Here is a 43,028-nt window from a genome sequence, read left to right on the forward strand (position 1 = left end):
CCGCCGCGCCGGCCGCGACGAGGCCGGCCCGCCTTCCCCGGCCGGCGAAACGGGAGCCGAGTGGCCCTCGGGCGTCCGACGACTCGGTGCCCCCCGCGCCGCCGGGGGGCTGGGAGGTGGCCCGGTCACGGCCGGAGGTGACGGCGCTCATGTCGTGCTGCCTTTCTGGTGCGGCGGATACGGATCGAGCACGGACGGGGTGCCCCATGCGTGCATACGCCCGGTGTACGCGGAGGGCAGCGGGCGTCCCACAGAGGACTGATGAGGCGTCATCCGGCCTCCGCCACGACGCTGTGGGTACGGGCTGCCTGCCCGATCATCAGCGCCAGGACCAGACCCAGTGCCACCACGGTCTGGTACGTGGCGCTTCCATAGCCCGCGACCATCGCTTCGGCCACTCCGAGGAACAGCGCACCGGCCAGGGTGCGGCCGATGTGATGCATGGACCCGACGACCGCCGCCGCGAAACCGTTGATGATCAGCGCCACGTCGGAGTCGAAGGCCATCGAGTTCATGGGCGCCAGCAGCACGCCGGCCAGACCGCCGAGAGCGCCGCCGATGGCGAAGGCGATCAGCCCCATGCGGGTGACGGAGATCCCGACGACGCGGGCCGCGTACGGGTTGGAGGAGCACGCGGAAAGGGCCTTGCCCGCGTCGGTGCGGCCGAACAGCACGGCCATCGCGGCGAAGACGGCCGCAGTGAGGCCGATGATGAGCAGATAGTGGGACTGGATACGAGCGCCGAACACGGTCACGGCACCGGAGAGCCCCTCGGAGGACCGGCCCTGGTCCCCCCAGAGCATGACCTCTACGGCGTACGCCAGAATGCCCAGTCCCAGGGTGACCATGAGCGCGGCCTGCGGCGAGGTGCCCCGTCGGCCGATGGCGACCATGCCGAAGAGCAGCCCCACGAGGGCGGCGACGGCGACCCCGAGCAGTTCGGCGAGCCCGTGCGGGAGGCCGGCGTCGAGGAGCGAGATGGCGGTCAGCGCCCCGACGACGGCGAAGGTGCCCTGGGCGAAGTTGACCACCCGCGTCACCCGGTGGATGAGCACCAGGCCGCTGCCGATCAGCGCGATACCGCAGCCGGTGCCCAGTCCGGTGATGAGGTAGACGAGGAAGTCGCTCATTTCGCCTCCCGTGCCGCGGCCCGCGCGGACTGGACGGTGGTGTCCTGGTTGCCCCGGGCGGTCTTGGCAGTGCCGGGCGTGGGTGCGGGGTCGGCCGTGGCCCGGTCGTGCGGACCCGGGTCGTCCTGAGCGTCCTGTGGGCTCGGGAGTCCCTGGGCCTCGCCGAGGTAGGCCCGGGCGATGTCGGGGCTGGCGGCCAGGTTTGCGCTGTCGCCCTCGGCGGCGATCCGTCCCGCTTCCAGGACGTAGGCGCGGCTGCACAGGTCCAGGGCGAGCCGCGCGTTCTGCTCGATGAGCACAACGGCCGTGCCCTGTTCACGGTTGAGCTCGGTCAGGTGCTCTGCGAGGTCGGCGACGATGAGGGGCGCGAGGCCGAGGGAGAGCTCATCGATCACGAGGACCTCCGGCCGGCTCATCAGAGCGCGTCCGACGGCGACCATCTGCTGCTGGCCTCCCGACAGCCCGCCCGCCTTCCGGTCGTGTACCCGCACCAGGTCGGGAAGGAGCTCGTACACCCATGAGGTGTCGCGCTGCTTGCGGCGGCTTCGGCCGCGGCCGGACAGCTGCCAGGCGCCCAGGCGCAGGTTGTCGTCGACGGTGAGGTCGCCGAACATCTGCCGCCCCTCGGGTACCTGGGCGATCCTGGCCCGTACCTCCACGCTGCCGGAGGCCGGTGTCAGGATCCCGGTCAGGGTGTTGACCAGGGTGGACTTGCCGGCTCCGTTGGGCCCGACGAGGGCGACCATTTCACCGGGCGCGACCCGCAGCGAGACGCTGTCGAGGGCCGTGGCCGCGCCGTAGCGGACCACCAGGTCGCGTACCTCGACGACATCGCTCGGGGACGGTGGCGAGACGTTCATGCCGCCGCCTTCGTGCCCAGATATGCGGTGACGACCTGCGGGTCGGTACGTATCTCGTCCGGTGTGCCCTCGGCGATGACCTTGCCCAGGTCCAGGACGGTGACACGGTCGGCGAGGCGGCCGACGAGAGCGACGTCGTGTTCGACGAGCATGATGGTGAGTCCGTCCGCGCGCAGTTGCTCGATGAGGTCGGCGAGCCGGTCCCGCTCCGCGGCCCGCAGACCGGAAGCGGGTTCGTCGAGGAGCAGCAGGGTGGGTTCTCCGCACAGGGCGCGGGCGACCTGGAGCGCGCGCTGCTGCCCGAGCGGCAGCAGTTCCGCGGGGCGGTCCGCCCAGTCTTCGAGCCCGACCCTCCGTACCGCCTCGTGTGCCCGCTCGGCGATCAGGCGTTCCTCCCGGCGGTGGCGCGGCAGCCTGAGTGCGGCAGCCGCGAACCCTGCGCCGGTGGTGGCGTGGGCGCCGACCATCGCGTTCTCCAGCACGCTCATCCCGTGGAAGGTGCGGGCGCCCTGGAAGACGATGGCGATCCCGAGGCGGGCCCTGTGGTGGGGTGGCAGCCGGTCGATGCGTCGTCCGTCGAGTCGGATCTCGCCCCGCTCGGCGGGCAGTTGACCGCTCACCAGGTTGAACAGGGTCGACTTGCCTGCCCCGTTGGGGCCGATGACGCCGAGGATGCTGCCACGGTCCACCGTCAGGTCGACGCCGTCCACGGCGTACACCCCGCCGAACGACCGTGCCAGGCCGCTCACCCGGAGCAGGGGCTCGGTCACTTGGCCACCTTCTCCAACTCGCTCTTCGACCAGACCGTCGGAACGAACGTGCCGTCGGTGACGGTGTTGACCGAGATGTAGTCGGGAGACAGACCCGAGTGGTCCTTCTCGCTGTAGCGGTAGGTGCCGTTCGGGGTGGTGAGCGTCAGCTCCTCCATCGCCTGCCGGATCTTCTCGTGGTCGGTGCTCTTCGCCTTCTCGATGGCGGCGGCCAGCAGCTGGACACCGGTGTATCCGTCCTGTGCGAACTGCGGCGGCGGGTAGTTGTACTTCTGCGTAAACGGCTTGTTGACGGCCTCGACGGCCTTTCTCTGCGCTCCCTCCGGCAGCGTGTTGCCGACCAGGCCGATGGAACTGGCGACGATGGCGCCCTCGGCGGCCTTGCCTGCCGGGTCGAGCCACAGCTTGCTGGCCTGGGAGCCAGTGAAAGCGATCGGGATGTCCAGTCCCGAGGCGGCGTACTGCTTGGTCAGGACGACGGAGGCGGGGCCGGTCACCCACACCGCGAGCGCCTGGGCGTCGGTGCCCTTGACGTGCGTGAAGACGGCACTGAAGTCGGACGCGGTGCTCTGGATCTCCTCGGTGGCGACGACCTTGATGCCGTACTCCCCGGCCTTCGCCTTCATCGCCTTGTAACCGGCGGTCGGATACGCGGTCTTGGTGTCGTAGGCCACGGCCAGCTTGGTGACGCCCTCCGACTTGTAGTACTGCAACAGCCGCTCGGCGTAGTCGGAGGCCAGGGCCGGTACCACGAAGACGTAGGGGTGGACGGGCGCCACTTGCTCGTCGGCCGGAGACAGGGAGACGTACGGGATCTCCGCCCGGTCCACGGCGGGCAGCGTGGCCAGCGCCGACCCTGCGGACGGTGAGCCGAGGACCGCAGTCACGCCCTGGTCCTTGAAGCCGTTGAAGGCCAGTACGGACTGGTCGGGCAGGCTCTTGTCGTCCTTGACCGTCAGCTCCAGCTTCCTCCCGAGGACCCCGCCGTCCTTGTTGATCTGCTCGACCGCCAGTTCCGCGGCCTTGCGGCCCTCGGTACCGAGGGTCTGGAGCTGACCGGTGAGCGAGGTGATCATGCCGATCTCGATCGGGCCGTCATCAGCGGAGGAAGACTCGGACGAACCCCCTCCGCACGCTGTGACGGCGAACGCCAGACCGGCGGCGAGAGCAGCTAGGGGGGTACGAGGGCGCACGGGAACCTCCCGGTTACGGAGCGGGAACGGCATGAAGGAAGGGGCACACGCATCCGGAGGACGCCGGCGTGCACGAAAATGAAGCAGGAAGAGTCGTTTTGCGGGCTTTCGCGGCTTGCTACCCGATCGACGGGTTGAACATAAGCCGGGGCCACATGACCGTCAACACTTCAAGCAAAGATTCTTGGACTCAAGTCCAAAACTACCCTCGGGTCCGCCGATCACCGGAACGAGGTGGCGGCGCGAGACCGTCGGCGAGCCGGGTGAGGCCGCCATCGGCGGGACCCCAACGACCACCCCCTCGGCAGGGGCGGAAGTCATGCCGCTTCAGCGGCGCCGTCCCGCTTCCCCACGCCGGTCAGGAATGCGCGAGGATGCCAAGCAGGACGATGTCGAGCGCCCCACCGAGGCGACCGGGCAGGTCGAACGGCGGCGGCTCCTCCCGGATCCAGCGCAGAACCGAGGAGAAGTAGCAGGACGCCAGCAGAGCGCCGGCCTGGTCGGCGTCGACCTGCGGCCGGATCTCTCCGCGCCTCCGCCCCTCCTCGACGATCTTCGCGAGTTCGGTTTCCAAGGAGGGGTCCTGCAACACGCGGCCGAAGCGCGCGGAGGCGTCCATCAGGACAGTGGTCTCCGCACGGGAGGCGACGTTGAGGTCGGCCATCTCCCCCAGGTAGCGGCGCAGCCGGTCGCCGACCGGCAGGTCCTCGGCATGCTCCTGGCCGAGGATGGCCGCGACCCGGGCTCGGCGGCGGACGCCCCACTCCTCCAGGAAGCCGACCTTCTGCGAGAAGTGGTTGAAGACGGTGGCTCGGGCGACGTCGGCGGACTCGGCGATCTGCTCCATGGTCGTCGCCTCGTAGCCCTGGGCGACGAACAGCCCCACCGCGGCGCTGTAGAGCTGGTCGCGCACCTGCTGCCGCTTCCGCTCGCGCCGCCCGAGGGGTGGGGCGTCCTGTGCGGGTGCGCCTCCCGCCTCAGAGATCGTCATGGGCCCAGTACAGCACAGGCACGCGCAGGTATTGACCCTCCCCGAGTCACCTCTTTAGATTACGCCCCACGAGTGGACTCCAGTCCATCAATGGATCTCAGTCTCGATTTTTCCGCTTCGGGACGTGGAGGAGGCAGCGTGGCTTCCGTACTTTCCCCAGCCGGCCGGATCGACCTCGGCCATGGCTGCCATGCGTGGGTAGCGGGTACGGCCGGATGGGGAATGAGCAACGCCGGGCTGGTCACCGGCCAGGGCGAGTCCCTGCTCGTCGACACCCTCTACGACCTGCGCCTCACCCGGGCCATGCTCGACGGGCTGGCGCCGGTGACCGACGCCGCGCCGATCTCGACCGTGGTCAACACCCACGGCAACGGCGACCACTGGTTCGGCAACCAGCTCGTGGCCCACGCCGAGATCATCGCGGCCCGCGGCTCGCTGACCGACATGCGGCAGGTGGGCCCGGCCGAGATGCGGGCGTTGACCAGCGCGGAAACCGTCGCGGGACGGTTCGCCCGCCGTATCTTCGGCCGCTTCGACTACTCGGCAATCCACCCCGTGCTTCCGCACCGGGTCTTCGACAGCGAGACGGTCCTGGACATCGGCGGGACGGAGGTCCGTCTGATCGACGTGGGCCCCGCGCACAGCGCCGGGGACACGATCGTCCATATCCCGCGGGCCCGGACCGTCTACGCCGGCGACATCGTCTTCGCCGGTTCCACACCCGTCATATGGCACGGCCCGTTCGCCAACTGGCTCGCCGCCTGCGACCTGCTCCTCAGCCTCGACGTGGACATCATCGTGCCCGGACACGGCCCGGTCACCACGAAGGAGGCGGTCCGCACCGTCCGCGACTACCTGTCGTACGTCCACGAACAGACCACCGCCCGCTTCGGCGCGGGCATGCCCGCCGAGGCGGCCGCACGTGACATCAGCCTCGGACGCTTCGCCGACCTCGACGAGAGCGAACGCCTTGCCGTCAACGTGCACACCGTCTACCGCGAGCTCGACCCCTCACTGCCTCCGCTCGACGGACCCCAGTTGTTCGGCCGCATGGCCGGCCTCGCCTGCCCCTGCCCCGGCCTCTGAGCCGCATCAGCCCCCGGGGTCCACTGCCTGGCCGTATCGCCTCGGCCTCCCCGGACCCGCCAAGGAGAAACATGGTCACCAGCACCGTCCACGGCGCAGCCGCCGTCCCTTCCGGCGGCCCGCCCGCCCGGCACACCGGCACCGTCATCGCCGGATGCCTGGCGATCCGCCCCGCCTGGCTCCACCCCGCCCCGACCGAGACAGAGGAGAGCGCAGCGTGAAGTTCGCGACCTTCGTACACGACGGGAAGCGGCAGGCGGGAGTTGTCGCCGATGACCATGTCCACCCCTTCCAGTACCCCGCCGAGCTGCTGGACCTGATCGTGGAGGGCGCCGAGTCCCTGCGCGCCGCAGGAGAACGCGCCCTGGCCGGCTCGCTGCCGGTGCCCGTGGCCGATGTCGTGCTACTGCCGCCGCTCCAGCCGCCGACCGTCCGCGACTACATGACCTTCGAGAGCCATGTCGCGGGTGTCGCCCGGGGATACGGTGACACCGTCCCCGAGGAGTGGTACGCCGCGCCCGCGTTCTACTTCACCAACCCGTACGCGACGATCGGCGCCCACGAGGACGTACCCGTGCCACCCGGCTGCCTCCGCTTCGACTTCGAACTCGAGGTGGCCGCCGTCATCGGCAAGGCCGGCCGGGACCTGACCCCCGAGCGGGCTCGCGAGCACATCATCGGCTACACGATCCTCAACGACTGGTCCGCCCGCGACCTCCAGGGCCGCGAGATGAGGGTCAAACTCGGCCCCGCCAAGGGCAAGGACACCGCCACCACCCTCGGCCCCTGGCTGGTCACCACCGACGAACTCGAACCCCACCGCGACGCGGAGGGCTTCCTCGACCTGGCCCTCACCGTCCAGGTCAACGGCGAGACGATCGGACGGGACAGGCTGGCCAACATGGCCTGGACGTTCGAGGAGATGGCGGCGTACGCCTCCCGCGGCACCTGGATCCGACCCGGCGACGTCCTCGGCTCCGGTACCTGCGGCAACGGCGGCTGCCTGGCCGAACTCTGGGGCCGCAACGGCGCCCTGGAACCCCCACCGCTCATCCCCGGCGACCACGTCACCATGACGGTCGAGGGCATCGGAACCCTCAGCAACACCGTCGTCGAGGGCGTCGCTCCGGTTCCTCTGCCTCCTGCCCGCCGCAGGCGATGACGCCGTACGTCCGGGAAACAGGGGCGGGGTCACCAACGGGCTCGGACGAGACCTCGATGCCGGACCGCCCGTCCGGCACCGGGAGAAAGGCACGAAACAACGTGGACAAGGTCATGGCCTCGGCCGCCGACGCGGTCGCCGACATACCGGAAGGGGCATCTCTGGCGGCATGCAGGTCTCCGCAGCCGGGGACCTCGCCAACTGGACCGTACCCGGCAAGATGATCAAAGGCATGGGTGGTGCCATGGATCTGGTGCACGGCGCCGGCAGGGTCGTCGTCGTCATGGAACACACCGCCAAGGACGGCTCACCGAAAATCGTCGACGAGTGCACGCTGCCGCTGACCGGGCAGGCGTGCGTCCACCGGATCAGCACCGACCTCGCCGTCCTCGACATCACCCCGGACGGCCTGTCCCTGGTCGAACTCGCCCCTGGAGTGACCCTCGCCGACGTCCGCGAGCGCACCGGGCCAGACGTTGCGCAGCGCCTCGGCGGCCCACCGCCACACCGCACGCGCCCGGCCACCCACAGCCGGACGGCGTAGGTGACGGTGCCGGGCAGCCACTGCCGAATACCTGCGTCCAGCCAGCGTCCCGAATTCAGCGTCCAACCGCTCGCACAGGCCACTTGCGGCGGCTTGCCTCGGTGGTGGGCTATCACGTCTGTGCAGGTCAGAGAAGTTCGAACCAACTCCGATGGCAACACGATCGAAGTCGCGAGCAGCGGATTCAGTCCGTTCAGGCAAAGTTGACGATCCGGCAGGAAAAAATGAACGATTCCGCAGGTCAGCGCCCTGCTGAAGTGGGGCGCGCGGGACTCGAACCCACGGCCGACGGATTGCGAGCCCTTTGACGATCTTGGCGACCCTTGCCGATCAACGCTCATCCATGACGTTTCCGCAGGTCAGATGCGGCTATCCATGTTGCGGCTGGTCAGCCCTTGTCAGTCTGTTCCTGTCCTTGCGGCCTCAACTCGGCCTCAATGAGGCCGGACAGGATCGCGCCGAAGGCATGGAGGACGATCGCGCCAGCCCAAGAACGGCAATGAAACCCGCGCGCAGCGGATTTCCCTTCCAACGCGTAGAGGCTCCATTTCAGAGGGCCGGGGTGGAACTGGTCGCGTAGAAGGCATGGGCAGAAACGTAGGCGCTGCCGAAACCAGTATGCGCCGCCCCTGTGGCCGACCCGGCTCTGCGGCCACAGACAGTGCGATCTTGTCAGGGCTGTCTCGCGCATGCCCTCTTTGCCCGCAGCTCGCCCCGGTCGGTGACGGACGACGAGGAGGCGCAAGCCGCCAGGGCTTTGCGCCTCCGTTTCCGCCTGAGCATTTTGACCCTCGCACCAGCGGAGGCTCCGCCCGCCGGATACTCGGGGGCGGAGTCTCCGCGGTCACGGTTGCTTGTCGGCTTGACCAGCGGTCACAGCTCGTGCGCGTAGGTGTCCTGGTACGCCGCCCTCCCGCCGAACACATTCAGGGCGATGTGGCCATCTGCGTACGTCGTGTCCGTCACGTCGATGATCCGTATGCCGTTGAGGAACACCTGGATGCGGTCGCCCTCGGCCAGCACCCGCACCGGGTAGGTCGTGCCGTGGCGGAGCAGGGCCGGGACGCGGGCGAGGGCGGCGCCGTCGTCGAAAAAGCCGTTGGCCTTGGCGACCAGGCGGATCACGCGCAGGTCGGGGTCGATGTTGAGGCAGTAGGCATCGGCGCCGTCGGAGGAGGCGCGCCAGAGGAGCGAGAGAGCACCGCCCGTGTCCGGGTCGGGGCCGCCGAGCCGGACCAGGGTGGTGAGGTCCAAGTCCGCCGCCGTGCGGGACGAGATCGCGTTGGAGTCCTTGTCAAAGGTTCCGGCGCGGCCCGCGCTGTCTGTCGGCCAGCGGCCGCCGGGGGTGATCGTCAACTTCCCGAAGTCCGAGCGGAATTCACCGCCGGTCGGGGCGGCCACCAGCGGCTTCACCCGATCCACCAGGCGGAAGGCGCTGTCCAGCCTGTGCACCTTGAGGGAGTCGATGTGTGCGGTGCCGCCCTTGGCGTAGAAGGCCATGCCGTCGGCGTCCGGCTTGGGGAAGATCAGGCTGGTCACGGCGGCCAGTCCAGCCGCGCCGAATGCCTCGACCGAGGACGAGTCGACGTACACGCGCAGGGTCACGCGGCCGTCGGTCGTCCTCATCGGCGCGGTGGTGCGGCCCGTGAAGTACTGCGTGAAGTCGCTCAGGCCCGATGCCGAGCGGTCCACGAACAACTCCCGCGCCTCGGCGTCGTATCCGACCGTCGTGTGCTGGGCGTCGTCGGTCCGGAGCCGGAAGCCGATCTCCGTCGCGGTGCCGAGGGTGATCTCGGCCTCGATCTCGTAGGCGACGCCCCGGACTCCCGCGAGCGGGTTCGCCGAGCCGGGACCGACGGCGAGGTCCTTGCGGGTCGTGGTCGACGTGCGCAGCGTGGCCAACTCCGGGACCGGGCGCTGCGCCAGGCGTACACCGTCGGCGGTGGCCGTGAGGGTCAGTTCGCGGGGGGTGCTCAGCTGGCCGGTCCAGCCGCCGGTCGGGGCACTGAAGGGGTAGTCCCAGTTACTCATCCAGCCGAGCCAGACACGGCGATCTTCGGGCAGGCCGTAGAAGGACATGGCGGCGTAGTAGTCGCGGCCGGAGTCGGCGCGCAGGACCGTGCCGGCCTTCTGGTCGGGGGTGAAACCGGTGCCGCTCCACTCACCCGTGAAGTACTGGGCGGCCGAGCCGTTCGTGGCGCGTACGGCACCGGTGCTCAGGGTGAGGACCCACTTCACCTTGTCCTTGTCGCCGTCGACCGGCAGTGGGAAGAAGTCGGGGCACTCCCAGACGCCGGGCGTGGCCCAGTCGCCGTAGCCGAAGGAGCTGACCTGGGTCCAGGTGAGGAGGTCGGTGGAGGTGAAGAAACGGATGTGGTCGCCGCCGGAGACGACCATCAGCCACTGGTCGTGGGCCTCGTCGCGGATGACCTTCGGATCGCGGAAGGTCCAGCCGGCGTCGGGGCCGCCCGGGTTCTGCACGGCCGGGGCCGAGCCGCCGTGCAGCTGCCAGGAGCGGCCCTTGTCCTTGCTGTACGCGATGCGCACGCTGGCGTTCCCGCCCGGCTTGTCCGGGTGGTGGCTCGTGTAATAGGCGATCAGGCCCGAGCCGCCGTCGAAGAGACCGGAGGTGTCGTCGGCGTCCACGACCACGCAGCCGGTCCAGCAATGACCGTAGGTGTTCCAGGGCAGGGCGATCGGCAGGGGCTGCCAGTGGACGAGGTCGGTGCTGACCGCGTGCGCCCAGCGGCCCTCGTCCTGGTGGAAGAGGTGGTACTCGCCGTCGTGGTGCAGCAGGCCGCAAGGGTCGCTGGTGGAGCCGGAGAGCTGGGAGTAGTGGTACGTGGGGCGGTACGGCTCGGTGAAGTAGTCGGCGGTGCCGCGGACCTCGACATTCTGGAAGTACGACGTCCCGTGCGCGGCCGCGACGCCGAAGGCGGCTCCCTTGGTGCGGGACACGCGGGTTTTCAGCGCCCGTACGCCGTCCACGTACACCTCGATCGTCCTGCTCGTCGCTCGGGCCTCGACGCGGTAGGTGCCGCCGGACGCGATGCGCCGGACCGGGCCGGCGGCGGAGGCGAGGCGGGTGCCGGAGGAGCGGTCCAGCAGGACGACGGCGTTTCGGCCGGCTTCCAGGCGGGCTTCGTAACCGCCGGAGCCGTTCGCGGACGCGCGCAGGACGAGGCCGGCCGAGGAGGAGGGGTCGCCGGGTGTGATGTCGGCTCTCGCCACCAGGTCGCCGTCCGTGAAGGGGGCCGTGCGCAGGCCGTTCTCGCCGCGGATGCCGCGCAGGTCGGGGGTCCAGGTGCCGGAGCGGGCCGTCCAGCCCTGGAGGCCGGTGGCGAGGTCGGCCGCGGCGATGTTCTCGAAGGACACCGCTCCGGCCGATGCCGTGACGGCGAGTCGGCCCTTGGTGTGGGTGGAGTCCTGGGCGGTGATGACGGGGCTGTAGCCGTCGGGAGAGAGGAAGTTGGTCTGCCAGTGCACACGCAGTTCGTCGTGTTCGGCTTCGACGCGCAGGCGGTAGACCGTGTCGGCCTTGATGGTGGTCGCGTACGTGCCGAGGGTGACGTTGCCGTCAATGCGGTAGAGCCTCAGCCTGCTCTGGCCCGCGTCGACTTGGACGCCGTAGCCGTGCGCAACCTTGGCGTCGGTGCGCACCAGCAGTGAGGCGGTGGCGTAGGCGTCGTGCAGGAGCAGGTCAGCCTGGAGCGCGGTGTCGTACGTCTTGGTCGTGGTGATGGCGCGGGCGGTGGCTCCCTGGGTCGGGGCCGCGCGCCAGCCCAGCGGACTCGCCGTCCAGGTGCCGCCGCTCGTGGTCCAGCCGGTGAGGTTGGTGGTGACCGAGGAGAGGGAGGGCGGGCCAAAGGTGACCTTGCCGTCCTGGGCAAGCAGGCCCACCGAGCCGGTGTCGTGGCGGTGGTCCTCGGTGTGGAGGAGCCGCTTGCCGTCGACACGCACCGTCAGCTCGGGGCCGTCGACCGCCACTTCGAGGTCGTGGGGCTTGCCGACCCGCGCGCCCGGAAGTGGGGCGGTGGCGATCGAGTCGCCTCCGGCCAGGTCGTAGAGCCGTATGCGGGCGCGGCCGGGGTCGAGGGCGACCGCGTATCCGGTCGAGCCGTCGAGGGCTGCCCGGAACACCAACGCGCCTATGGAGGAGGAGGATTGGGGCGTGACGTGGGCCGCGTACGTGCCCTTGGCCGCGAGTTGCTGCTCGGACAGGGCGAGGGCGGGCCCGCGACGGCCGGCGGTCACCTTCTGGCCGCCGTCGGAGGTGCGGGTCCAGGTGCCGGTGACGGGGATGGGGTCGGGAATCGGGGTGGCGGCGGGGGTCGCTTCGGCGGCGCTCGGGGTGGCGGCCTGTGCTACGGGGAGGATGCCTCCGAGAGGCAGCAGGGTGGCGGTGGTTCCTCCGGCGAGCAGCAGGGTACGGCGGGACACGCTCATGGCAGCTCCTGAGGAGAACAGGGGAGGGTGGGCCACGGCCCCGGGGGACGTCCACCCCGCGGGCCGTGGTCGTGTGTAAGACCGTTACGGCCACAGCGGCCGGGGTCCGTCGGTGAAGGCCGACGCCATCTGCCAGGCGTCGAACCGCTCCAGGGCCACGTCGCCGTCGGCGCCGATACCGACGCCGACGGCATCGTCCGGGCGGGTGGGGTAGATGCGGGCGGTCAGGGCGCGCCCGTTGGCGAAGATCTCCAGTGCGGAGTGGTCGACGAGGACGCGCAGGTCGACCCGCCCGTCGGGGCCAAACGGCACTTCGCCGTACCGGGGTTCGGTGTCGACCGTCGGGTCGAGGCTGCTGGTCTCGCGGCGCAGGCGGAGCATGCCGCTCGCTCCGTCGGGCGCCCTGCTCACCTCCAGGACCGTGCGTTCCGCGCCGTCCGGTGTCTCGCGGAGCACGAGCCGGGCGGTTGCTCCGGGGGCGAGACGCAGGGTCGTCTCGATGTCCAACTGGTCCCCGCGTACGGCGGGCAGCCGGGTGTACGGGTCGGCCAGCCGGCCCGTAGTCACCTCTACGCGCTCCCGCCGCAGCTCGGTCAGCTCCGGTACCGGCGCCTGGTGCAGGCCGCCGTCCGTGCCGAGCGTGACGACCCTGGGCAGGGACATCACGCCGCACCAGCCGGCCTGTGCGTTCGCCTCGTCCGTCCGGCCCTCCTGGAGCCAGCCGAACATGATGCGGCGGCCGTGCTCGTCGCGAGTGGACTGGGGGGCGTAGAAGTAGCGTTCGCCGTAGTCGAGGCGGTGGAGGGCGGTCGGGGTGAAGGTGTCGCCCTGGTAGCGGCCGGTCCAGTACAGAGGGTGGTGGGTGGTGCCCTCGTCCCAGGCGGAGAAGACCAGCGCGTCGGTGCTGCCGGCCTCCTCGTCGTCGCCGAGCCGGAAGAGGTCGACGCACTCCCACATCGTGCCGGTCCAGTCGAGCTCGCCCCGGTTCTGCGAGGCGTCGCCGGTCAGCAGGGGGCCAACGTAGCGCCAGCTGCGCAGGTCGTCGGATTCGTACAAGAAAGCCGTTCCGCCGACGCCCCGGATTCCCGAGCCCACCAGCTGCCGCCACACCTCGCCCTCCCGCCACACGCAGTGGTCGCGGAAGGCCGTGGTGTCGGTGCCCTCCGGCGGGGCGGTGATGACCGGGTTGGCCGGATCCTTCGTCCAGTACCTCAGATCGGCCGATCCCCTGGCCACGCAAGGGAGTTCATGCTCGCCGTGCCTGCCCGAGTAAACGAGCGTGGGCACTCCCCCGTCGTCGACGAGGACTCCGGACCAGCAGCCGTCGCGGTCGGGGCCGGTGGTGCCGGGGACGAGGGCGACCGGTTCGTCGGTCCAGTGGACGAGGTCGGTGCTGGTGGCGTGGCCCCAGTGGATGCGGTGGTGGGCAGCTGCGAGCGGGTTGTACTGGTAGAAGAGGTGGTAGACGCCGTTCCAGTGGCTCAGGCCGTTGGGGTCGTTGAGCCAGCCGCCGGGTGAGGTGAAGTGGAAGCGGGGGCGGTGGGGGTCGCGCAGGGCGCGTTCGGCCGGCCCCTCGGCGGTGTGGCTGCCGGAGGGGAGGGTGAGGTCGTGGGTCATGCGGCGGTGTTCTCCGCTTTCTCAGTGGCGTCGGTGGCGTCGGTGGCCTCGCCGTCCGGCTGGTCGGTGGCCTTCAGGACGCGGCGGGCGATGTCGGAGGCGGGTGCGCGCAGATGGCAGCGCACCCAGTGGGGCTGTCCGTCGTTCTCGCCGACAATGTGGCGGACGGACTCGGTGCGGCTGCACGCGCCGTCCTCGCCGTAGGGGCAGGACGTGGGGTTGAGGATGGCCTCGCGGTGCTTGGCGCGCTCGACGGGGTCGTAGCTGCCGGCCCGTCCGGGGTCGGGTACGGCAGACAGCAGCAGGCGGGTGTAGGGGTGGGCGGGGGCGTCCATCACGGCCAACGCGTCGCCGCCCTCGACGAGTTCGCCGGCGAACATGACCATCGTGGTGTCCGCGAGGTAGCGGGCGGAGCCCAGGTCGTGCGTGATGTAGAGCATGGCGATGTTCCGCTCGTCGCGCAGGCGCCGCATCAGGTTGAGCACGCCGACGCGTACGGAGACGTCCAGCATCGACGTCGGTTCGTCGGCCAGGATGAGGCGTGGCTCCACCGCCAGCGCGCGGGCGATGGAGACGCGCTGACGCTGGCCGCCGGAGAGTTCGTGCGGGTAGGACTGGAGCATGTCCTCGGTCAGGCCGACCGTTTCCACCAGCTCGCGCAGCGCCTCCGGTGTGGCGGAGTGGCCGTGCAGGACGAGGGCCCGGGTGAGGAAGTGCTCGATGCGGTGGACGGGGTTGAGTGAGCCGAAGGGGTCCTGGAAGACCATCTGGACCTTGCGGCGGTACGCCCGTGACACCCGGCGCCGCTCGGTGCGCAGGATGTCCTCGCCGTCGAGCAGTACCTGTCCGGCGGAGGGCTGTTCGAGGCGGGCGAGGCAGCGGGCGATGGTGGACTTGCCGCTGCCGGACTCGCCGACCAGGGCGGTGATCCGGCCGGCCGGCAGGTCGAAGGACACGTCGTTGACGGCACGGACCCGGCGCCGGGACAAGACGGTGCCCACCTGGAAGTCCTTGGTCAGACCGCGTACGGACAGCAGGGGCTGGGTCATCGGGGGCCTCCCTGGGCACTCTGGGCCACCCATCGGCCGGGGGCGATCTCGCGCAGGTCGGGGATGTTCATGGAGCAGTCCGAGCGGTCCTCGGGACAGCTGACGTGGAAGCCGCAGCTGTCGGCGGTGCGCGGGGCGTCGAAGAGGCCGGTGAGCTCTTGGCGCGGGCCGGTCAGCGGCGGGAAGGCGTTCATCAGCGCCTCGGTGTAGGGGTGGAGCGGTCCCGCGAACAGGTCCTTGGCGTCGGCGAGTTCGACGATCCGTCCGCCGTACATCACGCCCATGCGGTCCGACAGCTCGATCATCAGGGACATGTCGTGGGTGATGAAGAGGATGGAGAAGCCCAGCTCCCGCTGGAGGTCGCGGATCTGCGCCATGATCTCCTGCTGCACGACCACGTCGAGCGCGGTGGTCGGCTCGTCCATGATCAGCAACCTTGGCTTCAGGGCCACGGCCATGGCGATGACCACGCGCTGGCGCATGCCGCCGGAGAGCTGGTGCGGGTACGCCTTCAGCCTTCCCGGGTCGATGCCGACCAGCTCCAGCAGCTCGCCGGCGCGCTCCCGCGCGGCCCGTTTCTTCATCCGCTCGTGGGTGGTGAAGATGTCGACGATCTGCTCGCCGATGGTCAGGACGGGGTTGAGGGAGTTCATCGCCGACTGGAAGACCATGGCGATTTCCCGCCACCGGAAGGCGCGCAGCTCGCGTGCGTCCAGGGCGAGGACGTCGCGGCCCTGGAAGCGGATGCTGCCCGCGGTGATTCCCGCCGGGGGCTTGAGCAGTCGCATCACCGCGTTGGCGATGGTCGATTTGCCGCAGCCGGATTCTCCGGCGAGGCCGAAGATCTCTCCGGCGCCGATGGAGAAGGAGACGTCGTCGGCGCCTACGACGGTGCGTCCGTCGCTGCGGTATTCGACGCGCAGGCCGTTCACCTCAAGTACGGGTTCCATGGCTCAGCCCCTCCTCTCACGGCGGGCACGGCGGTTGCGCAGCCTGGGGTTGGTGATCTCGTCGACCGCGTAGTTGACCAGGGCGATGGCGAAGGCGACGAGGGCGATGCACAGCCCGGAGGGGACGAAGGCCCACCATGCGCCGGTCATCAGCGCGCCGTCGTTGCTGGCCCAGTACAGGTTGGTGCCCCAGCTGACGACGCTGCTGTCGCCCAGGCCGAGGAACTCCAGGCCGGCCTGGGCACCGATGCCGAAGATCACGCAGCCGAGCAGCGTGGTCATCACCACGGACGCCATGTTGGGCAGGATCTCGCGGAACATGATCCGCAGGGGGCGTTCTCCGGTGACGACGGCGGCGGCCACGAAGTCCTTGCCGCGGATCGACTTGGCCTGCGCGCGCAGGACCCGGGCCGAGCCCGCCCATCCGGTGACGACGAGGACCAGGACCACGGTGGAGGTCCCGGGCGGCAGGAACGCGGCCAGGATGATGAGCAGCGGGAGGCCGGGCAGCAGCAGGAAGATGTTGGTGACCAGGGTCAGCGCGTCATCGACGACGCGGCCGAAGTACGCGGATGCGAGGCCGACGACGATGGCGACCGCGGTCGCCACGAGCCCCACGGTGAAGCCGACGAAAAGGGAGCTGCGCGCGCCCCAGAGGGTGAGGGCGAGCACGTCCTGTCCCTTGGCGGTCGTGCCGAGCCAGTGTGCGGCCGAGGGGGTCTGGCTGCCCGTGGAGTTGATGAGCGACGGGTCGCCGGGTGCCAGGACGGGTGCGAGCAGGGCCAGCAGCGCGAACAGAGCGAGCAGGATCAGCCCGGTCAGCGCCTTCTTGCTGTCGATGAGCTGGCGCAGCAGTCCGCGCCGGCGGGAAGCACTCGCGGGGGCCGTCGGCGTGGTGGCCGTGGCGATTTCGATGGCGGTCATGTCGGCAGCCTCCTCAGCGGACGCGGACGCGCGGGTCGAGGCGGACATAGACGAGGTCGACGAGGAAGTTCGCGATCAGTACCGCCGCCGTGATCGTCAGGAAGATGCCCTGCATCAGCGGGTAGTCCAGGCCCTGGACGGCCATCAGCAGCTGGTAGCCGATGCCGGGGTAGGCGAACACGACCTCGGTGAGCAGGGCACCGCCGACGACGAAGCCGAGGGCCATGCCGAAGTTGGTGACGGAGGGCAGCAGCGCGTTGCGGGCGGCGTAGCGGAACATGATCCGCGAGGGGCTGAGCCCTTTGGCCTCGGCCATGGTGATGTAGTCCTCGGCCGCTGTGGCGATCATGGTGTTGCGCATGCCGAGCATCCAGCCACCGATGGAGACCAGCACGATGGTCAGCGCCGGCAGCACCAGGTGGGTGGCGACGTTGGAGAGGAACTCGCCGTTGAAGCCGGGGGTCAGTCCGACGTCGTAGGCGTGCCGCATGGGGAACCAGCCGAGGCTCACCCCGAACAGGTACAGCGCGCCCATCGCCAGCCAGAAGTACGGGAACGAGCCGACGAAGATCAGCAGGGGCGGGAAGGCGGAGTCGAGGACGCCGCCACGCCGCCAGGCGGCGACGATGCCGAGCAGGTTGCCGAGCACGGCGGCGATGACGAGCGCGACGCCACCGAGGAGCAGGGTCCAGCCGATCTGCGAGCCGATCACCTCGGAGACCGGGGTCGGGAAGCGGGAGATGGAGATGCCGAGGTCGCCGGTGAAGACGCTCTTGACGTAGGAGACGTACTGCTCCCAGAGGGGGCGGTTGTCGAGGCCGAAGAGTTTCCGCAGCTGGGCTATCTGGTCGGGCTGCATGGTGCCCTGGGCCTGCGCGAACATCCGGGAGACCGGGTCGCCCGGCATGAAGCGCGGGAGAACGAAGTTCAGGGTGATGGAGGCCCAGAAGGCGAGCAGATAGAACCCCAGGTTGCGCAGGATCAGACGCACGGGTCGTGCTCCCTGTCGGTGGGGGGGGTGAACGTGTGGCTCGGTGCGCGGGGGCGACCACCCGGGGAGGAGGGCGGCCGCCTGTCCGCGGGCGGCGTCAGCCCTTGACGGGCTTCAGCGACGTGAGCACAAGGACCGTGCTGCCGTTGCGGTTGCCGAGGGTGGCGTACGGGTTCTCCTCGGTGGGCCAGCCGGTGAAGCGGGCGTCCGTGTACGCGCCCCACTCGGGGCCGGTGAACAGCGGGACGACGGGCGCGTCCTTGTCGTACAGCTCCTGCAGACCGTTCATCTGCTCGCGCTGCGCACTCTCGTCCGTGGCGGCGGCGAAAGCGTCGATGAGCTTGTCGGCCTTCTTGTCGCCGAAGCGGTGGTAGTTCTCCGTGGCCTGCTTGCCGACCGGCTGCACCATCTTGGTCGACAACACGCCTCGGAAGTACTCGTACGGCGTGGCGCCGTTGTTGCTCCACACGATGCCGGTGTCGAACGTGCCGGTGTTGTACGAGGACGAGACCGCCGACCAGTCGGGCGTCTTCACGGTGGCGGTGATGCCGACCTTCGCCAGGTCCTGCTTGATGATGTTGGCGACCGAGATCCAGTCGGAGGAGGCGGAGCCGACGGAGATGTCGAGGGTGAAGTTCTTGCCGTTCTTCAGCTTCCGCTTGCCGCCGCTCTCCTCGTAGCCGGCCGCGTCGAGGGCCTTGGCCGCCGCGGTGCTGTCGTACTTCGTCCAGGTGCAGGAGGCGGCCAGCGACGTGTCACGCCACTTGTCGTACGTACGGGCCAGGCCCGTGCAGTCGGCGGGTTCGGCGTAGCCGTTCATCGCGACCTTGGTGATCTGGTCGCGGTCGACGGCCATGCTGAGCGCCTTGCGGACGGCCGGGTCGTTGAACGGCGCCTTGGTGGTGTTCAGCTGCCAGTTGATCATGGCGCCGGTGGCCGGGAACCAGTAGTGGTTGTGCTTCGTGTCCTTGGCGACGAAGGACTTCTCGATGTCCGGGATGAACGACTGCGTCCAGTCCACCTCGCCGTTGGTGAAGGCGATGTTGGCGCTGTCGTTGCCGGAGAAGGCGAGCATCTGGATGCCGGCGATCTGCTGCTTCGCGGGCTGCCAGTAGTCGGGGTTCTTCCGCAGCTCGTACGACTGGCTCTGGAACTTCTCGATCTTGGTGTAAGGGCCGGTGCCGACCGGGTTCGGGTTGGTGAACTTCGCCGGGTCCTTCACCTTGGACCAGATGTGCTTCGGCAGGATGTAGTGGCCGCTGATCTCGTAGAACGCGGTCGAGAACGCCTTGTTGAAGGAGAACTTCACCATGTGGGCGTCGACCGCGGTGACCTTGTCGAGGTAGTCGAAGCCGCCGAGCACCTTCTTCTGGAGCTCGAAGGTGTAGACGACGTCGTCGGCGGTGAGCGCCTGGCCGTCCGACCACTTGACGCCGTCGCGCAGCGTGAAGGTGAGGGACTTGCCGTCCTTGGCCTGCTCCCACTTGGTGGCCAGCCACGGCGTGTCCTTGGCGTCGGCCATGCTGTGCACCGCCAGCGGCTCGTAGACCGACTGGAGGGTCATGGGGGCGGCCTGCGGGGAGAGCGGGTTGAAGTTGCGCGTGAACGTCGCCAGATCCTCGCGCGGGATGGTGAGCAGCTGGTTGCCGGAGGTGTCACCGGCGCCGGCGGCGCCCGAGCCACCCGTACAGGCAGACAGGACCAGGGCTGCGGCGGCGGTCGCGGTGACCGCTCTCAGGACGGCTCGGGGCCGCCGTGAAGGTATGCGGGAGGGTGCCATAATGGAGACTCTTTTCCTCTCTTCAACACACAGGGCGAAGACGGGATGGGATTCCTCGGCGGACTGATTAGTGGTCAGACCGACGAGCGTTCGAGCAGCGGGCAGTCGATCGTCACCCGATGGGTGTCGAGCGGCTGCCCCGCTGCGAGAGCGGCGAGCATGTCGACGCCTTTGGTACCCATGGCCTCGAAGGGCAGGGCGAGCGTCGTCAGCTTCGGCCGCAGATAGGCGGCGATGAGTTCCTGGTTGTCGAACCCCACCACGGCCACGTCGTGCGGGATGCGCAGCCCACGTTCCTTGATCGCGTCGTACGCGCCCATCGCCATCCGGTCGTTTCCGCAGAACAGCGCGGTCGGCCGGTCGCCGGGCGGGCGGTCCAGCAGTTCGCAGGCGGCGGTATAGGCGCTGTCGGCGGTCGCCCAGCCGGGGACGACGAGGGAGGGGTCGGGGGTGATCCCGCTCTCGCGCAGGGCACGTTCGTACCCTTCGCGCCTGCCGATGGCGGCCGGGATCGCCGGATCGAGGTTGATGAACCCGATGCGGGTGTGACCGGCGTCCAGGAGCCGACGGGTCGCCTTGTATCCGCCCGACACCTCGTCGGGCAGAATGCACGGCAGCTCACCTGCCGAGTCGTAGCAGTTGACGAGCACCGTCGGCACCTCCCGGACAGCTTTCGGGAGCGTGACGGCGCGGTGCCAGGTCGTGGCGTACAGCAGCCCTTCCACCCGGTGCTCCAGCATCTGGTCGAGCGCGGCGGCCTCCTGGGCGGGGTCGCCCTCGCTCGCGGCGATCAGCAGGAACCTCCGGTCACCCCAGGCGCGGCTCTGCGCGCCCGTGATCACCTCCCCCGCGAACGGGCCGGTCACGATCTCGGTGATCAGCCCGAACCACCCGCTGCGGTTCGCGGCCAGCGCCCGCGCCCCGGCGTTGGGCCGGTAACCGAGCTCGTCGATCGCCGCCAGGATCCGCCGACGGGTCTCCTCGGGGATGGCGGCGCCAGGCTTGTCGTTGAGGACGAAGGAGACGGTGGTCCGCGAGACACCCGCGCGGCGAGCCACATCGCTCATGGTCACGCGCTGCGTCCTGTTCGTGGCCACTTCCAGTCCCTTTCGGTCGGCCGGAGGCGAGACACCGCCACCGGTTTCGCGCTTTAATAACGCGCGTTACTTCCTTGTGGCAGGGAAGTTACGTCCGTCTTGATCGGCATGTCAATACCTGCGCAAGGGCTGCATCAGGCCATCGATCCCGATGCCCTTCGCACCCGGACTCTTCCTGAGAGAGGCAGACAGTCACCATGGCCCGACCCCAGGCCCCCGTCAGCATCACCGTCCTCGGCGAGTGCGTCGCCGACGCCTTCACCGACCCCGCCCGGTCCAGCTCCGACGAGCTCTCGCTGCGGGCCCTGCCCGGCGGCGGCCCCGCCAACACCGCTGTCGCTCTCGCCCGGCTCGGCACCTCCACCCGCTTCCTCGGGCGCTTCTCCACGGATGTCTTCGGCACCCTCTTCCGTGCCCGCCTCAGCGCCTCCGGCGTCGACCTGACCGGCAGCATGACCGCCCCCGAGCCCGGCACCCTCGCCGTCGCCGACCTCGACGAGACCGGCCAGGCCGCCGAGGTGGAACAGCTCCTGCCGCATGCCTGAACGTGGCATGTCCGTTCCCGCAGACAGGACTGCGCAGGGACCGCTCTGCGCCTCGCCGTACTCGCCGCGCGAGCGGAGGTGACCCATCTGAGACGCGTCGTCGAAGCCGCCGGCTGTCACACCGACAGCGACGGGACATCGGAACATGCTCAGCTGTCGGCGGTCCGCACCTGAGCCGCTGGACGTGACCCTCTTCGACCGCCCCAACGTCCTGACCACACGGACCACGGGGCACCACACGAGAGGACCGGGTGATCGCTCAGGGCAGTTTCCTCTCGGGGCAGTTCCTGGCTCCCACCACGACCTACATTCCCGCGCGCCGCAAACCCGGACGACCATCACATCGAACGCCTCGACCCACACGCGCCGACCGGAGCGCAGACCCGTCGACACCGCCGTGCTCGTTACCAGCGGCCTCAACATGGCCTCAATCCATGGCACTACCGCAGCACGACCCGCCAGAACAGGTCTCACCAGCTACCCACCAGCGCGCATACGTGCAGGTCAGGCGCCTACCAGCTGACGCAGACCGAACCGGCCCCACACTCACGAGCAGCGGATTCAGTCCGTTCAGGAAAAGTTGACGCTCCGACAGCCAGAAATGATTGTTTCCGCAGGTCAGGGGCCTACTTAGGTGGGGCGGGTGGGACTCGAACCCACGGCCGACGGATTATGAGTCCTTTGAGGATCTTGGCGGTCCTTGCCGATCAGGGCCGATTCAAGGCGTTCTTGCAGGTCAGGTGTGTGCGCCTGCGTCGGCCTTGAACGATCCTTGTCGATTGATTCCTGTCCTTGCGGTCCCTCCGTGGTCCCTACCGCTCCTTGAGGGCCTGCCTGATAGGGAATCCCGGACGTCGTTCCCGCTCAGCCGACACCGTCGAACCTTGGCGCAGCGGATTCCCCTTCCAGCGCACAGTGCGGCGCGCCGGACGACGAAGGGGCTCGGGCGGGCTCGGGGCCAGGCGGACGTCCGCCTGGCCCCCGCACCTCCGCCGTACTGCTACACGGCGAGCCAGACCACCTGGTCCGGCGCCAGCAGGCGACCTTCGACCGGGCCGGGTGGCAGCGCCTCGCCGTCGGCATGAGGTCCGGACGCCTGGTCCGGGCCTCATGCCGACGATCGGTTCAAGCCGCATGTGTCTCATTCGCGGGGATTGAGGCCCTACGTCGATTCCGCCGCAGCCAGCTACCGCTACACCGGCGACCAGCCCTGACACCAAACCGCCACACAGCACGACGGGGGCTCTGGCCAGTATGGCCGGGCCCCCTTCGCCCTCCTGCCTCTCGACCGCAGGCCTGCAGCACCGACTCGCCCCCCTCGGACACCTCGGCGGCCGACTCGACGAGTTGCCCCTCGAAGACGTCACCGACGCCCGCTCCTTCGCCGCCAGGGTCGCCGTAACGCGACCGCCCTTGGGCGACAGACAGAGTGAAATCCTGTCCGTGATTCCTGCGACCGGGCCCGGCCCTCGCCACCGCCCTGAACGACCCCGACGGTGCCTGTAGTTGCGCCCTTCTGACTACTTCTCACCTGCCCGGTTGCCGCCGGGTTCCTGGACCTGCCCAGCCTGTAACCCCAAGGGCCTCCTCACCGGCGTCTGGGCCATGCCCGCACACGGGACGCTGGGGGCGAAGCAACGCGGTTCGCGTCAGTTCAACCCGATTGGTCCATTCCAAGCCGTGATTTCGTTACCTCCCCTCTTTGACCCCGGTTGGGTGCGGCAGCGGCGGCCGAGGGGCGCCGCCCTAAGGGAAGGCAGCCAATGAAGGGGATTCTCCGGACGGCATTTGTCGTGGCGTCCGTTGTGGGCGCCGCGGTGTTCGGCGGAGTCGCGTCGGCCGACGAGGGCGACACGTTCCAGCGCGATTCCACCAACATCTCGACGTCGAACAACCTGGACCACAACTGTGGCCAGGTCCGCTACGGATTCTGCAACCAGACCAACACCTTCAACCCCGTGGTGCTTTTGAGCATCCGCGATCTGCTGCTGGGCAGTGGCGATGACGGTGACACCGGCAGTTCCGGCAGCAGCGGTTCCTCGGGCTCTTCGGGCAGCAGCGGTTCCTCGGGTTCCTCGGGCAGCAGCGGTTCCTCGGGCAGCAGCGGCGCATCGTCCGCCGGCTGACCACCACAGGGGCGGCAGCCCGCCCATGACGACGTAACGGAATCCGGACCCGGCGAACAACGGAGCGCAAGCGAATGACGGGCTCTCAGAGCAACTCTTCCCGGGTCCGGTCCGGACCGGCCACGGCGGTATTGGTCTCCGCCGCCGTGATCATGTTGGGGGCCGTGGCCTGGCACGTAGCGGCGGTGTTCCTTGCGCTCGCGCCGGAGAACGGGATCTCGCAGACGTACAAAGAACAGATCGACGCATATTCCAGACCCACATTCGCCAGGGACTGGAAACTGTTCGCTCCCAACCCCCTCCAGGAGAACACCGCGGTCTGGGCACGCGTCGAGTCGGAGTCTCCCGACGGCCGCCGCCGGGTGAGCAATTGGGTCGACCTCACCGGGCAGGACATCGCGGCTATCAGAGGCAACCCCGTGCCGAGCCACGCGCATCAGAACCTGCTCCGCCGCGCCTGGGATTTCTACGCGAAGACGCACGACCTGCGCGACGGTCGCCGCGTGGACCGGCGCGGTGACCTGTCGGAGCAGTACCTGAAGCGGATCGCGCTCCAGCGCCTCGGCCGCGGGGACAGCGGCGGCACTCAAACCGTCGCCATCCAGTTCCGGCAGCAGGTGACACCGGTGCAACCACCCCATTGGGACACGCGCGACGCGGGCACCGGTTTCATGGTCCGCGCGGCGGCTCCCGGGACGCAGCCCTGGTGGCCGGTGAGGGAACACGACTACGAAGGGCTGGGGCTGTGACCAAGCGCCTCACCGATCTCACCACACGTATGACCGTCCTCCTCGACCTCGCCACCCGGGCACGATTTCCCTACCAGGCCGCCACGGTCCGCATCGGCTTCTCTCTCGTCTTCGCGGCCTTCCTCGTCCGCGAATGGCCCCACCGCCGGACTCTCTACGGCGACCACAGCCCCTGGTCGCAGGAGATGGCTCTGCGCGTCATCGGCGAGGACCAGGCCTTCACCGCACTGGCCTGGTGGCCGGGCCACTGGTGGTTCGAGACCGTCTACCACGGCACCCTCCTGGCGGCACTGTTGCTCATGGCCGGCTGGCGCACCCGTGCCATGTCGGCGCTCTTCATGGTCGGCGTGCTGTCCCTGGAGTTCCGCGCCCCCTACCTGGGGGACGGCGGTGACAGCGTCTTCATCAGCATGGCGGTCTATCTCGTCCTCATCCGCTGCGGCGAGGTCTGGTCACTGGACGCACGCCGTCGGCGCACAGGTGCGGATGACCGGTCCGGTCCGTTGCTGTGGCAGCTGACGGGCGTACTGCTGGGACTGGTGCTCGGTCTCCCCGACTTCGGATGGGCGGGGCTGCTCTGGGCACTGTGGGCCGGATGCGGTCTGCGGTTCGCGGCCGACCGCTGGTTCCCCCAACACGAGGCCCGGACCGTGCTGGACGGTCTCGCGGCCATGCTGCACAACCTCGGAATGCTCGTCATCGCGGTGCAGGTCTGCCTCATCTACGCCACCGCCGGCTGGTACAAGATCCAGGGTTCGCGCTGGCAGGAGGGCAGCGCGCTGCACTACGCGCTGCACCTGGACCACTTCCGGCCCTGGCCCATGCTGTCCGATCTGCTGGCGGCCGGGATGATTCCGGTTGTCCTCCTCGCCTACGCGACAGTCGTGGTCCAGGTCGCCTTCCCCTTCACACTCGCCTCCCGGAAGATCAAGAACACCCTGCTCGCAGTGATGATGGCCGAGCACGCCGGCATCGCGGTTGTCCTCGGGCTGCCATTCCTGTCCGCGGCGATGATTGTCTGCGACACCCTGTTCCTGCCGACCGCGCTGTTGCTCTGGATCGACGCCCGTCTCAGCCGCAGAGGTCTTCGATCCGGGGGCGGCAGGAAGGTCCCGGCGGCCGTTCCCTCCATCCCTGAGGGCAGAAGGCCCGAGCCCGCGAAGGCACCGGCACCGTCCGGCGCGACCCGGCCCTGACACGGAACCATAGGCTGCCGCCGTTCCCGTGTCCGGGAACGGCGGCACGTACGTGTCCCGCCCAGGGAGGGACCCCATATGACCCTTGTGCCAATCGTCCGACGCGTGCCCACTCGGTAACGGGGACGGGTGAAGTTGTCGGCGTTCGCTTCAAAGTGGCTCTGGCAAGATTTTCGTAGTCGGAGATCATCTCGGTGCGACGGTCAGTCCGCCCGCAAAACGGGCAGCCTTTTGACTGTGTTCTGTTGAACTAACCGAGCTGTTACCGCAGTTGACGGCTGTGCTGGTGGTCTCGGTCGATGTTTCTGGTCCTGCCGTTGTGATGCAGGCTCGTACGAGATCCGGTGCTCCAGCAGGGTGTACGGGGTGCGGCACGCTGAGCGAGTGGGTACACAGCCGCTACGTACGGCGCCTCGCCGATGCCGCGCTGGGAGGCAGGCCGGTCCGCATCGACTTGAGCGTGCGCCGTCTGTACTGCGAGAACTCGGCCTGCCCGAAGGTGACCTTCGCCGAGCAGGTGCCGGGACTGACCGTGCGCTATCAGCGGCGCACTCCGCTGCTGCAGCAGCTGGTCGAGGCGGTCGGCGTGGTGCTGGCCGGCCGAGGTGGGGCGAGGATGCTGCGTGTCCTCAACATCAGGCTGTCGCGGTGCACCGTGCTCGCGCAGCTGATGCGGGTGCCGCTGCCGCCGCTGGTCACACCCCGGGTGCTCGGCGTGGACGACTTCGCGCTGTACGGCGATACCTACGGCACTCTCCTGGTCGACGCCGAAACCAGACTCCCGCTGACGCTCTGGGAAGGCAGAGACGCCGAACAGCTCAGCCGATGGCTGCGCGGACATCCGGGTGTGGAGATCGTCTGCCGCGACGGCTCGCTTACCTATCGACAGGGCATCGCCGATGGCGCCCCACAGGCGGTCCAGGTCAGCGACCGTTTTCATTTGTGGCAGGGCCTGTCCCGGCGCGTTCAGGAAATCGCCGCCACCCACCGCGGCTGCCTGCCGGAAGCTCTCCCTGCCTCCGGAGCGACCGAGCCCGAGCTCGCGAACACCGCGGCGACACAATCTGAGCCGGCGGACACTCCGGCCGCCCGGCATGCCCGTCGGCTCCTCGAGGCAGTGCACGCGCTGACCGATACCGGCCGCTCCTACAGTTCGGCAGCCCGCGAGCTCGGCCTCGACCGCCGCACAGTGCGCAAGTACGCCCGCGCCCGAACCTGGCACGAGGTGGTCCGCCGACCTCCGCGCCGCCCCTCCACCCTCGACCCGTACCTCGACTACCTGCAGCAACGCTGGGACGAGGGCGAGCACAGCGCCAAGGTCCTGCACCAGGAACTCCTCACCAAGGGCTACTTGGGCCACTATCAGCGCGTGAAGATGGCCATCGCACCGCTACGGCGCGGCCTGCCCCTGGACGAGCCACGCGAGCGGCCGCCCTCACCACGCGAAGCCGCCCGCTGGATCATCACAGCTCCCGACCGGCACGGCCCGCACACCGCGCAACGTCTGCAGCGGATACTCGAACACTGCCCGGAGCTTCACCGCACCCACGACCTGGTCCGTCAGTTCGCCGCCATGCTCGATGCCCGCGATGCCGCATCCCTGCCCAACTGGCTTGACACGCTCACGGCCAGCGGACTGGCTCCGCTCGCTGGTGCCGCCGCAGCTCTGCGCGAAGACCAGCACGCGGTCACCCAGGGGATCACCACTCTCTACAACTCGGGGGTCAACGAAGGCCGCATCACCGACGTGAAGCTCCAGAAACGCATTATGGGAGGCCGTGCCAGCGTCCCGCTCCTGCGCCATCGCGTCGTCCTGATCGCCCACCTCCGCCGCCGTTTCGCAGGCGGACTGACCGTCGCACCGAGATGATCTCCGACTACGAAAATCTTGCCAGAGCCACGTTCGGGTGTACGCCGACAGAAGTGACCGGCCAGTCGGCCAACGGGGCAATGATCCCGAGCGCGCCAGCTCCCAGCAGGGCGTTCACCACCCCAAGTTGCACAAGGCCTGTTGGCGACCGGCCCACCGGCCTAACCAGTCGAACCGCAGGGCTCCACGCAAGAGGGTCGCGTAACCCATCGGTGCAGTTTCCTCTTCGGGCCGTTTCCTTTATCCATCGGCCACCGCCGGGACCCTCTCTCAGCGGCTACCTGCCGCCAAGGAACACCAGAGGCGCCATCGGCACGCAGGCCGCCGACGCCCCTGGACGACATCACTGATCGAGCGACACGAAGGCGACAGTGCCCCACAACACGATGAACAGCCGACGTCGCCCTACCCGCGCCCACGCACCCGCCGTGCCGGTATTCCGCAATGCCTCCATTGTCGGCCCCGTACTCGACTGCCGCGCTGGGGGCAACAACCCGTGCCGCGCAACCCGCAAATAGGACAGCGAGTCGGCGTGGAGACACCGTCGGACTGGACACGGCTGCGTCGTCCCGGTCCCTGTCCGGTCCCTGGACCTTGCTATCGAGCCTCAGGGCAGTCGCCCGGACGGCGAGCGACAACCACAAGAACCTACTTCGCCGCAGGTCAGAGGGGTTGGAGCTCCCCCGAGCGCCAGCGGTCTCCAAACTCGCGAGCAGCGGATTCAGACATCGTTTCTTATGGCGTGATCGTTCGTTGTTCCGTGCATGACGGATCTGGTTGAGCGGTTGGTGCCGGAGGAGTTGTGGGTGCTGTTTCGGCGGGTGGTGCCACCGACTGAGGTGATACGTCCGCAGGGTGGCGGCCGGCGCCGGGCGGGTGACCGCGAGGCCTTGGCCGCGATCGTCTTCGTGGCGACGTCGGGGTGCACGTGGCGGCAGTTGCCGCCGGTGTTCGGGCCGGCCTGGCAGACGGTCTACCGCAGGTTCGCCCAGTGGAGCCGGGAGCGGGTCTGGGCCCGGCTCTACCGTGTGATCCTCGACGAACTCGGTGCCCGGGGTGAACTGGACTGGTCGCGGTGTGCGATCGACTCGGTCAGTCTGCGAGCGGCAAAAGGGGGCCTTTGACGGGACCGAATCCGACCGACCGCGGCAAACTCGGATCGAAGATCCACCTGATCTGCGACCGCAATGGACTGCCCCTGTCGTTGGGTATCTCCGGCGCGAACATGCACGACAGCCAGGGTCTGGAGCCGCTCGTCCGGGGCATCCCGCCCATCCGCTCCCGCCGCGGGCCCCGGCGCCGCAAGCCGGCGAAACTGCACGCCGACAAGGGCTACGACTACGATCACCTGCGCCGATGGCTTCGCAAACGCGGCATCCGCCATCGCATCGCCCGCAAGGGCATCGAGTCCTCACAGCGGCTGGGTCGGCACCGCTGGGTGGTCGAGAGAACCGTGTCCTGGCTGGCCGGCTGCCGCAGGCTCCACCGGCGCTATGAACGCAAGGCCGAGCACTTCCTCGCCTTCGTCGGCATAGCAGCGACCCTGATCGGTTACCGCCGCCTGAACACCCTGCTCACGGCCTGAGCCGGTCCTGCTGCACATCGAAACAGACCAGCCCCATGGACTCCGCCACGGCCGCCGCATAGGCCGACGCCTCCTCAGCCATGCTGAATCGCATGGGGAAGTAGATCAGTGGCCCGCTGGCTTCGTTGATCAGCGGGCCGGTCGACCAGGGGGAGGTGTCCTCGTCGTCCTCGTCCTCGTCCTCGTCGTCCTCGTCGTCCTCGTCGTCCTCGTCGTCCTCGGTGAGGTCGCACCACCGCTCAAGCAGCACGGCGACATACGCCGCGATGCGTTCGGACGGAGGCTCTTCCGACTCGCTGTCAATGTAGCGGTTGTACAGGTCACTGAAGACCTGGCCGGCAGTCTTGTCATCCGCCGGCCTCTCGCCTTCCCAGACAGCAAGGTCATAGCTCATGACCGGAGACTCTAATGCCTCTCTGCCAGCCATCAGAAACGACGTCTCAGTCCGTTCAGGCAAAGCCGACGCTCCGACAGCCAGAAATGAACGTTTCCGCAGGTCACAGCCCTGCTGAAGTGGGGCGGGTGGGACTCGAACCCACGGCCGACGGATTATGAGTCCTTTGAGGATCTTGGCGGTCCTTGCCGATCAGTGCCGATTCACGCCGTTCTTCCAGGTCAGACATGCTGATCTATATCAGCCCTGTGCAGTGCTTGCCGGTCTGTTCCTGTCCTTGTGGCCCCTCAATGGCCCCTGGCGCTCCTCGAAAGCCTGCCCAATACGAAATACGGGGCGCTTTTCCAGCTCAGCCGATGCGGTTAAACAATGGCGCAGCGGATTCCCCTTCCACCGCATAAAGGCTCCACCCCGGTACGGCAGCCGCACCTCGTGCGGTGAGCTGCAGGGATGCTGTTGATCGACGCGTTGTCGTGACCGGTTTGGCGGACAGCGAGGCGGCCGCTCCTGGATCGTTGCTCTGTGACAAGTCAACACCCAAGAACAGCCGCTGCATTGATGGTGGAGGCCCGGCGGGCCGATGAGGGCATCAACGTCCTGATGGAAGGCATCCGTGGCAGCCTCGCCCGGATCCAGCCCTGGCTGACCGCTGCCTGCTACATCCGGGCAGTCCTCTCCGACCTGCCTAAACGCAACGGTTGGACCATCGCGGAGTGGATCGGGCACCGCAGCCCGGACAGGGTCCAACGGCTGTTGAACCAAGCGTCCTGGGACACTGGTGAGGTGATGAGGGTCGTCCGCGGCTACGTCATAGAGGGCCTTGACGCGGCAGCGCCGGCCCGCAGCATGACGGTAGGGGCGCTGGATGAGACCGGCCAGGAGGAGAAGGGCCAGGCCACCGCGGGTGTGAAGCGCCAGCACATGGGCTGCGCCGACGGGGTCGCCAACGGGATCAACACCGTGCACCTGTCGTATGTCCGGGGAGACGCGGGTCATGCGCTGATCGGCTGCCGGCAGTGGATCCCGGCCGTTCGGCCGCGGCGCGGCCGCGCGCACTCGCGGTCCGCCTCCCGGACCCGGTGTAGCCGACGACGTCGGCCTCCACGGTTTCGGCATGCCGGACCTTCTTCCTTCTCTGCACCAAGTCAAGTTCAGTGGTGTGTGGTGGGGGGCCGATCATCCCGCCCAGCACTCTGATCGCGGCGCCGGCGCCGAAGACGACGGGCGCAGAGTGCGTGGGGCGGAGTGGATGAGCCTGAGCACGATAGGTGTCGTATTCGCAGGACAACTATCGCCATCCTCGTCCGGCATCCACACGCAGGTGCTCTTGGTCCGGTTCCGCGGGTCGCCGGGAAGCGGCGTTGTCGGTGGGCTCTGCCAGGGTGTGCGTCGTGGATGAACTGGTGGAGCGTGTCGACGATCAAGATCGTGTGCTGGGGTGGCGGTCAGCCGTCGGCAGGCCATCCGGGAAGGTTGGCTGCACCGGGTCGCCGTGACGGTGTGTCGTGATGAGCGTGGGCGGATCCTCGTTCACCGGCGGTCGGAGCAGCTGTCGCGCTTCCCCGGGCTCTACGAGGTCGTGGTCGGTGGCGCCGTGGATGTCGGCGAGTCCTATGAACAGGCCGCCGCGAGGGAGCTGGCCGAAGAGCTGGGCATTCGTGTGCTGCCGCGCTTGCTGTTCACGTTCCTCAACCGCAGCGGTTTGAGCCCTCACTGGCTCGGCGTGCACGAAGCCGTGGTGCCGGACACCGTGGCCGCCGATCCCGATGAGGTCGCCTGGCATGGCTGGCTGACCGAGCCGGAACTCGACTCGGCCCTGCTGGAGTGGCACTTCACCCCCGACAGCCACGAAACCTTCAGCCGGTATCTCGCGTTCCGGACCGCACAGTCCTGACCTTGCCCGCCTCGCGGGCTGGGTGAGCCTGAGCACGGTAGTTGTCGTGTTCACAGGACAACTACCGTGCGGGCTCTGACCTGCGCAAACGGACTGTTCCTGGCGATACACGCCACCGCTTGGAGGGGGTTGACGGCGTTGTTCATCTAGGGTGCGAAGGCACTTTTCACAGACGGCATAGTCCGTTGTCAGGCAAATGGGCCCGGTGAGTGGCACCTCCAAGGTCCTGTCTGGGGCTGGACGATAGCGCCCGATTTACGACCTTGCTTCGGTCGAAACATGCCTTGCGTCACCTACGGAGGCGGCGCCGGTTCTCCTCCGCCGACAGAAGCCCCAGCACCGCATGCGCCTGGTGATGGATGAACCACCGCTCTGCCAGGTCACGATCCACGAACCGCCCCAACCCCTTCTCCGCCGAAGAGGTGAGCTCGATCGCCTCCCACCCACCGTGCGACTCGGCGAACTCCCGGGCGATGTCGTTGAAGGAAGGCCCACGGAAGTAGGCCACAGCGGTGTTGGTGCTTTCCAGCGGCGTACCGGAGTGATCCGATAGCAGAGAGTCGGCCGCCTTCCGGGACTCGAAGTAGACGCTGATGGTCGCCTTGACCTCGTCCCGCATCACGTTGAGAACCTGCTGACGGTAGGTCCGTGGCTTCAGGCACTCTCGGTATGAGAAGTCGATGCGACTCCCATCCGTGCGGATCACCTCGAAACCGGGATACGGGCCGCGCTGAGGCGCCGCGATCGCGAAGGCCTCGACCCCAGAACCGATCTTGTCGTCCGCGTTGGGGTGCATGTCGAGGAGGTCCAGCAGCAACTGGTGATCATCCTCCTGATCCACGATGCTTCCCACGTTGTACCGGTACAGCACCTCCTGTACGGCCTCCTGCGCCGCTCCCTTCGTGCGATAACGACGCTGCCCAATCCAGAACTCCGCCACGAGCTATTCCCTTCGTCGAACTCCCGCTTCACCCTGCGACGCCACCGTGACCGCCGCCAGGCATTTTGGATACCAACGTCCAGGTTTGTATGTTTATTCCCGGCTGTTCGAGGCCCGAGTGTCCGGGTGGCGGTAAGAGGCCTTGCGGCAGCGGCGTGCCGTACGTGCCTGAACAGCCCGCGGATATCCGTCAGGAACGTACTCCTGAAGGCCACTTGCCGTACGTGCCTTCTCCAAACGGCCGGGGGCCCGTGATCAGGTGACGGGACGATCAGTCCCAAGGGGAAGGGCCGGTATGGGCCGGAGAACGGCGGGGGTGTTAGCTTCCTGCCCGTGTTAGAACACCAGGATGAGACCAGGGCGGCCTACGACGGGGTCGTCGAGCTCTATGCGTCGATGTTCACTAGTCGGTTGGAGACGCGGCCGTTCGCCCGGAACATGATCGGCACCTTCGCCGAGCTCGTGCGTGACACGGGGAACTTGCGGGTAGCCGACGTCGGGTGCGGACCCGGTCATCTGACGGCCATGCTGCACGACTTGGGGCTGGATGCCTTCGGGATCGATCTCTCCCCGGCCATGGTCGACCACGCTCGGCGGGCCCAGCCGACGCTGCGGTTCGACGAAGCACGAATGGAGGCCCTGCCGGTCGAGGACGGCGCGCTCGGTGGAGTGCTGGCCCACTACTCGATGATCCATACCCCACCTGAAGAACTGCCCGCGCTACTCGCTGAGCAGGTGCGTGTTCTGGCACCAGGGGGTCTGCTCCTGGTGTCCTTCTTCGGCACCGAAGGGCCGGAGCCGGTCCGCTTCGATCACAAGGTGGCGCCCGCCTATAGCTGGCCGGCGGAGCAGTTTGCCGAGTTGCTGGCCGAGGCTGGGCTCGTCACGATGGCTCGGTTGCTCCACGACCCAGCGTCCGAGCGCGGCTTCCTCGACACACACTTGCTGGCCCGCCGCCCGTAGCGAGACTGACCTGCGAGAACTCTTGAGTTAGTTCGGTCAACATGCCTGACGCCCAATCTGCACCCTAGATAACAAGCACGGTGCGAATCTCCCGACAGATGTCGTGTAACGCCGGAGGGAACTCGCAGGTCGGGGCGGCGTGGGTCACGACAAGTAACGCGCTCCGGCACAGTGGAACGAGGTCGTGGTCCTGGTCGGTGGCCATTCCGGGCATCCTCGCCGGAGCCGGTTCCTGTCCGCCAGGGCAGGAACCGGCTCCGGGTGGCCGCCGGGGATTCGTCCGGATCTCCGTGTCGATCGCCAAGGTGTTCGGCCGTAACGGTTTCTCCGTGGCGCTCGTGGCGCGGACCCAGAAGACACTGGACGGGCTCGCCGCGGAATTGCGTGAAGCGGGGATCGAGGCAGCCGGGTTCGCGGCCGACGTCACCGACCGGCCGTCCCTGGTCGCCGCGTTCGCCCGCATCAAGGAGCGGTTCGGCCAAGTCGACGTACTGGAGTACTCGCCCGCGCCGAAGACGTCCACCGACGCCATGATCGCTCCGTTGGACGCGACGGTGGAGAACCTCCAGCCGGAGCTGGACTATTACCTGTACGGCGGTCTCACCGCGGCACAGCAGGTGCTCCCCGAAATGCTCGAACGCGGCGCCGGCACCCTCCTATTCACCACCGGCGGGTCCTCGATGGAGGTACTCGCCGGGCCGCCGGAGTTCGGCAACATCGCCGTCGCCACGGCCGCCCTGCGGGCCTACGTGCTCAAGCTCACCCAGGTGCTCGCCGGCACGGGCGTGTACGCGGCACACGTGCCGATCTTCGCCTGGATCGGCTCCGGTTGCCCGGAAACCCAAGCCGACACCATCGCCGAGCTCTACTGGGACGTCTACACCAAGCGCGAGGGCGCCGAGCACCCCTACGACATCCGGTGACAGAACGCGCGCGAGAGTGAACGCCGACGAAGAGCACGGCATGCGGTGCGGGGCGCCACAGGCGGCCCGCACCACGTTCTGTCGGCAGAAGCCGGGGTTCAGGGGCCAGTTCGCGTCAATGGCGAGGGCGAGCGTCGGCGGGACAGCCGCGAAAGCCTCCTCAACCATGGCCGTAGGAGGCCGCCCGCTCCTACGACCGCTCCGCGCTTGAGGTGGAGGCGGACGGGGACAACGCGGGCCGCGTACCGGTCGAGGACAAGTCACCTGAGACACCCGTGCAGGTCACATAACACCCGTCCAGGACCGTTCCGACCGGCAGATCGTGCAGCTCGTCCCACCCGCCCCTGAAACACCCGTCCCTACGCGGCAAGGCGGACAACGCACTTGTGTTCATCGACCTCCTCCGCCAGGCCGCAGCGCGACCGCTCCCGTCCCGCGGCCGCCCAAGCCACGTCCATCGTCTGACCCCTACTCAGGTGAGTGTCAAGACCAACCTGCTCATCCTCGGCGGCAGTGGCCGCACCGGAATCCATGTGCTCACTCAGGCCGCCGCACGCGGCCACCGGGTCGCGCGCTGGTACGCAACCCCGACGCCGTCCAGGCTCCGGTCGGCGTCGAGCTGATCCAGGGCACGCCCTCGAACATCGACGACATCCGCAAGGCCGCCCAGGGCAGCGAGGCGGTGATCAGCGTGCTCAACAACTCCCGTGCATCCGACAACCCCTGGGCCAAGGCCGTCAGCCCGCCCACGTTCATGACCGACGCCACCCGCAACACCCTGACCGTGATGGGCGAGCAGAACATCCGCCGGATCGTCCTCACCTCCACGCAGAACACCGGAGACGGCCGGGCCTCGGTCAACCCGGCCTTCAAGGCCCTCATCAAGCTCTCCAACCTCAAGGCCACCTTCCACGACCACGACGGCGTGGACGAGGTCGTGCGCGCCTCCGACACCGACTGGACCCTCGTCCGGGCTGTCTTCCTCGCCGACAAGCCCGTCGGCACCCCGGTGCGGGCCACCGAGGCCGGGACCGACAAGCCGGGCACGCGGATCAACCGCGCCGACCTCGCCGGCTTCCTCCTGGACACCGTCGAGCAGGGCATGTGGATTCGCAAGGCGCCTGTCGTCTGGAACGCCGGACGCTGAATATCCCGGCCCGTCATGTCTGCGGCGATCGGAGGTCGGCCGTGTCCTCCGATCGCCGCCTTGGACGCCGGCGCCTGCTCTGATTGGTGGACGGCATCTGGGAGCGGCTATGGGGTCAGGGGCAGTCTGCAAGCTCCGGTCGGCCATCAGGAGCACGATCGGGAACCGAGTCCGGGAGGCATCATGCGGCACAGTGGGTGACTGAGGCGGCGAGCGATCGGCGGTTTCAACGCCTGGGTCGTGAGACTCCGTTCGTCGCGTCGGTGGGGGAGGTGGGTCCGTCGCTATCTCACCGTCGTCACGTACACGGGGGCGGCGGTCGAGACGAACGTTCAGCACTCCGGAACGCCTCGGCTGGACCGGGGACATCATGGCCTTCTCCCCCACCGCGTGCGCCACCTTCGACAGCGGCACCTTCCTGGACAGCTGGCTCACCGGCCTGCGCATCGAACAGCGAGACGACGGCGCGGTCCCCCTGGTGATCCCCGACGTACCGCTCGGCGACCTGCTGACGAGCGAGCCGCTGTTCGCCGGCAGCGTTGCGGGCTGGGGCGACGCCACAACCGTCGTACCGGCCGCCCTCTACGACGCCTACGGCCGACGAAGCGGGCTGAGCCGCCACTACGAGGCGATGCGCGCCTGGGTCGAGTTCACCGTCGATCACCTGGACTCCGACGGAACCTGGAGCGGCAACCTCCAACTCGGTGACTGGCTCGACCCGACCGCTCCCCCGGAGGACCCGTCGCTCGCCACCACCGACTCCTCCTTCGTCGCCACCGCCTTCGTCGCGCACAGCGCCCATCTGCTCGCTGACGCGGCCCGCGAACTGGGCCATGCCGACGACGCCGACCGGTACGCCGCCCTGCACCGGCGTACCGCCGACGCCGCCTGGCACAAGTGGGGCGACCACGCCCGCACCACCCAGACCGGATGCGCCCTCGCCCTCCAGTTCGACATCGTGCCCACCGCCGAACGCGCCGCGGTGGGTGACGCCCTCGCCGCGCTGGTACGCGCCCACCGCGGACGCATCGCCACAGGCTTCCTCGGCACACCCTTCGTACTGCCCGCCCTCACGGGCACCGGCCATACGGACGAGGCGTACCAACTCCTGCTCAACCCGGAGTGCCCGGGCTGGCTCTACCAGGTCGAACGCGGTGCCACCACCATGTGGGAACGGTTGGACGCCATCCAGCCCGACGGCACCATCGACGTCGAGAACGCGGGCGTGATGCTGTCGTTCAACCACTACGCCTACGGCGCCGTCGCCGCCTGGCTCTACCAGTCCGTCGCCGGACTGCGACCCGCCCCCGGCTATCGGACCATCGAGATCGCGCCACGCCCGGGCGGCACGCTCACCTCCGCCGAGGCGTCGATCACCACCCCGTACGGTCCGGCGTCCGTCGCCGGGTCGCTCAGTGACAGCACCCTCGCAGTGAACGCCGTACTGCCCCCGGCACGACCGGACGGTTCCTCCCACCCGAAGGCTGGCACTCCACACAGGCCACCAGCCTGCTCGGATCCGGAAGCCACCACCTGGTCCTATGCCCTGGCACCAGTCCCTGAACTCCGCCGTACATCAACTTCCCCTCCGCGCACAGTAGTTCGGCCTGCCGGACCATCGGCAGCAGCGGGGTGACGCCGATGCCGCCCGCGATGAACAGGTACGTCTTCGAAAGCACAAGAGGGTAGTGGTTGCGCGGTCCACCGACGCCAAGCCGGTCGCCAGGGCACAGCGTGCCGTGGACGAGCGCCGATCCGCCGTGTCCGTGCGGCTCACGCAGAACCGCGATCCACGGCCCGTGACAGCCCTGCCTCACCTGTCTGCGATGTCCTCACACGGACGTGGTCGGACCATGGACCACCGAGGGCCATGTCCGGAGGGAGGGTGTGCCAGTTCGAAGTGGCAGCTGGTTCACACCTCCTGCGCGGCCCCGGCCGGCTTACCGGGCGGACGGCTTCGGAAAACAGGCCACTGGCGATCCCGCAGGGCCGTTTCCTGTTCGGGCAGTTTCCTCGTCCCCCACCCTGCGAACCAGACGTACCGGCAGCCGTGCCGCCCTCTCTACTGGTCCGGCATTCAACGAACCGCCCCGGAGAAAGCGTCGCCTGGACACGACTACGCCCTCCCGGCCCCTGTACGGCCCCTGGGTCCCGGCATCGGCCCTAAGAGGGCGTCCGCCCAGACCGCGAGCAACACCCTCAATCATCTACTCAGCCGCAGGTCAGAGGGGTTAGAGCTTCCCCGGGCATCGCCCGACTCCAAACCCACGAGCAGCGGATTCAGTCCGTTCAGGCAAAGTTGACGATCCGACAGGACAAAATGAACGTTTCCGCAGGTCAGAGCCATGCTGAAGTGGGGCGGGTGGGACTCGAACCCACGGCCGACGGATGATGAGTCCGCTGCTCTTCTCCACGACGATGCTCCCCGGTTGCCAGTCAGGCGGCAGAGTGCGTCAGCGAACTGTTTCTGCTGGATACCGGGGGGCACAGTCTGGGCCAGCGTTTCCGAGACCAGATCCGGACCATTCGCGGGCCAGCGACCTGTCACCCATCCCGGCCTGCCTCGTTTGATGGTCAACGACGTGCTAGCCCTGTACCACCAGCACACCGGGAACCCGCTTGCGAGCTGCTCCCGCGGAAGCCGGGCTTCTTCCAGCAGCATGCGACGGGCACCCGGCATGCTCGCCTCGGGTCAGGTGCCCTTCTCCGCAGGTGATGCGCGAGCCGTCGTCCTACACCGCGCAGGCCCGGACGAACGCGTCGGCCAGTTCGGCGGGGCGGGTGAAGAGTGCCTCGTGGCTGCCCGGGGTCTCGATGAGCAGCGGGTTCTTGAGCCGCTGGGGAAAGCGGGGGGCCCAGGCCCACTCGCCGGGAAGGGAGAGGTCCTCGGTGGACAGGACATAGGCGGTGGGAATGTCGAGCGCGGCGAACGCCGTCGTGTCCGGCTTCTCGGTGAAGGTGCCCAGAGGCTGCGGGACGAGCAGGGAGTGGATCATGCGCTGGGTCTCCTCATCGGCGTCCTGCATGAACGCCTGCTGGAAGACCTCCAGGGGAAACGTCACCGTGTCGTTGCCGGAGGCGGCCGCCACGGCGTGGAACATCTCGCCGTAGTGCGGCGGGCAGGCGTCGATCAGCGACTCGCCGTCCTGCGGCACGAACGCGCTCCAGAAGACCAGGCGCCGTATCCGAGCCGCGAGCTTCGGCGCCGCGCCGGTCAGGACGTAACCGCCCCAGCTGTGGCCGACCAGGGTGATGTCGGTCAGCCCGGCACGTTCGACGTAGTCCACGAGGCTGTTCACACAGTCGGTGAGGGTGACGCCGCGCGGGTCGTCGTCAGCGCCCAGCCCGGCCAGGGTGGGGGTGTGCACCTGGTGGCCGGCGGCTCTCAGCTCGTTCGCGACCGGGCGCCAGGCCCATCCGCCGTGACAGGCTCCGGTCACCAGGACGAAGGTCTCGCTCATGTCGATCTCCATTGCTCGATAGGACACAGCCGGCTCACAACCAGCGTGGAATGTCCGGGAGTTCTCCCGCGACGTGCAGTTCTTCGGTTCCGCTCCGGCCGGTGAGCCAGGCGGCGACGGCGTACGGTGGTCCGCCGACCGTGGCGCCGGGGGCGGGCGTGCCGAGGACGAGGGTGTCGTGGCCGTCCGCCGCCAGTTCGGCACCCACGCCCGGGCCGAGGCGGGCCGACATCCACCCGGCCACATCGCCTGCGAGGGCCCAGGCGAAGTCGGGCGGCAGCGCGTCCACGCCGACGCCGACCTCCAGATCGACCAGGTGGATCCACACTTCGCGGGCCCGCAGCCACGGCACTTCCGACGCCTGGATCTCGCGGCCCTGCGCGCTGACGACGGTGGCCGACCAGGCGTCGGCCGAGAGTGCCTCGGCGGCTTCCCGGAAACGGGTGGCGGACTCCCGTATGTCTGCCTGCTGTTCGCCCAGGGGGCGTCCGGCGCCCGCCTCGATGTCCGTGGCTCGTTGGTCCGGCGAGGCGTACATGGGCGTACGGATCCCGGTCCGGGCCCAGGTCAGCAGGTTGACCAGGGCGTCGGCGTTGCGCGCGAGGTGGGTGAGGAGGTGGCCGCGGGTCCAGCCGGGGAGGGCGGACGGCTCGGTCACCGCGTCGGCAGGCAGCGCGTCGACCGCCTGCCGCAGCGCGAGCTGCCCCGCCTCGGCCCAGGCCCGAGACCGCACGACGGAGACGGGAACGGGAACGCGGAAGGGAACGGGGACGGGGACGGGGACGGTCACAGCTTGTCCTCGACGACGGTGTTGACGCACTCCCCTATGCCCTCCACCACGGTCCGTACGACCTGGCCGGGCTTCAGGAACACCTTGGGATCGCGGGCCGCGCCGACCCCGCCCGGTGTACCGGTGAGAACGAGGTCACCCGGCTCCAGAGTCGTGAACGTGCTGAGGTACATGGCGATGTCCGCCGGGGTGAAGAGCAGGTCGGACGTGCGCGAGCGCTGCATGACCTCGCCGTCCACGTCCAGGCGGATCTCCAGGTCGGCCGCGTCGTCGATCTCGTCGCCCGTCACCAGCCAGGGCCCCGCCGGGGTGCTGGCCTCCCACGCCTTGCCCTGCAGCCACTGCGGGGTGCGCCACTGCCAGTCCCGCATGGAGATGTCGTTGACGACGGTGTAGCCGGCGATCGCGGCCGCCGCCTCCTCCTCGGTGGCCCGGCGGCGCAGCCGGGAGCCGATGACGAAGCCGAGTTCGGCCTCCCAGTCCAGTTGCTCCGTCTCGCCCGGGTGGACGATGTCGTCGCGGGCGCCGAGCAGGACGTTGGCGAACTTGGCGAAGAGTGCGGGGTGCGACGGCATCTCCCGGCCCATCTCCGCGATGTGGGTGCGGTAGTTGTGGCCCACGCAGAAGATCTTGGCCGGGGTCGTGACGACCGGGGCGAGGTCGAGCGCGGTCACGTCGTGCGCCGGCCCGTCGGCGGCGGCCGCGTGGGTACGCCAGTCGGGGCGGCGCAGCAGGGCGGCTACGTCGGGGGCACCGGTCTCCACGGCCCTGGCGCCGTCGAGGCGGACGGCCGCAGTACCGGCGGCGGTGCGGATGGTGGCGAGCTTCATGCGCGGGTGCTCCCGGAGTTCCCAGCCGTGTGCGGCTTCTCGGTGGTTTCGGTGCGGGCGAGGTTGAGCGCCTCGTAGAGGGGCGCGTCGCCGAAGGTGAACAGGTCGAGCTGCGCATGGGCGGCGATGGTGAGCGCGCACCAGGAGGGAACGGCGATCAGGTCGCCGGCGGCCACCTCGATCACGCGGTCGTCGAGGGTGACGGTGCCGGTGCCGCGGAAGACCTGCCAGACCGAGGAGCCCACCGTGCGGCGGGTGGCGGTGGCCGTGTGCGGGCGCAGGCGGTGCATCTCGGTGCGCAGGCCGGCCAGGGCGTCGCGGCCGGTGGCGGGGTTGGTGAAGCGGATGCCGGCGTGGCCGGGCTCGATGACGCCGGGGTGTCCTTCGTCGGCCAGCTCCAGCTGGGCGGTGAGGGCGTCGTCGGTGTCGGCCCAGCGGTAGGCCATCAGTGGGGAGTCGGGGCTGTCCTCGGCCGCTATCGGGAGCCGTCCGGGGTGGCCCCACAGCCGCTCGTTGCGCGACCGGGTCGGGGTCGAGCGGTCCGACACTCCGTCCTCGCCGAACTCGAAGAACCCGGCGTCCAGGCGGTGCACGAGCGGGATGTCGAGGCCGTCGAGCCAGACCATCGGCGCGTCGCCGACGTGATGGTGGCCGTGCCAGTGCATCGACGGGGTGAGCAGCAGGTCGCCGGGCCGCATCTCCACGGCGTCGCCGTTGACGACCGTCCACACGCCCTCGCCCTCCAGGATGAACCGGAACGCGCCCTGCGAGTGGCGGTGCGCGGGGGCGACCTCGCGCGGGCCCAGGTACTGAATCGCCGCCCAGAGATTGGGAGTCGCGTACGGCCGTCCGGGCAGGCCGGGGTTGGCGAGGGCGAGGCCGATGGCGCGGCGCTCACCGCCGCGCCCGACCGGCACCAGGTCTCCGGACCGGCGGGCGAGCGGCAGCAGGGTGTCCCACTGCCAGACGTGCGGGACCGCTTCGGGCTGCGGGGTCATCGGCATGAGGGTGCCGATCTCGGTCCACAGCGGGATGAGCCCGGCTGCCGCGAATCCGTCGTACAGCTTCCGGAGTTCGGGGTCCGTCTCCTGCGGTGCTATGACGGGCGCCATGCCGTCGGTGTCACTGGTCATCGGGGGTTCCTTCGGCGTCGAGCCGGCGCGTGATGTCGGCACGCAGCGCCTTCTTGTCGATCTTTCCGACCTTGGTGGCGGCGAGTTCGGGGACCGTCACCAGCCGGTCCGGGAACTTGAAGCGCGCGATACCGGCGCGCTCCATGACGTGGTGGACGTCGTCGAGGGTGACCGTGCGGCCCGGTTCCGGTACGACGTAGAGGCAGACGCGTTCGCCGAGCCGGTCGTCGGGCATCGCCACGGCGGCGGCGCGTGCGATGCCGGGGGTCTGGTAGGCGAAGTTCTCGATCTCCTCGGCGGAGATGTTCTCCCCGCCCCGGATGATCATGTCCTTGTCGCGGCCCTCGACGACCAGGTTGCCGTCGGGCAGCAGCCGCACGATGTCTCCGGTGCGGTACCAGCCGTCCTCGGTGAACGCGCGGGCGTTCTGCTCCTCGGCCCGGTAGTAGCCGCGCGGGGTGTACGGACCGCGGGTGAGCAGCACACCCGGGGTCCCCTCCGGGACGGGGTTGCCCAGCTCGTCGACGACGAGGATCTCGTCGTCGTCGCACATGGGGCGCCCCTGGGTCGTACAGATGACGTCCTCGGGGTCCTCCAGGCGCGTGTAGTTGAGTAGCCCCTCGGCCATCCCGAACACCTGCTGGAGTGTGCAGCCCAGCTCGGGACGCACCCGGCGGGCCACGTGGTCGGCGAGCCGGGAGCCGCCGACCTGCAGCAGACGCAGTGAGCTCAGGTCGGTTCCGGGGTGTTCGCGATGGTGGTCGAGCCAGCGCTGGGCGATGGCCGGGACCAGGGCCGAAGCGGTGACGCCCTCCTGCTCGATCAGCGGGAACGCCTTCTGCGGGTTGGGGGAACCCAGCACCACCCGGCCGCCGTTCAGCAGTACGCCCAGCAGGCCCGGGCAGGCGAGCGGGAAGTTGTGACCGAGGGGCAGTGCGGCGAAGTAGACCGTGTCGGCGCCGAACGCGCAGACCTCGGCGCTGCGGCGGGCGTTGTAGAGGTAGTCGTCGTGCGTGCGGGCGATGAGCTTGGGCAGCCCGGTGGTCCCGCCGGAGAGCAGGAAGACGGCGATCGAGCGGCTGTCGGGCCGGTACGCGTCCACGGCGGCCCGGTCCTCGGGCGTGCCGGGCGCGGCGCACAACTCCCGCAGGTCCACGGCGTCGTCGTCGGGTTTGTCGCCGAGTACGAGGATGTGCCGAAGGGTGGGCGAGTCGTCGGCGACCTCGAAGGCCATCGACTGGTGGTCGTGGTCCTTGAGGACGTCCGGCACCGCGATGGCCACGGCCTCGCTGTGCTCGACGAGGTAACCGATCTCGTGTCTGCGGTGCCCGGGCAGTGCCATCACCGGGATGACGCCGAGACGCAGACAGGCGTAGGTGAGGATCACGAACTCGGCGGTGTTGGGGAGTTGCACCACGAGCCGGTCGTCCGGGCGGAGCCCGAGGGCGGCCAGGCGGAGGGCCACGGCGTCCGCCCGTTCGGCGAGTTGCCGGTATGTCAGCCGCCGGTCGCCGTCGACGAGCGCGACCGCGCCGGGGGCGGCGTCGGCGGCGGCGTGGAGCCGGTCACCGATGGCGTGACCTTCCCAGTAGCCCTTCGCGGTGTAGCGCTCGGCGTATTCCGCGGGCCAGGGGACAGCGCCGTTGCTGCTCGGCCTTGGCATGATCGTTCTCCTCAGGTGCGGTCGGCCGTGTGCACGATCACGGCGTCCAGGGCGATCAGCCCGTCGGCGGTGAGGCGCAGGGGGTTGATCTCGATCTCGGCGGTGTCCGGACTCGCGGCCAGGGCGGCGGCGAGCGACGACACGACCCGCCCGAACTCGGCCCGGTCGAGGACCGGCCCGCCGCGCCAGCCGTCGAGCAGGGCGCGCGCTGCCAGGTCGTCGGGCATCC

Annotated in this window: 35 protein-coding genes and 3 pseudogenes; 17 read left to right on the plus strand and 21 right to left on the minus strand. The window is 69.0% G+C overall.

Annotated features, from left to right (window positions below; genetic code table 11):
* Positions 1–269 precede the first annotated feature (269 nt).
* From AWZ10_RS42160 to AWZ10_RS42180, 5 genes are all read right to left on the minus strand, one after another.
* The gene (locus AWZ10_RS42160; protein WP_060893762.1) at positions 270–1,130 is read right to left on the minus strand and encodes a branched-chain amino acid ABC transporter permease; all 861 of its coding nucleotides are present in this window, start codon (positions 1,128–1,130) and stop codon (positions 270–272) included.
* Complete coding sequence (locus AWZ10_RS42165; RefSeq protein WP_063809848.1) at positions 1,127–1,990, minus strand: ABC transporter ATP-binding protein; 864 nt, start codon at positions 1,988–1,990, stop codon at positions 1,127–1,129. The genes AWZ10_RS42160 and AWZ10_RS42165 overlap by 4 nt, the downstream gene beginning before the upstream one ends.
* Positions 1,987–2,760 carry an ABC transporter ATP-binding protein gene (locus AWZ10_RS42170; RefSeq protein ID WP_199845774.1) on the minus strand — a complete coding sequence of 258 codons (774 nt, stop codon included), beginning with the start codon at positions 2,758–2,760 and terminating at the stop codon, positions 1,987–1,989. Before AWZ10_RS42170 ends, AWZ10_RS42165 begins: the two co-directional genes overlap by 4 nt.
* Positions 2,757–3,953, minus strand: a complete 1,197-nt coding sequence (locus AWZ10_RS42175) for an ABC transporter substrate-binding protein (protein ID WP_208618654.1) — start codon at positions 3,951–3,953, stop codon at positions 2,757–2,759. Before AWZ10_RS42175 ends, AWZ10_RS42170 begins: the two co-directional genes overlap by 4 nt.
* 358 nt (positions 3,954–4,311) lie before the next feature.
* On the minus strand, positions 4,312–4,944 hold the full coding sequence (locus AWZ10_RS42180; RefSeq protein ID WP_060893763.1) for a TetR/AcrR family transcriptional regulator: 633 nt from the start codon (positions 4,942–4,944) through the stop codon (positions 4,312–4,314).
* A gap of 222 nt (positions 4,945–5,166) precedes the next feature.
* Here AWZ10_RS42180 and AWZ10_RS42185 point away from each other — a divergent pair, with 222 nt between their 5' ends.
* From AWZ10_RS42185 to AWZ10_RS42195, 4 genes and pseudogenes are all read left to right on the plus strand, one after another.
* On the plus strand, positions 5,167–6,030 hold the full coding sequence (locus tag AWZ10_RS42185; RefSeq protein ID WP_244172743.1) for an MBL fold metallo-hydrolase: 864 nt from the start codon (positions 5,167–5,169) through the stop codon (positions 6,028–6,030).
* Between the two features lie 71 nt (positions 6,031–6,101).
* Entirely contained in the window at positions 6,102–6,251 is a 150-nt protein-coding gene (locus AWZ10_RS52020; protein WP_159058559.1) for a hypothetical protein, read from the plus strand.
* Positions 6,248–7,192 carry a fumarylacetoacetate hydrolase family protein gene (locus tag AWZ10_RS42190; RefSeq protein ID WP_060893765.1) on the plus strand — a complete coding sequence of 315 codons (945 nt, stop codon included), beginning with the start codon at positions 6,248–6,250 and terminating at the stop codon, positions 7,190–7,192. Before AWZ10_RS52020 ends, AWZ10_RS42190 begins: the two co-directional genes overlap by 4 nt.
* Positions 7,193–7,349: 157 nt before the next feature.
* Positions 7,350–7,736, plus strand: a pseudogene (locus AWZ10_RS42195) (CoA-transferase); the annotation flags it as partial.
* 873 nt (positions 7,737–8,609) lie between these two features.
* Here AWZ10_RS42195 and AWZ10_RS42200 read toward each other — a convergent pair.
* From AWZ10_RS42200 to AWZ10_RS42235, 8 genes are all read right to left on the minus strand, one after another.
* Positions 8,610–12,182 carry a glycoside hydrolase family 32 protein gene (locus tag AWZ10_RS42200; RefSeq protein ID WP_060893766.1) on the minus strand — a complete coding sequence of 1,191 codons (3,573 nt, stop codon included), beginning with the start codon at positions 12,180–12,182 and terminating at the stop codon, positions 8,610–8,612.
* An 84-nt stretch (positions 12,183–12,266) separates the two neighbouring features.
* Entirely contained in the window at positions 12,267–13,799 is a 1,533-nt protein-coding gene (locus tag AWZ10_RS42205) for a glycoside hydrolase family 32 protein (protein ID WP_060893767.1), read from the minus strand.
* Positions 13,796–14,848 carry an ABC transporter ATP-binding protein gene (locus tag AWZ10_RS42210; RefSeq protein WP_060893768.1) on the minus strand — a complete coding sequence of 351 codons (1,053 nt, stop codon included), beginning with the start codon at positions 14,846–14,848 and terminating at the stop codon, positions 13,796–13,798. Before AWZ10_RS42210 ends, AWZ10_RS42205 begins: the two co-directional genes overlap by 4 nt.
* Entirely contained in the window at positions 14,845–15,798 is a 954-nt protein-coding gene (locus AWZ10_RS42215; protein WP_060893769.1) for an ABC transporter ATP-binding protein, read from the minus strand. The genes AWZ10_RS42210 and AWZ10_RS42215 overlap by 4 nt, the downstream gene beginning before the upstream one ends.
* Before the next feature lie 3 nt (positions 15,799–15,801).
* Complete coding sequence (locus AWZ10_RS42220) at positions 15,802–16,722, minus strand: ABC transporter permease (RefSeq protein WP_060893780.1); 921 nt, start codon at positions 16,720–16,722, stop codon at positions 15,802–15,804.
* Positions 16,723–16,735: 13 nt separating this feature from the next.
* Positions 16,736–17,713, minus strand: a complete 978-nt coding sequence (locus AWZ10_RS42225) for an ABC transporter permease (RefSeq protein ID WP_060893770.1) — start codon at positions 17,711–17,713, stop codon at positions 16,736–16,738.
* A 97-nt stretch (positions 17,714–17,810) separates the two neighbouring features.
* Positions 17,811–19,493: an ABC transporter substrate-binding protein gene (locus tag AWZ10_RS42230; RefSeq protein ID WP_060893771.1), complete on the minus strand. Its 1,683-nt coding sequence runs from the start codon at positions 19,491–19,493 to the stop codon at positions 17,811–17,813.
* Positions 19,494–19,567: 74 nt separating this feature from the next.
* Positions 19,568–20,590 (minus strand): LacI family DNA-binding transcriptional regulator, encoded by a 1,023-nt coding sequence (locus tag AWZ10_RS42235; RefSeq protein WP_079104665.1) that lies wholly within the window; start codon positions 20,588–20,590, stop codon positions 19,568–19,570.
* Positions 20,591–20,787: 197 nt separating this feature from the next.
* On the opposite strand from AWZ10_RS42235, the pseudogene AWZ10_RS42240 reads away from it, so the two are divergent.
* The 6 genes and pseudogenes from AWZ10_RS42240 to AWZ10_RS51140 form a co-directional block, all read left to right on the plus strand.
* Positions 20,788–21,105: pseudogene (locus AWZ10_RS42240) on the plus strand (PfkB family carbohydrate kinase); the annotation flags it as partial.
* A 1,835-nt stretch (positions 21,106–22,940) separates the two neighbouring features.
* Entirely contained in the window at positions 22,941–23,261 is a 321-nt protein-coding gene (locus AWZ10_RS52695; RefSeq protein ID WP_167366042.1) for a hypothetical protein, read from the plus strand.
* A gap of 164 nt (positions 23,262–23,425) precedes the next feature.
* Positions 23,426–24,010, plus strand: coding sequence for a DUF5819 family protein (locus AWZ10_RS42250; protein ID WP_159058560.1), 585 nt, complete (start codon positions 23,426–23,428; stop codon positions 24,008–24,010).
* Positions 24,007–25,206, plus strand: coding sequence for an HTTM domain-containing protein (locus AWZ10_RS42255; protein WP_063809849.1), 1,200 nt, complete (start codon positions 24,007–24,009; stop codon positions 25,204–25,206). The genes AWZ10_RS42250 and AWZ10_RS42255 overlap by 4 nt, the downstream gene beginning before the upstream one ends.
* Before the next feature lie 286 nt (positions 25,207–25,492).
* Positions 25,493–27,076, plus strand: coding sequence for an ISL3 family transposase (locus tag AWZ10_RS42260; RefSeq protein ID WP_244172745.1), 1,584 nt, complete (start codon positions 25,493–25,495; stop codon positions 27,074–27,076).
* Positions 27,077–27,840: 764 nt separating this feature from the next.
* Positions 27,841–28,661 (plus strand): IS5 family transposase gene (locus tag AWZ10_RS51140; RefSeq protein WP_167366044.1). Its coding sequence is split into 2 segments (ribosomal slippage): positions 27,841–28,183 and positions 28,183–28,661, totalling 822 coding nucleotides; the frame shifts between segments, so codons are not numbered across the junction.
* Here the strand turns inward: AWZ10_RS51140 and AWZ10_RS52700 are convergent.
* Positions 28,651–29,055, minus strand: coding sequence for a hypothetical protein (locus AWZ10_RS52700; protein WP_060893782.1), 405 nt, complete (start codon positions 29,053–29,055; stop codon positions 28,651–28,653). The genes AWZ10_RS51140 and AWZ10_RS52700 overlap by 11 nt on opposite strands.
* Before the next feature lie 600 nt (positions 29,056–29,655).
* Between AWZ10_RS52700 and AWZ10_RS56135 the strand changes: the two genes are divergently transcribed.
* A complete protein-coding gene (locus AWZ10_RS56135; RefSeq protein ID WP_409001696.1) occupies positions 29,656–30,252 on the plus strand; it encodes a transposase in 597 nt (198 codons plus the stop codon).
* 206 nt (positions 30,253–30,458) lie between these two features.
* Positions 30,459–30,949 (plus strand): annotated as a pseudogene (locus AWZ10_RS42280) (NUDIX domain-containing protein).
* 289 nt (positions 30,950–31,238) lie between these two features.
* Here AWZ10_RS42280 and AWZ10_RS42285 read toward each other — a convergent pair.
* A complete protein-coding gene (locus AWZ10_RS42285) occupies positions 31,239–31,889 on the minus strand; it encodes a DCL family protein (protein WP_046706167.1) in 651 nt (216 codons plus the stop codon).
* A gap of 333 nt (positions 31,890–32,222) precedes the next feature.
* On the opposite strand from AWZ10_RS42285, the gene AWZ10_RS42290 reads away from it, so the two are divergent.
* From AWZ10_RS42290 to AWZ10_RS42305, 5 genes are all read left to right on the plus strand, one after another.
* Positions 32,223–32,852, plus strand: coding sequence for a class I SAM-dependent methyltransferase (locus tag AWZ10_RS42290; RefSeq protein ID WP_046706168.1), 630 nt, complete (start codon positions 32,223–32,225; stop codon positions 32,850–32,852).
* Between the two features lie 290 nt (positions 32,853–33,142).
* The gene (locus AWZ10_RS42295) at positions 33,143–33,775 is read left to right on the plus strand and encodes an SDR family NAD(P)-dependent oxidoreductase (protein WP_234360636.1); all 633 of its coding nucleotides are present in this window, start codon (positions 33,143–33,145) and stop codon (positions 33,773–33,775) included.
* Between the two features lie 476 nt (positions 33,776–34,251).
* Positions 34,252–34,398, plus strand: a complete 147-nt coding sequence (locus AWZ10_RS54725; protein WP_167366043.1) for a hypothetical protein — start codon at positions 34,252–34,254, stop codon at positions 34,396–34,398.
* Positions 34,398–34,922, plus strand: a complete 525-nt coding sequence (locus AWZ10_RS42300) for an NAD(P)H-binding protein (RefSeq protein WP_244172747.1) — start codon at positions 34,398–34,400, stop codon at positions 34,920–34,922. The genes AWZ10_RS54725 and AWZ10_RS42300 overlap by 1 nt, the downstream gene beginning before the upstream one ends.
* Positions 34,923–35,292: 370 nt before the next feature.
* Positions 35,293–36,558 (plus strand): alpha-L-rhamnosidase-related protein, encoded by a 1,266-nt coding sequence (locus AWZ10_RS42305; protein ID WP_244172744.1) that lies wholly within the window; start codon positions 35,293–35,295, stop codon positions 36,556–36,558.
* 1,096 nt (positions 36,559–37,654) lie between these two features.
* Here the strand turns inward: AWZ10_RS42305 and AWZ10_RS42310 are convergent.
* The 6 genes from AWZ10_RS42310 to AWZ10_RS42335 form a co-directional block, all read right to left on the minus strand.
* On the minus strand, positions 37,655–38,383 hold the full coding sequence (locus tag AWZ10_RS42310; RefSeq protein WP_060893783.1) for an alpha/beta fold hydrolase: 729 nt from the start codon (positions 38,381–38,383) through the stop codon (positions 37,655–37,657).
* Between the two features lie 34 nt (positions 38,384–38,417).
* Complete coding sequence (locus AWZ10_RS42315; RefSeq protein ID WP_060893774.1) at positions 38,418–39,173, minus strand: maleylpyruvate isomerase family mycothiol-dependent enzyme; 756 nt, start codon at positions 39,171–39,173, stop codon at positions 38,418–38,420.
* Positions 39,170–40,003 (minus strand): fumarylacetoacetate hydrolase family protein, encoded by an 834-nt coding sequence (locus AWZ10_RS42320; RefSeq protein ID WP_060893775.1) that lies wholly within the window; start codon positions 40,001–40,003, stop codon positions 39,170–39,172. The genes AWZ10_RS42315 and AWZ10_RS42320 overlap by 4 nt, the downstream gene beginning before the upstream one ends.
* On the minus strand, positions 40,000–41,136 hold the full coding sequence (locus AWZ10_RS42325; RefSeq protein WP_063809850.1) for a cupin domain-containing protein: 1,137 nt from the start codon (positions 41,134–41,136) through the stop codon (positions 40,000–40,002). The genes AWZ10_RS42320 and AWZ10_RS42325 overlap by 4 nt, the downstream gene beginning before the upstream one ends.
* Complete coding sequence (locus AWZ10_RS42330) at positions 41,126–42,799, minus strand: (2,3-dihydroxybenzoyl)adenylate synthase (protein WP_060893776.1); 1,674 nt, start codon at positions 42,797–42,799, stop codon at positions 41,126–41,128. Before AWZ10_RS42330 ends, AWZ10_RS42325 begins: the two co-directional genes overlap by 11 nt.
* 11 nt (positions 42,800–42,810) lie before the next feature.
* Positions 42,811–43,028 (minus strand): acetate--CoA ligase family protein (locus AWZ10_RS42335; RefSeq protein WP_060893777.1); only part of this gene is annotated, 218 nt, incomplete at its 5' end.

Source organism: Streptomyces europaeiscabiei, from assembly GCF_001550375.1.
Taxonomy (GTDB): domain Bacteria; phylum Actinomycetota; class Actinomycetes; order Streptomycetales; family Streptomycetaceae; genus Streptomyces; species Streptomyces europaeiscabiei.

What these genes read in the sequence shown, in the direction of transcription:
- AWZ10_RS42160 (WP_060893762.1), bottom strand. Translation starts at nt 1,130, where the DNA reads ATGAGCGACTTCCTCGTCTACCTCATCACCGGACTGGGCACCGGCTGC.
- AWZ10_RS42165 (WP_063809848.1), bottom strand. Translation starts at nt 1,990, where the DNA reads ATGAACGTCTCGCCACCGTCCCCGAGCGATGTCGTCGAGGTACGCGAC.
- AWZ10_RS42180 (WP_060893763.1), bottom strand. Translation starts at nt 4,944, where the DNA reads ATGACGATCTCTGAGGCGGGAGGCGCACCCGCACAGGACGCCCCACCC.
- AWZ10_RS42185 (WP_244172743.1), top strand. Translation starts at nt 5,167, where the DNA reads ATGAGCAACGCCGGGCTGGTCACCGGCCAGGGCGAGTCCCTGCTCGTC.
- AWZ10_RS52020 (WP_159058559.1), top strand. Translation starts at nt 6,102, where the DNA reads ATGGTCACCAGCACCGTCCACGGCGCAGCCGCCGTCCCTTCCGGCGGC.
- AWZ10_RS42200 (WP_060893766.1), bottom strand. Translation starts at nt 12,182, where the DNA reads ATGAGCGTGTCCCGCCGTACCCTGCTGCTCGCCGGAGGAACCACCGCC.
- AWZ10_RS42205 (WP_060893767.1), bottom strand. Translation starts at nt 13,799, where the DNA reads ATGACCCACGACCTCACCCTCCCCTCCGGCAGCCACACCGCCGAGGGG.
- AWZ10_RS42210 (WP_060893768.1), bottom strand. Translation starts at nt 14,848, where the DNA reads ATGACCCAGCCCCTGCTGTCCGTACGCGGTCTGACCAAGGACTTCCAG.
- AWZ10_RS42215 (WP_060893769.1), bottom strand. Translation starts at nt 15,798, where the DNA reads ATGGAACCCGTACTTGAGGTGAACGGCCTGCGCGTCGAATACCGCAGC.
- AWZ10_RS42220 (WP_060893780.1), bottom strand. Translation starts at nt 16,722, where the DNA reads ATGACCGCCATCGAAATCGCCACGGCCACCACGCCGACGGCCCCCGCG.
- AWZ10_RS42230 (WP_060893771.1), bottom strand. Translation starts at nt 19,493, where the DNA reads ATGGCACCCTCCCGCATACCTTCACGGCGGCCCCGAGCCGTCCTGAGA.
- AWZ10_RS52700 (WP_060893782.1), bottom strand. Translation starts at nt 29,055, where the DNA reads ATGAGCTATGACCTTGCTGTCTGGGAAGGCGAGAGGCCGGCGGATGAC.
- AWZ10_RS56135 (WP_409001696.1), top strand. Translation starts at nt 29,656, where the DNA reads ATGGAAGGCATCCGTGGCAGCCTCGCCCGGATCCAGCCCTGGCTGACC.
- AWZ10_RS42305 (WP_244172744.1), top strand. Translation starts at nt 35,293, where the DNA reads ATGGCCTTCTCCCCCACCGCGTGCGCCACCTTCGACAGCGGCACCTTC.
- AWZ10_RS42310 (WP_060893783.1), bottom strand. Translation starts at nt 38,383, where the DNA reads ATGAGCGAGACCTTCGTCCTGGTGACCGGAGCCTGTCACGGCGGATGG.
- AWZ10_RS42320 (WP_060893775.1), bottom strand. Translation starts at nt 40,003, where the DNA reads ATGAAGCTCGCCACCATCCGCACCGCCGCCGGTACTGCGGCCGTCCGC.
- AWZ10_RS42325 (WP_063809850.1), bottom strand. Translation starts at nt 41,136, where the DNA reads ATGACCAGTGACACCGACGGCATGGCGCCCGTCATAGCACCGCAGGAG.
- AWZ10_RS42330 (WP_060893776.1), bottom strand. Translation starts at nt 42,799, where the DNA reads ATGCCAAGGCCGAGCAGCAACGGCGCTGTCCCCTGGCCCGCGGAATAC.